Annotated in this window: 42 protein-coding genes and 2 tRNA genes (2 of these 44 cut by a window edge); 22 read left to right on the top strand and 22 right to left on the bottom strand. The window is 63.2% G+C overall.

Translation table 11 applies throughout. The features are described from left to right. A protein-coding gene (ribB, locus tag C4S68_RS04690; protein ID WP_103931799.1) for a 3,4-dihydroxy-2-butanone-4-phosphate synthase crosses the window boundary here: on the top strand, positions 1-114 show its end. 1,137 nt of this gene lie to the left of the window's left edge; 114 of the gene's 1,251 nt are visible here — the last part of the coding sequence; its start codon lies off the left edge, out of view; the stop codon is at positions 112-114. A 6-nt stretch (positions 115-120) separates the two neighbouring features. Here the strand turns inward: ribB and C4S68_RS04685 are convergent, their stop codons facing one another. Together C4S68_RS04685 and C4S68_RS04680 are read right to left on the bottom strand one after the other, a co-directional pair. Then, complete coding sequence (locus tag C4S68_RS04685; RefSeq protein WP_146072010.1) at positions 121-6,069, bottom strand: beta strand repeat-containing protein; 5,949 nt, start codon at positions 6,067-6,069, stop codon at positions 121-123. A gap of 148 nt (positions 6,070-6,217) precedes the next feature. Then, complete coding sequence (locus C4S68_RS04680; RefSeq protein ID WP_103931797.1) at positions 6,218-6,841, bottom strand: HAD family hydrolase; 624 nt, start codon at positions 6,839-6,841, stop codon at positions 6,218-6,220. Between the two features lie 22 nt (positions 6,842-6,863). Here C4S68_RS04680 and C4S68_RS04675 point away from each other — a divergent pair, with 22 nt between their 5' ends. Next, positions 6,864-8,063, top strand: coding sequence for a pyridoxal phosphate-dependent aminotransferase (locus C4S68_RS04675; protein ID WP_103931796.1), 1,200 nt, complete (start codon positions 6,864-6,866; stop codon positions 8,061-8,063). An 89-nt stretch (positions 8,064-8,152) separates the two neighbouring features. Here C4S68_RS04675 and C4S68_RS04670 read toward each other — a convergent pair whose 3' ends face one another. From C4S68_RS04670 to C4S68_RS04660, 3 genes are all read right to left on the bottom strand, one after another. Further along, positions 8,153-8,797, bottom strand: a complete 645-nt coding sequence (locus C4S68_RS04670; protein WP_327333377.1) for an MBL fold metallo-hydrolase — start codon at positions 8,795-8,797, stop codon at positions 8,153-8,155. A gap of 108 nt (positions 8,798-8,905) precedes the next feature. Beyond that, positions 8,906-9,193, bottom strand: a complete 288-nt coding sequence (gene secG / locus C4S68_RS04665; RefSeq protein WP_103931794.1) for a preprotein translocase subunit SecG — start codon at positions 9,191-9,193, stop codon at positions 8,906-8,908. Positions 9,194-9,366: 173 nt separating this feature from the next. Further along, positions 9,367-10,530 (bottom strand): L-rhamnose/proton symporter RhaT, encoded by a 1,164-nt coding sequence (locus tag C4S68_RS04660; RefSeq protein ID WP_103931793.1) that lies wholly within the window; start codon positions 10,528-10,530, stop codon positions 9,367-9,369. Between the two features lie 233 nt (positions 10,531-10,763). On the opposite strand from C4S68_RS04660, the gene C4S68_RS04655 reads away from it, so the two are divergent. From C4S68_RS04655 to C4S68_RS04635, 5 genes are all read left to right on the top strand, one after another. Further along, entirely contained in the window at positions 10,764-11,954 is a 1,191-nt protein-coding gene (locus tag C4S68_RS04655; protein ID WP_103931792.1) for a TIM barrel protein, read from the top strand. A gap of 176 nt (positions 11,955-12,130) precedes the next feature. After that, complete coding sequence (locus tag C4S68_RS04650) at positions 12,131-13,384, top strand: substrate-binding domain-containing protein (protein ID WP_103931791.1); 1,254 nt, start codon at positions 12,131-12,133, stop codon at positions 13,382-13,384. Between the two features lie 120 nt (positions 13,385-13,504). After that, positions 13,505-15,709: a bifunctional rhamnulose-1-phosphate aldolase/short-chain dehydrogenase gene (locus tag C4S68_RS04645; RefSeq protein ID WP_103931790.1), complete on the top strand. Its 2,205-nt coding sequence runs from the start codon at positions 13,505-13,507 to the stop codon at positions 15,707-15,709. Positions 15,710-15,854: 145 nt separating this feature from the next. Next, positions 15,855-17,303 carry a rhamnulokinase gene (locus tag C4S68_RS04640; RefSeq protein WP_103931789.1) on the top strand — a complete coding sequence of 483 codons (1,449 nt, stop codon included), beginning with the start codon at positions 15,855-15,857 and terminating at the stop codon, positions 17,301-17,303. Between the two features lie 102 nt (positions 17,304-17,405). After that, positions 17,406-18,557 (top strand): glycoside hydrolase family 88/105 protein, encoded by a 1,152-nt coding sequence (locus C4S68_RS04635; RefSeq protein ID WP_200821466.1) that lies wholly within the window; start codon positions 17,406-17,408, stop codon positions 18,555-18,557. Positions 18,558-18,628: 71 nt separating this feature from the next. Here C4S68_RS04635 and C4S68_RS04630 read toward each other — a convergent pair whose 3' ends face one another. The 4 genes from C4S68_RS04630 to C4S68_RS04615 form a co-directional block, all read right to left on the bottom strand. Next, entirely contained in the window at positions 18,629-20,872 is a 2,244-nt protein-coding gene (locus C4S68_RS04630) for a xanthine dehydrogenase family protein molybdopterin-binding subunit (RefSeq protein ID WP_103931788.1), read from the bottom strand. Beyond that, positions 20,869-21,339, bottom strand: a complete 471-nt coding sequence (locus C4S68_RS04625) for a (2Fe-2S)-binding protein (protein WP_103931787.1) — start codon at positions 21,337-21,339, stop codon at positions 20,869-20,871. Before C4S68_RS04625 ends, C4S68_RS04630 begins: the two co-directional genes overlap by 4 nt. Positions 21,340-21,471: 132 nt before the next feature. After that, positions 21,472-22,518 carry a cytochrome d ubiquinol oxidase subunit II gene (gene cydB / locus C4S68_RS04620; protein WP_103931786.1) on the bottom strand — a complete coding sequence of 349 codons (1,047 nt, stop codon included), beginning with the start codon at positions 22,516-22,518 and terminating at the stop codon, positions 21,472-21,474. A 10-nt stretch (positions 22,519-22,528) separates the two neighbouring features. After that, a complete protein-coding gene (locus tag C4S68_RS04615; RefSeq protein WP_103931785.1) occupies positions 22,529-23,884 on the bottom strand; it encodes a cytochrome ubiquinol oxidase subunit I in 1,356 nt (451 codons plus the stop codon). A 198-nt stretch (positions 23,885-24,082) separates the two neighbouring features. Between C4S68_RS04615 and C4S68_RS04610 the strand changes: the two genes are divergently transcribed. Beyond that, entirely contained in the window at positions 24,083-26,383 is a 2,301-nt protein-coding gene (locus tag C4S68_RS04610; RefSeq protein ID WP_103931784.1) for a Tex family protein, read from the top strand. Positions 26,384-26,614: 231 nt separating this feature from the next. After that, a complete protein-coding gene (locus C4S68_RS04605) occupies positions 26,615-28,087 on the top strand; it encodes a glycosyl hydrolase family 79 C-terminal domain-containing protein (RefSeq protein WP_103931783.1) in 1,473 nt (490 codons plus the stop codon). 67 nt (positions 28,088-28,154) lie between these two features. On the opposite strand, the gene C4S68_RS04600 is transcribed toward C4S68_RS04605, so the two are convergent. Continuing rightward, positions 28,155-28,239 (bottom strand) — tRNA-Leu (locus C4S68_RS04600). A gap of 340 nt (positions 28,240-28,579) precedes the next feature. On the opposite strand from C4S68_RS04600, the gene C4S68_RS04595 reads away from it, so the two are divergent. Next, positions 28,580-31,960, top strand: coding sequence for a TonB-dependent receptor (locus C4S68_RS04595; RefSeq protein ID WP_103931782.1), 3,381 nt, complete (start codon positions 28,580-28,582; stop codon positions 31,958-31,960). A gap of 106 nt (positions 31,961-32,066) precedes the next feature. Here C4S68_RS04595 and C4S68_RS04590 read toward each other — a convergent pair whose 3' ends face one another. Together C4S68_RS04590 and C4S68_RS04585 are read right to left on the bottom strand one after the other, a co-directional pair. Continuing rightward, a complete protein-coding gene (locus C4S68_RS04590) occupies positions 32,067-32,759 on the bottom strand; it encodes an HAD family hydrolase (RefSeq protein ID WP_235011352.1) in 693 nt (230 codons plus the stop codon). Positions 32,760-32,798: 39 nt separating this feature from the next. Further along, entirely contained in the window at positions 32,799-33,497 is a 699-nt protein-coding gene (locus C4S68_RS04585) for an arylesterase (protein ID WP_103931780.1), read from the bottom strand. A 125-nt stretch (positions 33,498-33,622) separates the two neighbouring features. Here C4S68_RS04585 and C4S68_RS04580 point away from each other — a divergent pair, with 125 nt between their 5' ends. The 4 genes from C4S68_RS04580 (at position 33,623) to C4S68_RS04565 (ending at position 38,331) form a co-directional block, all read left to right on the top strand. After that, positions 33,623-34,354, top strand: a complete 732-nt coding sequence (locus C4S68_RS04580; RefSeq protein ID WP_103932189.1) for an ABC transporter ATP-binding protein — start codon at positions 33,623-33,625, stop codon at positions 34,352-34,354. Next, the gene (locus C4S68_RS04575) at positions 34,355-36,973 is read left to right on the top strand and encodes an ABC transporter permease (RefSeq protein ID WP_235011351.1); all 2,619 of its coding nucleotides are present in this window, start codon (positions 34,355-34,357) and stop codon (positions 36,971-36,973) included. A 203-nt stretch (positions 36,974-37,176) separates the two neighbouring features. Beyond that, positions 37,177-37,250: transfer RNA gene (locus C4S68_RS04570), tRNA-Gln, on the top strand. Between the two features lie 115 nt (positions 37,251-37,365). After that, entirely contained in the window at positions 37,366-38,331 is a 966-nt protein-coding gene (locus C4S68_RS04565) for an insecticidal delta-endotoxin Cry8Ea1 family protein (RefSeq protein ID WP_103931779.1), read from the top strand. On the opposite strand, the gene C4S68_RS04560 is transcribed toward C4S68_RS04565, so the two are convergent. Genes C4S68_RS04560 through mutS form a run of 4 tightly spaced genes read right to left on the bottom strand, consistent with a single transcriptional unit; the run spans position 38,328 to position 44,482 of the window. Then, positions 38,328-39,857, bottom strand: a complete 1,530-nt coding sequence (locus C4S68_RS04560) for an ABC transporter substrate-binding protein (RefSeq protein WP_103931778.1) — start codon at positions 39,855-39,857, stop codon at positions 38,328-38,330. The genes C4S68_RS04565 and C4S68_RS04560 overlap by 4 nt on opposite strands. Before the next feature lie 52 nt (positions 39,858-39,909). Then, positions 39,910-40,491, bottom strand: coding sequence for a hypothetical protein (locus tag C4S68_RS04555; protein ID WP_103931777.1), 582 nt, complete (start codon positions 40,489-40,491; stop codon positions 39,910-39,912). Further along, the gene (locus C4S68_RS04550) at positions 40,485-41,720 is read right to left on the bottom strand and encodes an anhydro-N-acetylmuramic acid kinase (RefSeq protein WP_235011350.1); all 1,236 of its coding nucleotides are present in this window, start codon (positions 41,718-41,720) and stop codon (positions 40,485-40,487) included. The genes C4S68_RS04555 and C4S68_RS04550 overlap by 7 nt, the downstream gene beginning before the upstream one ends. Next, a complete protein-coding gene (mutS, locus tag C4S68_RS04545) occupies positions 41,717-44,482 on the bottom strand; it encodes a DNA mismatch repair protein MutS (protein ID WP_103931776.1) in 2,766 nt (921 codons plus the stop codon). Before mutS ends, C4S68_RS04550 begins: the two co-directional genes overlap by 4 nt. A gap of 96 nt (positions 44,483-44,578) precedes the next feature. Between mutS and C4S68_RS04540 the strand changes: the two genes are divergently transcribed. The 3 genes from C4S68_RS04540 to hemA all read left to right on the top strand — a co-directional run bounded on the left by C4S68_RS04540 (position 44,579) and on the right by hemA (position 47,154). After that, entirely contained in the window at positions 44,579-44,818 is a 240-nt protein-coding gene (locus C4S68_RS04540) for a hypothetical protein (RefSeq protein WP_103931775.1), read from the top strand. A gap of 95 nt (positions 44,819-44,913) precedes the next feature. Further along, positions 44,914-45,729 carry a cytochrome c biogenesis protein CcsA gene (gene ccsA, locus C4S68_RS04535; protein WP_103931774.1) on the top strand — a complete coding sequence of 272 codons (816 nt, stop codon included), beginning with the start codon at positions 44,914-44,916 and terminating at the stop codon, positions 45,727-45,729. 3 nt (positions 45,730-45,732) lie between these two features. Further along, complete coding sequence (gene hemA, locus C4S68_RS04530) at positions 45,733-47,154, top strand: glutamyl-tRNA reductase (RefSeq protein WP_235011349.1); 1,422 nt, start codon at positions 45,733-45,735, stop codon at positions 47,152-47,154. Positions 47,155-47,294: 140 nt separating this feature from the next. Here the strand turns inward: hemA and C4S68_RS04525 are convergent, their stop codons facing one another. Both C4S68_RS04525 and C4S68_RS04520 read right to left on the bottom strand, forming a co-directional pair. Continuing rightward, a complete protein-coding gene (locus C4S68_RS04525; protein ID WP_103931773.1) occupies positions 47,295-47,957 on the bottom strand; it encodes an NAD-dependent epimerase/dehydratase family protein in 663 nt (220 codons plus the stop codon). Between the two features lie 52 nt (positions 47,958-48,009). After that, entirely contained in the window at positions 48,010-48,867 is an 858-nt protein-coding gene (locus C4S68_RS04520) for an SCO family protein (protein ID WP_146072009.1), read from the bottom strand. A gap of 75 nt (positions 48,868-48,942) precedes the next feature. Here C4S68_RS04520 and hemC point away from each other — a divergent pair, with 75 nt between their 5' ends. The 4 genes from hemC to C4S68_RS04500 all read left to right on the top strand — a co-directional run bounded on the left by hemC (position 48,943) and on the right by C4S68_RS04500 (position 52,632). Continuing rightward, positions 48,943-49,923, top strand: coding sequence for a hydroxymethylbilane synthase (gene hemC / locus C4S68_RS04515; RefSeq protein ID WP_103931771.1), 981 nt, complete (start codon positions 48,943-48,945; stop codon positions 49,921-49,923). 141 nt (positions 49,924-50,064) lie between these two features. Continuing rightward, positions 50,065-50,955 (top strand): LysR family transcriptional regulator, encoded by an 891-nt coding sequence (locus tag C4S68_RS04510; RefSeq protein ID WP_103931770.1) that lies wholly within the window; start codon positions 50,065-50,067, stop codon positions 50,953-50,955. 170 nt (positions 50,956-51,125) lie between these two features. After that, entirely contained in the window at positions 51,126-51,326 is a 201-nt protein-coding gene (locus tag C4S68_RS04505) for a cold-shock protein (protein ID WP_103931769.1), read from the top strand. Between the two features lie 412 nt (positions 51,327-51,738). Then, positions 51,739-52,632 carry a hypothetical protein gene (locus C4S68_RS04500; RefSeq protein ID WP_146072008.1) on the top strand — a complete coding sequence of 298 codons (894 nt, stop codon included), beginning with the start codon at positions 51,739-51,741 and terminating at the stop codon, positions 52,630-52,632. A 74-nt stretch (positions 52,633-52,706) separates the two neighbouring features. Here the strand turns inward: C4S68_RS04500 and C4S68_RS23100 are convergent, their stop codons facing one another. Next, positions 52,707-53,222, bottom strand: coding sequence for a DinB family protein (locus C4S68_RS23100; RefSeq protein WP_160114988.1), 516 nt, complete (start codon positions 53,220-53,222; stop codon positions 52,707-52,709). Between the two features lie 172 nt (positions 53,223-53,394). Continuing rightward, entirely contained in the window at positions 53,395-53,868 is a 474-nt protein-coding gene (locus tag C4S68_RS23095; RefSeq protein WP_160114987.1) for a hypothetical protein, read from the bottom strand. A 153-nt stretch (positions 53,869-54,021) separates the two neighbouring features. Here C4S68_RS23095 and efp point away from each other — a divergent pair, with 153 nt between their 5' ends. After that, positions 54,022-54,597 (top strand): elongation factor P, encoded by a 576-nt coding sequence (efp, locus tag C4S68_RS04485; RefSeq protein ID WP_103931765.1) that lies wholly within the window; start codon positions 54,022-54,024, stop codon positions 54,595-54,597. Between the two features lie 205 nt (positions 54,598-54,802). On the opposite strand, the gene C4S68_RS04480 is transcribed toward efp, so the two are convergent. After that, complete coding sequence (locus C4S68_RS04480) at positions 54,803-57,247, bottom strand: aldehyde dehydrogenase family protein (protein ID WP_103931764.1); 2,445 nt, start codon at positions 57,245-57,247, stop codon at positions 54,803-54,805. Between the two features lie 7 nt (positions 57,248-57,254). Then, positions 57,255-57,671, bottom strand: partial view of a hypothetical protein gene (locus tag C4S68_RS22870; RefSeq protein WP_146072007.1) — the 3' portion only. The gene runs 69 nt beyond the window's last position; only the last 417 of its 486 coding nucleotides appear in the window; its start codon lies beyond the right edge, outside the window; its stop codon occupies positions 57,255-57,257.

Genomic DNA, 57,671 nt, shown 5'->3' with positions numbered 1-57,671 from the left:
CACGTTCCAGCGCTGCACGGCTATGGCATCGAGATCGTCGGGCAGCAGGCGATCCCTGTCCCTGAGCGCGCAACGAGTACGAAGGCTGCAGTCGAAGAGCCCGACGCCTGCTAAACACCGTTACTGCACTGTCAGGTTCAGGGTCACGCTGGATGTAATCGTGGTCCCACTGGTTGAGGTTGCGGTGACGACGTACTGGTAGCTTCCGGCAGGCGTGTTGAGCGTGCCGGAACTTCCACCGCTCCCGGTGCCCGTCAGCGGCGCAGACTTCCCGCCGCATCCTGCCAGCGCGAGCGTGGCGGAAAGCCCAAACCCGGCCAGCAGCACCACCGTGGCCACGTAAGATCTTCTGCGCCGCGCCCCACCCAGCAGCAGCATCCCAACCACCGGAAGTGTCGTCAGCCCGATACTCCATCCGGGGCGCAGACTCGTCACGAGCTTGGTGATCGTATTGATCGTCGCCGTGGAGGGCTGTGCTCCTGCGGTGATCGTGAGCGTCGATGGAGCGATCGAGCACGTGGCGTACTGCCCCCCGGCGATCGCGGTGCAGGTGAGTGCCACCGTCCCGGTAAAGCCATTGATCGGGGTGAGCGTCAGCGGAAAGACCGCAGGCGAACCGCTCGCGACCGTCGCCGATGCGGTTGTCTGTCCGCCGTTGACCGTGAGGGCAAAAGAGCCGGCCAGTGTCACTCCTGCGCCGGACAGCGGGATGATCGCCGGTCCACTGGGATCGGAGCTGGAGACCGTCAGGGTAGCCGCTCGCGAACCGCCAGCCGCAGGCGTAAAGCTGACGATGGCCGTGCAGAAAGCTCCCGGCTGCAAAGTGCCGGGGCAGGGCGTAATCACCGAGAAGTCCGCAGCGTTGCTCCCTGAAATCGACGCGGAGATGTTGGCCACCGGCGCGGTGCCCGTGTTGGTCAACGTCAGGTTCAGCGTTCCGGAAGATCCCAGAGCGATCGTGCTGAAAGCCAAAGCTCCCGGTACGACGGTCAAGGTGGCAATGACTGCGGTTCCCGTCAGCTGGACCGTGAGCGGCTGAGTCCCCGCACTCGTCGAGAGGCTGAGCGTGCCTGTCGCTGTTCCTTGGATCGTCGGGGAGAAGCCCACGCTGAGCGTGCAGGTTGCGCCCACAGCCAGGGAAGCTCCCGGCAGAGGGCACGTACCCGCGCTTGCGGTGAACGCTCCCGTGGCAGCGACTGCATTGAATACGACCGGCGTCGTGCCGGAGTTCATGACCGTCACGGACGCGGTGCCGGTAGCCCCAACGTTCACCGTTCCAAACGCGACCGTGGTGGGGTTCAGCTGCAACTCCGACGTGCCCGCGCTGCCGACGACGCTGATGAAGTCCAGCGCCGCCGACCCGTTCGTGACGATCCCGATGGCTTCGGCTCGCGTTGTTGCGGTGCTTGCGGTCGTCGGTGTGAAGGTGACACTGAGGGTGCACGTGGCAGAAGGCACCAGCGCACCGCACGTGGAGGTCGTGGTGAAGTCCGCCGGTGCATGGATGCCGCTCATTCCCAGCAACGTCGTTCCCGTGTTAGTGAGCGTCACGGTCTGCGGTGCCGAAGCATTGCCGATACCGGTGGGAGGAAATGTCAGCGATTGCTCCGACAATGAGTACGCAGCGACGACCGCGCTGCTCGCAGGGCTCGGTGATATGACGGCTCCGGCGGTGCCAATGAGCTCCAGCACGTCGGGGCTCGAGACAGCGTCGCTCTCGATGGTGAGCAGCCCCGCATCGTTCCGCGGTGTCGCGGAGGTCCCCGTTGCGACCTCGTAGATCGGCGCATAAGTGAGCACGATGTTGCAGGTAGCCGAAGGCGCGAGAACGGTTCCGCAGGTAGTCGTGGCGAGGAAAGGCGGCTGGCTCACGACCCGAAGCACGTTCAGGGGTGCGGTCCCGTTGTTCGTCACGACGATTGTCTGCGTCGTGGTTTGGCCGCTTGTCGCCTGGCCAAAGTTCAGTGGCGCCCCTGGAGCATTGCTGCCGGAGAGGCTGAGTGAAGCGCTGCCTGTTCCATAGCCCTGCAGATACGCAAGCGCCTGGACGGCACTGGCGCCGTCCACAGCGGTCCCATCCGCAGGCGCTCCATTCGCAAAGAGCGTTCCGGTGAGAGCGCCGGCGGTCAAAGGAAGATAGTCGACGGTGAACGTGCAGCTGGCATTGGCTGCGATCGTGGGGCAAGGCGCAGGGGCGTCGAGCGGGAAGTTGCGCGGCGCGGTAAACGAGACCACAAGCGCCTTCGCGGTCAGGTTGTTCAGGGTGAACAACCTCGTCGTCCCGGCTGTTGCTGTCGCTGCGGAGCCGAAGTTCACCTGCCCGGGCACGAGCTCAAGGCCTGCCTGCTGCGTGGTGTAAGAGCCCGTGAGCGGGACCGTGTAGGTCGTCGTACTGACCTGGCCGTTGATGGTGGATGTGACGGGGATCGAAAGCGTGGCGCTTACCGTTGCACTTTGCGGTGCGAAGGTGACGGTGACTGTGCATGTCGCCTGCACGGCAAGCGCTCCGCAGGTCGAGGTTGCGGTGAAGCTCGCATCGCTGCTGAGAGGTGTGCCGATGCTGAGGTTCACGCTGCCGGTATTCGTCAGCGTGATCTGCTGCTGCGTCGCCGTGCTGTTCGGTGCGTTGGTGAAGGTCAGTGCATTGGATGAGAGAGCAAACCCCGGATCGGAGAGACCGAAGCCGGTCAGGCTTGCCGTGACGGTTCCTTGATCGGTCGCGATGGTGAGAGTCCCGGTCCGGTCGCCGGTCGCCGTGGGAGCGAACTGGACCGCGACAAAGCAGGAGCCCGTTTCGACCAGCGCACCCGAGCAGGCCGCACCCCCACTCTGATTCGTGACGACATGGAAGTCGCCCGTCGCAGCCACCGTCTGGATGTTCGCAGTTGCAGGAGAAGCCAGCAGGTTCGCAAGCGTGAAGACGATGGGCGCAGAGGAGCTGTTGACCGCAAGCGGGCCAAAGTCCCGCACCGTGGGGGAGAGCAGCAGCCCCTGCACCGGCATCGCAGTCGCGCTGAGGCCGACCACGTACGAGTTGCCTCCGCTGATCGTGTTGAAGCTCAGCGACACCGACTGCGCGCCCGCAGTCTGCGAGAGAAAGCGCACGCCAAGGTAGCAGCCGTTGCAGGCGCCAGACACAGTCTGCGCAAAGGCCGCCGGAGAGATCGCAGTCGGCGCGCTGCCGGTGTTGGGCTCAAGCACAACGCTGAACTGAGGGCTGGCGCTGGCGACCGTAAGCGACGTCAGCGGCTGTTGCACCAGGTACCACGCGACCAGCGGTTCACCAGCGTACGTCTGACCAAGGCTCAGGTTGCCGTTGTTCGACGGAAGAATCGGAAGCGCGGTGCCGCTGAGGGAAACGACAGTAGGCGCGAACGTTGTGCCCGTCGAGATGCTGAGCACGCCGCTGCGCGCTCCGGGCTGCGAAGGCGCAAAGGTAAGCAGCGCCTGGCAACTTGCTCCGGCGGCCAGGGTGGCTCCGCAGCCGCTGGCCATCGTGAAGTCACCGTTGACAGCCAGCGACGGCGCGAGCGGAACTGCCCCGGTATTGCTCACGGTGATCGTCTGCGTGGTGGACGAGTATCCCGTCGTGACCACCGGGGTCGCGAACGAGATCGCGCTCGGGCTCACGGACAGGCTTGGGTTTGTCGCGCTGCCTGTCGTGCCTTGCTGGGGCCTTGTCTGGCCTGCAATCAGTACGCTCAACCCGTCGTCAAGGTTGAGCGTGGCTGTATCTTCGCTCGTCGTCGATGGAGCGTTGTAACCGATCGCGATCTGACAAACGGTGTGCGGATCGAGGACCGTTGGGCAGCCGTCGCTGACGCTGAATGGAGAGCTCGCCGGGAGCCCCGCCCGGGTGTGCGCGATCGCCGTGCTGCCGTCGTTGGAGAGGTAAAGGTAGCGCGGAAGCCGTATCGACGAAGCCCCAGCGAACTGCACGCCGAAGTCGACCTCCTGCGCCGAAAGGTTCAGGGCCGAGACCTGCGACCAGCCGGTAAGGATCACGTCACGTGTCCCCACCAGCCATGGCTGGCGCACTGCGGTGTCGATCGACGACGATGCCGTGAGCGAGAACACGACGTGGCAACTCGACGATGCGGCCACCACAAAGGTGCCCGCTCCAGTGCCAGCTGCGCAGTCCGTGGAGCTCGCCGAGAGCGCATAAGGCGTGCTCGATGCGCCCCCGTCAGGCTTCACCGGAAAGCTCTGCGGCGTTCCTGTCAGGTTGGTGATGGTGAGCGTCTCCGTAGCAGGGGAGCTCGTTGAGGTCACGATCCCGAAGTCAAGCTCGAAGGTGCTCAACGCAATGGCACTGGCGGTTGCTGTGGTCGCGGGGAGGCTGAACGTCTGCGTATCCGCGTTGGAGGAAGAGACCGTCAACGAGCCCGGGCCAGTGCCCGCTACCGTGAGCATGCATTGGCTCGACGGAGCCAGCGTCGTGCCGCAGGTTGTCGCAGACAGCGAGTAGCCGCTGATCGCGAAGCCGAGGCCTGTCGCCGTGGCTGACCCCAGGTTCCTCAGGATAAGGTTCGGCAGGCTGTCCACGGAGAGCGCAAGGCTGGGCTGCGAGCTGGCCGTCTCCACCAGCGCCAGCAGCCCCGCGGATGCCGTGCATTGCCCGCTGCCACATGCCGCGCCGGTGACCGCATCGTGCAGGGCGTTGGGCAGAGCGGTGCTTGGGGCTGCTGCCAAGGGAAGGTCAAAGGCCTCGCTGGTGGCGAGCGCGCCGCTGATCGTCACGCTCTCGACCATGGGGAGAGCGGCTGTGGTGCCCGCGTTGCTCACGGCGGGCGCCGCGGGCGCGCTGGTCACCGTGGCGTAACCCGCGTTGCTGGTGGGCAGGCCCCCGAAGCGCAGCGTCTGGTCGAAGCCGTAAGCCGAGTTGAGATGCAAGAGAGCGGAATCTCCCAGGCTGTAGCCGGGCGGCGTCGCTCCGGGAAAGAGCGGCGTCGAAATCGACGCCGAGACCCACGCTGTGCCGCCGCCGGCAGGCGTGACAAAGCTGGCGCTGGCCGGAACCGTGATCGCCGAGCCCGTAACGCTTTGCCCGTCCAGTGGAAGGCGCAGCACCGACTGGTAGCTCGCCGAGGTCAACGGGCCCGATACGGTTGCGATAGGGAACTGCCCGGGTGCCACGTTCCCCGCAAGCAGCAGGGAGTTGGTCGCATGATCCAGAGCCATGCCCGTGATGCCCGTCCCGGGAATGAAGCTGGAGAAGACAAGGGCGCTTCCCGTCGGATTCAGCCTGGTGAGGAACCCTGCCGTCGTTGTGGCATCGCCGATCATCTCGGGTACAAGCGCGGCGAAGGTGGGATAGCCGCTGGAGCTCGTGGCGCCGGCAATGTACGCGTCATCAGTGGTGTCCGCCGCGATCGCCGCGGGCACGGTGTTGCCGTTCACTCCCGTGAGATACGTGGCGTAGACCAGAGTCGTGCCGTCGGTGCTGAAGCGTTCCACGAAGCCGTTCTCGCTCGAGCCTTCGGCCGGTGCCTGCTGCAGCCCCGCCGAAGTGACCGGGAACGAAGGATTGAAGGTGATGCCCGTGACGAAGACCGCGTCAGCCGTTGCCGCAACGCTCGCTGCTGCCGTGGCGCGTGATCCCAGGAAGGTCAGGAAGGCGAGGTTCAGGTTCGCGTCATACTTCGCCAGAAAGCTGTTCGTCGAGTTGTCCGCGCGAGTTGGGAAGGCTGCCCCTCCGGTGCCGGCGAGGGTCGAACTGCTCGTCGTGCCGGTGACGTAAAGGTTTCCGGCTGGATCGAAGGCCATCGCGAGCCCGGCATCCCCGGTCGCCCCCTGCTGCGTTTGAGCAAGCACCTGTGTCGCGCTCGAGTTGAACTCCAGTACGCGGACGCCGTCGTGCTGGTCGAGCAAGACGTACAGGTTCCCGTTTGGACCAAATGCCGCCGCGCGAAACGCCCCATGGCCGCCTGAAGTGCGAAGCCCCTGCAACGTAACAGCCTGCGTAGCGTTCACCGCCTGCGCCGCAGCCGATTCGACCCCGCCCAGACACGCCATGATGGCTAGGAGGGCGAGCAGCAGGGAAGGGTGCACACGGGTTCGCAGGGTCATCGCAGAGCGGCCGCTGGTCACTCCGCGTGCGGCCTGTCTCCATACGAATGCAAATCAGTACAGTCGCGGTGTACGAAGATAAAACGAAGATGAGTCAGGGCTCAACCAGGTCCCGAATCGGAACCGGTCTGCGCTATAGAGCCGCCGTCTACGCCAGTCCCAGCGCTTCGATCTCGCGAATAAAGGCCGCGTGGTCCGTATATTGGATCGCCCGCATGCCGGCGGCGCGAGCGGCCGCAATGTTCTCCGCGCGGTCGTCGAGGAAGAGAATCTCTTCCGGCGCGACGCCCAGTCCCTGCGCTGCATGCTCGTAGATCGCGGCCTCCGGCTTGGCGATCTTCAACCGGTGCGAGAAGGTCAGGTGGTCGAAGTCCTTTAGCCAGGGGCAGCGTTCGAGCACACCGTGCTCCATCGCATCGCCGATGTTGGAGAGGATGCCGCGCTTCAGCCCACGTGCCGGAAGCGAGCCGGCCCACGCCACCATCGGCTCATTCAGCTGCGTCCAGAGGTCGGTATCGGCCTTGCGGAGCGTCTCTTCCTGCTCGGCGGTGATGGTCCGCCCCAGGTCGCTGGCGACCGCAGACCAGTAAGTGTCCGCGTTCAACGTACCGCGGTCGTAGTCATGGCGATGACGCCAATAGGCGGTGTGAAACGCCTCCTCGTCCGCGCCGAACACGGCCTTGAGTCGCTCCCAGGCGGCTGGAACCGGTGCGGTGCTGAGCACCTGGCCATAGTCAAAGAGGACGGCGCGGATCGGCTGAGAGGACGGCATCGTGACACCATTGTAGGGAACGATGAAATTCTCCGAACGAACCAGCTGGGAGCTTGAAGAAAACACCCTGACCGTGGCGACCCGCGACGCGCGGGCGCTGGCACGTGCACAGGGACGTGAGCTCTTCGACCTCACCGCATCCAATCCCACCTTTTGCGGATTTCACTACGATCCCGCGCTGTGGCTCGCTCCCCTGGCGAGTCCCAACGCCATGCGGTACGAGCCGGACTCGCTCGGCATGGCGCATGCGCGAGAGGCCGTCGCCCGGTACTATCGCGACCACGGCGTCGATCTCGCGATTGAGACTCTCTGCCTCACCACCAGCACCAGCGAAGCCTACAGCTTCCTCTTCCGGCTGCTTTGCAACCCAGGCGATGAGGTGCTGATTGCGCGTCCCAGCTATCCGCTGTTTGACTACATCGCGCAGCTCGATGCTGTGCGCCTCCGAGAGTATCCGCTATGGCTCGATCCCGGTGCGACCATCGACGGAGACCACGCCTGGCACATCGACTTCCAGGCGTTGGAGGAGCTCATCGGCGAGCGCACGCGGGCCATCATCGTCGTCCATCCCAACAATCCCACTGGAAGCCTGGTATCGCCGGAAGAGCGCGCGCAGCTCGATCGCCTGTGCGCGAAGCACTCTCTCGCCCTCATCGTCGACGAGGTCTTTCTTGACTACGCCATCGGTGGCGCAGATGCGAAGACCTTCGCCGATGGTGGTGAGGCGCTGACCTTCGTGCTCAGCGGACTGAGCAAGGTCTGCGCTCTGCCGCAGATGAAGCTTTCCTGGATAGCGGCTTCCGGACCGAAGGCCGTGGTGCGCGCGGCGATGGAGCGTATCGAGATCATCGCCGACACCTTCCTCTCCGTCAACGCACCCACCCAGTGGTCGTTGCAGCCATGGCTCCGGGCACGCGAAGCGATGCAGCGGCAGATTCGCGAGCGTGTCACAGCGAACCTCGCGCTACTCGACCAGCGCCTGAAGGACACCCAGGCGCAGCGTATGCCGCTGGAGGGTGGCTGGACGGCGATCCTGCGTGTACCTCGGGACCGTGCGATCACGAATGGCGAGTTGGCCGATTTCGCTCTCGGTGCCCTGCATCAAGGTGTGCTGGTGCAGCCGGGGGACTTCTACGGTCTGGGTGCAGGGCGTTGCGTGCTCAGTCTGCTGACGCCGCCGGAGATCTGGAGCGCAGGCCTCGAACTCCTGCCCATCGACTGAGCGTTACCCCAGGAATCGCGCCCTGCTTTGGCCTCGCCCCTCATACCTCTAAAGCTTCATCTGCGTAGCGATGTAAGGCGAGAACTCGCTCAGCGAGCAGCCTCACCCACATACGGGTTTGAGACGCGTTCCTCGAGGATCGTCGTGTCCGGTCCATGGCCGGGTACGACGACGGTCGCGCCAGGTAGCGGCAGCAGGCGTTCTTTGATCGATGCAAGCAGCTTGCCGGTGTTGCCTCCAGGAAAGTCGGTGCGTCCCACGCCCCCGGCGAAGAGCGTGTCACCGGCCAGGAGCAGTCCCTCCGCCGGGATCCACAGACTCAGGCTGCCTTCGGTGTGTCCGGGCGTGTGCAGCACGGTCGCATCGATACCACCGACAACCAGGTGCTCTTCATCGGCGGGAGAGTGGTCCGGCGGCCGCACGTCGGGCTCGCCCAGGGCGCCCTTCGGTATCCCCACCCAGGTCGGCTGGTCGGCCATGATCGCAACCAGCGGCAGGTCCGCCTTGTTGTAGACGATCGGGGCTCCGGTCAGCTGCTTCAGCTCCTGCGCGCTGGCGATGTGATCGAAGTGCGCGTGGGTGATCACGATCTTCCGGGCGGTGAGCTGGTGTTTCGCCAGCGCGGAGAGGATCTGCGGGATGTCCGCACCGGGGTCCACGACGATTGCCTCGCGCGTGGTCTCATCCCCCAAGATGGTGCAGTTGCAGCCCAGCAGGCCGACAGGAAGTGTCACACGGATCAAGGCTTGTTCCTCCGAGGGCGAGCGGTGGGTCTGCAAACGAAAACGCAGGCCGGGAAGGCCTGCGTCGATCGTACGCGCCGGGAAATCCGCGCGGGGAAGCTACTTCTTGCCCTGGCTCTGCGTCATGTGCGAGAGCACGGAGCCGTTGCTGCTGGTCGTGCGGGTCAGGATGATCGTCAGCGAGATCGAGGTCAACATGAAGATCACCGCCGACCAGGTCGTGAGCCGCGTCAACAGGTTGGCCGCGCCGCGCGGACCGAACGCGGTCTGCGAACCCTGACCGCCGAAGGCGTTGGCGATATCAGCCGACTTGCCCTGCTGCAGCAGAACAACGCCAATGAGGAACAGGCAGACAACAACGTGAAGGGTAATCAGCAGTGCGACCATCGGTTGGAAGGCAATCTTTCGCGCCACTCAAAAGCGGCAGAGGTTTCGCATCGCGCGCCGCAGAGGTGCTACGGAAATCGCTGGAATGCTCGGTTCAGTTTACCACCGTTCCCCTGCGGAACTCTGACGGAAGGGAATCCGATTGAGTTCCGCAGAGAACGGGAGAAAAGCTCCTACTTTGGCTGCGCGGCCAGGTAGCTGCCGTAGCCTACGACGATCGTCGAGCCGATCAGCAGCAGCAGACCGCTAAAGACGAGCGCCCGGGTGCGGAAGCTCGTACCCTTCCACTCCTTCAGCGCCAGTCCCCACAGGTTCGCAAAGATGATGATGCTGGCCATGTGCAGCGTCCAGCTGGCGAAGTCGTACTTGCCCATCTTCGTCTGGCCCATCGAGTAGAAGAAGAACTGGAAGTACCAGATCACCCCGGCCGAGGCTGCGAACAGGTAGTTCAGGATCAGCACGCGCCCGTTGATGTGTCCGATGTAGTCGCGCGGGTCGAAGTCCACCAGCGTTTCGCCCGTGACCGCTGCGGTTCCCATCGGGTTGTCACCCGGCGTGCCCGTAAACTGCGCAAAGCTGTGGTTCTTCGCGAGCAGGATCAGCGACCACACAAAGTTGGTGATGAAGCCGCCCCACAGCACCACGATCAGGATCGGCAGGTTCGAGTACAGCGTCGCCCGGCCGGAGGTCTTGAGCACGGCCAGCGTCATGTCGCCGATGGGTTTGCCGGCATCGAGGCCAATCGCGAAGAACGAACTCATGATGCCAGCGAAGATGGCGATGACCAGGCCCTTGGCGAACGAGTAGTCGCGCTCGCCGGTCTCAGCCTTCTCTTCAGGGGTGATCTCGCGTTCCTTGCTGGCTCCCGCAGCGCCGCTCACGGCGATCGCCACGAGCGACAGTCCGACGCCCGCCAGGGTGATCCTGCCCGAGGTCGAATGCACAATCGGACCCATCATGCCGTGCCACAGCGGCGGAATGACGGTCCCGAAGGCGGTGCAGAAGCCCAGCGCGATGGCATATCCCAGCCCCAGGCCGAGATAGCGGATGGCCAGTCCGAACGTCAGACCGCCCACGCCCCACAGCAGGCCCCAGAACATCGGCCACCAGATGTTTCCCGGCGAAAGCTCGTGTGCTGCTTTAAGGATGGCGAAGGGGTGGGGAACGAAGATCAGCGCCAGCACGGTTGGGGCGATCAGCCAGGCCGCGATGCCCTGGATGATCCAGTACACCTCCCACGACCAGCGCTTGATTCCACGAAACGGAATGAAGTTGGTGGCGGAGGCAAAGCCTCCAATCCAGTGGAAGATGACACCAAGAAACGGATTCGGGTTCACTCGTGGTCCTCGATCTGAAAGGGTTCCTGCCGTCGCGGAACTTCGCTGATCCGCTGCGTCGCCATGCTATCCGAACCGCCCTTGTCGTGAGACGCTGGGAGGATCAGAACAGACGACCGTCATGGACGGTTGCGGACGTTCTTTTCGTGGGTTTGTTTCAATACGTATTATAGTTCCGATTGGAAAACTGCCTGCCCCGATAGAGGGCTGTCAAGTCTCGAGGGAATCGCACCATGTCTTCGGCTACCGACGAAAAAGTATTTGCAGCACTGAATGAGTTCTTTATCGAGATCCCCTCGTGGGGCTTCGCCAACACTGGAACACGCTTCGGCAAGTTCCAGCAGGCCGCTGCCGCCTCCACCATCGAGGAGAAGTTCGCCGATGCCGCAGAGGTTCACCGCCTGACCGGTGTGACCCCGACCCTCGCGCTGCACGTCCTGTGGGACCTCCCCAACGGCGTCTCTGACGTCGCGAACATCCAGAAGCTCGAGTCCGCGACCGGTATCCGCCCGGGTTCGATCAATCCGAACCTCTTCCAGGATGCCGAGTACAAGTTCGGCTCCATCTGCAACCCGGATCCCAAGGTCCGCGAGCAGGCGCTCGCCCACCTGATCGACTCAGTCGAGATCGGCAAGGCACTCCGCTCCGCCGAGGTCTCCCTTTGGATCGCCGACGGCTCCAACTATCCCGGCAGCCAGAGCATCCGCCGTCGCATCGACTGGATGAAGGAGGTCCTGCGCGCGACCCACAAGGCGCTCGGCCCCGACCAGATCATGCTCGTCGAGTACAAGCCCTTCGAGCCCGCCTTCTACCACACCGATATCGCTGACTGGGGCATGGCCATGGAGCTCTCCCGTGACGCCGGCCCGCAGGCCCGCGTGCTGGTCGACACCGGCCACCACTACCAGTCCACCAACATCGAGCAGATCGTGGCCTGGCTGCTCTCCTGCAACCAGCTCGGCGGCTTCCACTTCAACGACCGCAAGTACGCCGACGACGATCTCACCATCGGCTCCATCGACCCCTACCAGGTCTTCCGCATCTTCAGCGAGCTGCTGGTGGAGAAGACCCTCCGCGGCGGCAAGAGCTTCCCGGCCTTCATGATCGACCAGAGCCACAACCTCAAAGGCAAGATGGAAGCGATGGTGCAGACCGTGTGCACCGCGCAGGAGCTCTTCGCCAAGGCCGCGCTCATCGACCAGGAAAAGCTCGCCGGGCTGCAGGACTCCTGCTCGCTGGTCGAAGCCGAAGAGCTCTTCCGTGGCGCCTTCTGGACGGATGTCCGTCCGCTCGTCCGCGAGTGGCGCGTAGCCCGTGGCCTCTCTGCCGATCCGCTCGCAGCACTTCGCGAGAGTGGCTACATGGAGAAGATCACCGCCGAGCGCAAGGAGAAGAACGCGAAGGGGCAGAGCTCCTACGCGTAATCCGCAAATTGGAACGGCAGCCTCATTGGACCCCACACCCCCACGGTGTGGGGTCTTTTTATACCAATAGGGAAATGTTTGCGCTCCCATTCGCGAACTTGCACTGTCGCAAGGTGGATAATGGGTGCGACCTTTCGTGCGTCTTTCGCCATGTGCCGAAACGTCTCTGAGGTGAAATGGCCCCTAAGTCCAAGTCCAAACGGCTGTACCTGATACCCGTCCTGACCAAAGCTCTCGACATCCTCGAGCTGCTCCAGAACGAGAACCAGCCGATGGTGCTCGAGGCAATTCATAAGCGGACGAAGATCTCGAAGACGACCGTCTATCGCATCCTCAAGACGCTGGTGCATCGCGGCTACGTGAGCCAGACCGGCGATCGCCAGTACCGGCACGTCGCTCGCCCCCGCAAGCTGCGCTTCGGCTTCGGTGGCCAGAGCGCGGAGATGCCGTTTTCGCAGGCTGTCACCGCGAGCCTCCGCGAGGCCGCAGCGGCGGTGGGCATCGACCTGATCGTCCTGGACAACAAGTACGATGCAGACACCGCCATCGCCAACGCCGAGCGCTTCATCAGCGAGCGCGTGGACCTGGTCATCGACTTCCAGGTGGAGCAGCGCGCCGCGCCGATCATCGCCGACAAGATCGCCGAAGCCAAGATTCCGCTCATAGCGGTAGACATTCCGCATCCCCACGCGACCTACTTCGGTGTCGACAACTATCGTGCCGGCCTTGAGACCGGGCGCGTGCTGGCGGAGTTCGCGATTAACCATTGGACGAGCACCGTTGACTGGATGTTGGGGCTGGATCTCAACGAGGCTGGGCCGCTCGTCCAGAGCCGCATCACCGGAGCGATGGAGGGCGTGAAGGCGCTACTGCCTGAGGTGCCCATCGAGAGCTTCGTGCGCGTTGATGGTCGAGGCCTTCGCGAGACCAGCTACAAGATCGTGCTCGAGTTCCTGAAGCGGCATCCGAAGGACAAACACATCCTCATCGCCGCGGCCAACGATACCTCCGCGCTGGGCGCCATCGCCGCCGCCCGGGAGCTTGGCCGCGAGAAGAGTGTGGCGATCGTCGGCTCGGACTGCGTGGACGAGATGCTGCGCGAGATCGAACAGCCGGGAAGCCCCGCGCTGGCCTCCATCTCGCATGAAGTGCACCTCTACGGCCCGCGACTCATCGAACTTGGGCTCGCTATTCTTCGCGGTGAAACCGTGCCGCCGTACAACTACGTGCAGCATCGCGCCATTACCGCAGATGTTCTGCGCCGCTCGCCCGAGGTCTCCGGCCTGTTTACCGGCTTCCCGGCGGATGCGGAAGAGCCGGCGGCCGCCAGGCCCTCCCGCAAGCGTTCCGCAGCGCGAAATGAAGCGTCGACCACAAGCAAGTCGGCCTCCGGGCCAGGGCCACTCGCGGACGATAGAATGTCCCTATAGAAATGATTGCCCTATTGGTGTGAGGAGGACTATGCTGGTTCGCGGTGCCATCACGCACGCGGAGCAGCGAGCTTCGTGCGCCGACTTTGAACCGACTACCGGAGACAGAACCAGATCATCATGGCTGATACACCGAAACTGCGATTCCTCGAAGACCGCTGGGACGATGCGGTCGCATCCAAGCTCGACGCGCCGGAGCTGCTGCGCTACCGCTCCAACCTCCTCGGCTCGGACCTGCGCCTGACCAACTTTGGCGGCGGCAACACCAGCTCCAAGCTCGACCAGGTGGACCCGCTCGACGGCCAGTCGAAGAAGGTTCTCTGGGTCAAGGGCTCGGGGGGCGACCTCGGCTCCATCAAGCGTGCCGGCTTTGCCACGCTGTACCTGGACAAGGTGCTCGCCCTCGAAAACACCTACCGCGGCGTCGAGTTCGAAGATGAGATCGTGGGCATGTACCCGCTCTGCACCTTCGGCCTCAACCCCGTAGCTGCCTCCATCGACACACCGCTGCACGCGTTCCTTCCCGCGGCCCACGTCGACCATCTCCACCCCGACTGGGGTATCGCGCTCGCGGCCTCGGCCAACGGCAAGCTGAAGATGGAAGAGTTCAACAAGGAGTTCGGCCACAAGATCGTCTGGCTGCCCTGGCAGCGCCCGGGCTTTGAGCTCGCCATGATGCTGAAGAAGGCCGTGGAATCGAACCCCGGCTGCGATGGCATCGTGCTCGGTGGCCATGGCCTGTTCACCTGGGGCGACACGCAGCGTGAGTCCTACCTGAACACCATCACCATCATCGACCAGATCGGCCAGTTCCTCGCGCGCCACGCCGAGAAGAAGGGCCCCAGCTTCGGCGGTGCGAAGTACGCGACCCACGCCGAGCGCGCAGCGATCGCGACCAAGCTGATGCCCATCATCCGCGGCGGCGTGTCGAAGAAGCTGCGCTCCATCGGCACCTTCACCGACTCGGCCGATGTGCTCGCATTTGTGAACTCGCACTCTGCGAAGCAGCTCGCGCATCTCGGCACGAGCTGCCCCGATCACTTCATCCGCACCAAGATCCGCCCGCTCTTCGTCGAGTGGGATCCCTCGTCCGAGGTCAAGGATCTCGAAGCCAAGTTCGCCGAGGCCCTCGAGACCTATCGCGCCGAGTACGCCGAGTACTACAAGGCCCATGCCCTGCCCGAGTCTCCGGCAATGCGCGATGCCAGCCCCACCGTGGTCCTCGTACCCGGCGTCGGCATGTTCAGCTTCGGCAAGAACAAGGCCGAGTCCCGCATCACCGGTGAGTTCTACACCAACGCCATCCACGTGATGGAAGGCGCCGGCTCGCTCGACGGCAATGACTGCCCGGCAATCCTGCCTCAGGCTGGTCCCGCAGCTCCGACCTCGGCGTTCGCAGTTCACCAGAACTACGTTGCGCTGCCTCCCTCCGAGGCCTTCCGCATCGAGTACTGGGCGCTCGAGGAAGCCAAGATCCGCCGCCAGCCGCCCGAGAAGGAGCTCTCGCGCCGCGTGGTGCTCGTCGTCGGCGGAGCCAGCGGCATCGGCAGGGAAGTCGTCCTGCTCGCTGCCGAGCGCGGAGCGCACATCGTCGTCGCCGACCTCTCGCAGGAAGCTGCGCAGAAGGTCGCCGACGAGGCCAAGGTCATCGGCGGCAAGGAATGCGCCGTCGCTACGGCCATCGACATCCGCAAGCGCGACATGATTAAGTCCGCTCTGGATGCTGCTGTCGCAGCCTTCGGTGGTGTCGATCTCCTCATCAACACCGCCGCCATCTTCCCGTCCTCGCCCGATGGCATCATCACCGATGCCCAGTGGGCGCTGACGCTGGAGATCAACGTCACGGCCAACTACCTGCTCACGGATGAAGCCATCAAGGTATTCAAGCCGCAGGCGCTGCCTTCGAGCGTGGTGCTGACCAGCTCGGCCAACGCAGTCGTCGCCAAGAAGGGCTCCGAGGCCTACGACGTCTCGAAGGCCGCGCTGAGCCACCTGGTGCGCGAACTCGCGGTCACCTACTCGCCCCTGTTGCGCGTCAACGGCATCATGCCGGCGACTGTCGTCAAGGGCTCGACGATGTTCCCGCGCGACCGCGTGAAGGCTTCGCTCTCGAAGTACGAGATTCCCTTCGAGGAAGCGGAGAGCGATGACGAGCTTCGCAACAAGCTCGCCACGTTCTACGCCCGCCGCACGCTCACGCATGTGCCCATCGACCCGAAGGACTGCGCCGAAGCGATCCTCTTCATCGGCGGCCCCAAGGCTCCGGTGACGACCGGCCACCTGATCCCGGTGGACGGCGGCCTGGTCGAAGCGTTCCTGCGCTAGACCGCGTTCAGCACGTCGATACACAAGATGAGGTACGGGCTTCGGCCCGTACCTCGTTCGTTGAAGTGGCCCGTAGCGTCTTGCTTGCCGCTTTTCTTGTTGTCATTCCCGCAGGGAATCTGCTTCTCTCTTTCCCGGAGCTTTCATGCTGAACCCCACCACCGATCTCCGCGCCCTCGTCGCCATCGACCTCGGCGCGGAGAGCTGCCGTGTCTCGCTCATGCGATGGACCGGCCTAGGCCCGCGGATCGAGCTCGTGCATCGCTTCCCGAACGGCGCCTCCGAAACCGCCGATGGTCTCCACTGGAATCTCGAACGGATCATGGTCGGTCTTGATCTCGGCCTGCGCAAGGCCGCGCAGATCGCCACCGAAGGCATTCGCTCCATCGCGATCGATGGCTGGGGCGTCGACTACGTTCGCCTCGGTGCGGATGGCAAGCCAGTCGCCGAGCCCTTCTGCTATCGCGATGAGCGCACCGTCGTGGCCGAGCACACCCTCAACGCCCGCCTCAGCCCGGAGCGCATGCGCGAGATCACCGGCATCGGCATCCTGCGCATCAATACGGCCTACCAGCTGTTCGCTGACTCCGCCGAGCTGCGCGCGCTGCCATGGCTCAACCTTCCCGAGTACATCCTCTACGCGCTGGGCGGCCGACCCGTCTCCGAACGCACCCTCGCCAGCCACACCCAGATGCTCTCCATGCCGACACCAACGTCTCACGGAGAATGGTCCGAAGAGATCGTGCGCGAGCTCGACGTGCCTGCAAGCGCGATGCCCGAGCTCGTCGACCCGGGAACGGACGTTGGCCAGCTCACCGGGCCCCTTGCCGAACTGCCCGCCTTCGCCAACACCCGCCTCATCGCGCCCTGCACGCACGACACGGCCTCCGCCATCGCAGCCATCCCCGACGCTGCGGACGACTGGGCCTACATCAGCTCGGGAACGTGGTCGCTGGTAGGCGCGCTCCTGCTCGAGCCGAACAACGCCGCACGCGCCCGCGAAGAGAACTTCACCAACCTCATCGGCGCCGACAACACCATCTGCTTCCACAAGAACGTCAATGGCATGTGGCTCCTGCGCCAGTGCATGGAGACCTGGGCTGCCGAGGGGGCAACCATCGAGATCGGGGCACTCGTTGAAGCTGCTGCCCAGGCTTCCGTGCCGGCTTATGTGCTCGATGTCGATGACCCCGATCTGCTGTTGAGTGGCCGTATGCCGCAGCGCATCAACGCGCAGCTGCATCGCCGCAATCTGCCGGAACTCAGCACGCATCCCGACGATGCGCCTGCGATGGCCGCCTTCCTCTTCCAATCGCTCGCGGCTCGCTACGGCGTGGTGCTTCGCTCGGTGCAGGAGATTACAGGCAAGACCTTCCGGAAGCTCTACATCATGGGTGGAGGCAGCCAGAACCAGTTGCTGAATCGCCTGACGGCCGAAGCCACCGGCCTCGAGGTGATTCGCGCCGGCACCGAGTGCTCCACGCTGGGGAACTTCGCCGTGCAGCTCTCGACGCTTGAGCCAAAGGCCGCAACTGAGACGCGGCCCTCGGCGCGATGGGCCGCAACGCTACGCGATATGGGAGCCATCAGCTAGCCAGCAAGCCATCAGTTGGTTCCATCGTTTAGGATGCTCACGCGCTTTCCGCGCTTATTGTTTGCACTACGAACGAGATCGAATCGACAGGAGAACGTCACCATGTCCCAGCTCACGCGCCGCCGCTTCGGCCAGAGCCTGATGTCCCTTCCCGCCGCACTTGCGGCTGCTCCCATGTTTTCCTCGCTCGATGCGCCTGCTGCCGCGCAGGAGGCGAAGCCTACCGGTCACATCGGAGGTACCAGCTTCGACGACTGGCCTCAGGGCTATGACCCGAAGGTCCTGGGTCCTGCCGTGGCCCGGCATTTCCTCGCAACTCCCCACATGAAGTTCCAGAACAAGCCCACCATCATCTATCCGGAGGTCTGCACCTGGTGGGGAGCGCTGGAGGTAGCAAAGCTCACCCAGGATGAGGACCTGTTGAAGACGCTGGTCGAACGCTTCGAGCCGCTCTTCTCGACAGAAGCGAGCTGGTTGCCGGAGGCTGGTAAGCACGTTGATCTCTCCATGTTCGGTTCGCTGCCGCTTGAGCTCTACATGCAAACGAAGGACAAGCGCTATCTCGAGCTTGGCCTGAAGTACGCCGACGCACAGTGGGCCAAGCCCGACGCGAAGGGTCTCACCGACGAGACGCGCTTCTGGATCGACGACATGTGGATGATCACCATCGTCCAGCTGCAGGCGTATCGCGCGACCGGAGAGAAGAAGTATCTCGACCGCGCCGCAGTGGAGATGTCGGCCTATCTCGACAAGCTCCAGCAGCCGAACGGCCTCTTCTTCCACTCGCCCGACGTGCACTTCTTCTGGGGACGCGGCAACGGCTGGTTCGCTGCGGGCATGGCGGAGATGATGCGCGAGCTTCCGAAGTCTCATTCTGAATACTCGCGGATTGAGAAGGGCTATCGCACCATGCTCGCCTCGCTGCTGCGCTACCAGGGCAAGGATGGCATGTGGCGTCAGCTCATCGATCACGAAGAGTCATGGCCCGAGAGCTCCTGCACAGGCATGTTCTCGTATGCGATGGTGACGGGCGTTCGCACCGGCCTGCTGGATCACGCGCAATACGCCGCGGCCGCCCGTCGCGCCTGGATCGGCATGGTCGGTTACGTTGACCAGAACCTCGACGTAACCAACACCTGCGAAGGCACCAACAAGTTCAACGACCTCGACTACTACCTGCTGCGCAAGCGCAAGACCGGCGACTTCCACGGCCAGGCTCCGCTGCTGTGGACCGCAGCGGCCGTGATTCGGTAGGGGTCTCACTCAAGCAAAGACAGAGGCCAGCTCATCGAGCTGGCCTTTGTCGTTACGATTCTCTGCGCGATTCACGCCAGAGAGAACCCGCTCTTCTGCAGCGGCAGCGTGCGAATGCGCTTGCCCGTTGCAGCAAAGATGGCGTTCGTCACCGCCGGCAACGCCGGAGGCAACGTGGGCTCGCCAAGGCCTGTGGGCGAATAGTCCGTCTTGCAGAAGTAGAGCTCGATCTTCGGTGCCTGCCGCAGGCGCAGCAGAGGATGCTGCGGATAATTCGTCTGCTGCACCTTGCCATCAACCAGCGTGACCTCCTGCTGCAGCATCGAGAGGCCCTCCATGATGCCGCCGTAACACTGATTCTCCGCAGCGCGGGGATTGATGATCTGGCTTCCGACATCGCCAGACGCCCAGATGGTGTGCACGGTCACGCGATTGCGCGCGTCCACGCTCACGTCCGCGACCTCTGCGAAGTAGCCGAGATGGCAGAAGTAGGCCGCAATGCCCATGCCGCGGCCTGGCTGCTTCGTTCGCTTGCGCCAGTCGGACTTCTCCGCAACCATCTCGAGCACGGCCTTCAGGCGCTCGGGAATTAGGATCGCTGCAGGGTTCCGGCTCGGGGGCACCTTGGGATTGTCGATGAGCGTGTTGCTCAACACCTCAAGCTGCACGTCGAGCGGATCGCGCCCTGCCGCCGTAGCCAGCTCATCGAGAAAGCTTTGCCCGACCCAGCAAAACGCGTTGGCTCCCGGCGCACGCAGCCATCCCGTGCGCAGACGCAGCGGGATCGGCGAGCGATACAGCCCATAGCTTGCGACACGGCCGGCAGGGAACTCATCCGCGCCCACCGCGGAGCCAGCTGCGAACCTCGCTCCATCGCCGAAGGTCACATGATGCTGCCGCCAGGCCACGACCTTGCCGTCGGCATCCAGCCCGGCCTTGAGGTTCATGTATCCCGCCGCACGATACGAGTCGTGCGTGAAGTCGTCCTCACGCGACCACGTCAGCTTGATCGGCCCGCCCAGCTTCTTCGCGAGGTACCCGGCCTCCAGCATGTAGTCGTTCATCAGTCGGCGGCCAAAACCTCCGCCGGCCCGGATCATATGCACGGTCAGATCGCCGTCCGCGATTCCCAGCGTCTTGCGCACCGCCGCAGCTCCAGGAGCGGGATTCTGGCTTTGCGTCCAGATCTCCATCTTTCCGTCCTTGAACTGCGCGGTCGTACCCATGGGCTCGAGCGTGCCGTGCGCCAGGAATGGGAAGGTATAGTCTGCCTCAACGACCTTGTGCGCAGACGTGAGCGCCGCGTCCACATCGCCGTCGACGCGCAACGTGTTGACCGGCGGCTTGGCCAGCGTCGCAGCAGCCTGCTTCGCGAAACCATCGCTGCTCTGGGTTGAGCCGGAGCCGAAGTCCCAGTCGATCTTGAGAGCCTTACGTGCCTGTTGCGCCTGCCACCACGTCGTCGCGATGATCGCGACACCGGGCTCCAGGCCCGACTCGTTCGGCAGCACTGCGTCTTGCGAAAGTGTCGGCTCGATGGAAAGCACGTGCTTCACGCCCGGCAGCTTCGCAATCTCAGCTTCGTTGAAGCTCCTCACCGTGCCGCCGAACACCGGGCACCGCTCGATGACCGCATGCAGCATCCCCGGCAGCTCTGTGTCGATGCCGAAGATCGGCTTTCCCGTGGCGATCGTGCGCGCGTCCACGTTGATGCGTGAGGTCCCGATGATGCGATAGTCCTTCGGGTCCTTCAGCGTCACCTTGTCCAACGCCGGTGGTGTCAGCTTGGCTGCGCGGTCGGCCAGTTCTCCGTAGCCTGAGGACCGGCCCGAAGCCTTGTGCAGGACCCGGCTGGGCTCCGTGCTGCACTCCGACGCAGGCACTCCCCACATCTCCGCAGCGGCAGTGACGAGTAACTCACGACCCGCCGCTCCGATCCGGCGCAGCGGCTGCCACGCATTCGGCGTAGACGTGCTTCCGCCCGAAGATTGTCCGCCGTAGAGGGCCTCGTTGTAGTCCGCCTGCTCGATCCTCACGTGCGCCCAGTCCGCGTCTAACTCCTCGGCGATCATCATCGGCAGCGACGTGCGCACGCCCTGACCAATCTCGGCGTTGCGGGCCTTCAGCGTGATCGTTCCGTCCGGCGAGATACGAATGAAGGAGTTCGGCACAAGGCTCAGCGCCCCGGGCCGTTGAGCGAACATCGCCCCCGGCTCGTAAAGGCCCAGCAGGAAGCCTCCGCCGGCTGCCGCTGACAGCTGGAGAAAGCTGCGGCGGGAGAGAGTGGCAGGCACGTTGAACTCGGCGGCGCTCACTTCGCACCTCCGATGCTGCCGGCAGCATGATGAATCGCCTCACGGATTCGTGTGTAGGTCCCGCAGCGGCACAGGTTCGTGCTCATCGCCGCATCGATCTGTGCGTCGGTGGGTTGCGGTGTCTTCGCCAGCAGCGCCGTAGCGGCGATGATCTGCCCTGCCTGGCAGTAGCCGCACTGCGCCACGTCGAGATCGACCCATGCCTGCTGTACCGGGCTCAGCAGATCGCTTGTGGCCAGGCCCTCGATGGTAGTGATGGCGCTATCGCCCACGTCGGCAAGTGTTGTCTGGCACGAGCGTACAGGGCGGCCATCCAGAAGCACCGTGCACGCTCCGCAGTAACCCACGCCGCAGCCGTACTTGGTGCCCTTAAGCAGCAGGACATCGCGAAGAGCCCAGAGCAGAGGCGTGTCGCCTGCTGCATCAACCGTCTTCTGTTGCTTGTTGATCTGAAGCTTGAAAGCCATACCCACCTACCTCGGATCGAAGGCTCAATCTGAAATGTCAGACCGGTTTTGCGCCGAGTATAGCAGCCGGATACAGCACCCGTCTGTGCGCCACGCACGACGCGCCAGACGAGGCTTTCAGGGGCGAAGTCTCTAGTGCCCGTAGGTGTCGGAGTAGCTGGAGACCTTCCCTCGGAAAAGCCAGTACACCGTGGTGAAGTAGATCCCCGCGAGCACGATGCCGATGCTCCACCACACCAGCCCTACCTTCAGTGAGTGCGGTCCGGCGAGTGCGTTGGCCATCGTGATGTCGGACTGGCTTCCCAGAGTCGACGGTAGCAGCACGGGGTAGAGCCCCGCCGCCGCGCCGCACAGCATCGCAATCAGCAGCGCGCAGGAAGTGAGAAACGCTCGCAGCTCGTCGCCCTTATGGATGAGGATCGGCAGGAGGACGAGGCAAATCGCCACCGTCACCGGAGCGAGGAACTCCGCGGGATGCTTCTCATAGTTGGCGAGAGAGTTGGGCCGCGCAATAACTGTCGCGGGGATCGAGACCAGGCAACCGATGACCACTGCCGGCCCCAGCCGCTTCGCCAGAGCATAGCAGCGATCGTGCAGGTCGCCTTCCGTCTTGAGGGCAAGATACAACGAGCCGTGCAGCGATAATGCCAGCAGCGCCAGCACACCGCCTAGGACCGTGTACCAGTCGAGGATGCCTGGGTTCGCCCCCGTGCGCCAGTTCGTCCACAGTGAGAGATAGAAGTAGCTGTCCGGCCCGATGGGCACACCGCGGATGACATTCGCCAGCGCTGCGCCAAAGAAGATGATCAACAGCCCACTGGAGAAGGTGAAGACCACGTCCCAGAACGAGTGCCACATCTCGTCGTGAACATGCCCGCGAAGCTCCACCGAAAGGCCACGCAGGATCAGCAGCCAGAGCACGATCATCAAGGGCATGTAGAACCCGCTGAAGGCCGAGGCATAGAGCAGAGGGAACGCAAAGAACAGCGTGCCGCCGGCAGCAAGCAGCCACACCTCATTGCCGTCCCACACGGGACCGATCGACTGGTAAGCCTGCTTTCGCTCTTCATCGGTGTGTGCGACCAGCAGCATCACCGCGCCCACGCCCAGGTCAAACCCATCCAGCACCACATACGCGGCCAGCATGACCGCAACGATCCAGAACCAGAGCATTCCCATCGTCTTCTCCTCAGGCTCCGGCGAGCGTGCCGGTGTGTTCGTGGTTCGGTGTCTCTTCCGGACCCTTCTGGATGGCGTTGTAGACCAGCACGATCCAGAGGATAGACAGGACGCTGTACATCCCGAGGAAGCCCAGCAGCGTGAACAGGCTTGTACCTGCCCCGACGTGCTTGGAGTAGCCCTCCGACGTACGCATCAGTCCGTACACCAGCCACGGCTGGCGACCGATCTCCGCAGTCATCCAACCGGCGATGTTGGCGATGTAAGGGAACGGGAAGCTCAGCAGCAGGCACCACAGCACCCATCGCGTGGTCTCGAGCTTGCCTCGCCACAGCAGGAACGCGGCCAGCGCCATGATCGCGACAAAGTACGTTCCCAGTCCCGCCATGATGTGGTACGCGTAAAACAACAGCGGCAGCGTCGTCGGCCATTGATCTCGCGGGAACTGGTCCAGGCCCTGCACCTCCGCAGAGGTCGTGCCGTAGATGAGGAAGCTCAGCACGTCGTTGACTGCCAATGGATTGTCAATCTTTTGGTTCTCGACGTCCGGCTGCCCCATCAACACCATGGGCGCGCCCTTCTCACTATGGAAGAGACCTTCCATCGCTGCAATCGCAACCGGCTGATGCTTGGCGACGTATTTGCCATGCAGATCGCCGGTGGGGAAGATCTGCAGCATGCACGAGACGATGCCTGCGATGACGCCCACCTTGAGAAAGATGCGCCCGTAGTCGCTGGATCTCTTCTGCAGCACGTAAAACGCGCCCACAGCCGACATCACAAACGATGCTGTTACCACCGCAGCGCATTGGTTGTGGATGTACTGCAGCCACGCCCAGGGATTCATCATCAGGCCCCAGAAGCTCGAAACCTCATAGGTGCCATTGGGGAGCAGATGGTAAGCCACCGGATGTTGCATCCACGCGTCCGTGACGATGATGAAGAAGCCCGAGATCCAGGAACCGAGGCAAACAAGGAACGCTGCGCCCCAATGCGCGAGCCGCGACAACCTCTTCTCGCCGAACAGGAACAACCCCAGGAACGAGCTCTCCAGGAAGAACGAGAACACACCTTCCATCGCCAGCGGCTGACCGATCACCCCGCCCGTGCGCCGCGAGAACTCCGACCAGTTCGTGCCGAACTGAAACTCCATCGGTATACCCGTCACGACGCCCAGCAGGAAGTTCACCGCGAAGATGCCGGCCCAGAAGCGCGCCGCCACGTCGTAGCGTTCGTCGTTGGTCCGCAACGCCATCGTCTTCAACACCACGATCAGCAACGCCAGGCCCATCGTGAGCTGTGGGAAGAGGTAGTGGTAGGTGATGGTGAAGGCGAAGTGGATACGGTGCAGCGTGAGAGCGTCCATTCGGTCCTCGTTCTGCCTGTGATCCTACTCGCAGAACAGCCCTTTGACCTCCTCCTAAAGGGTGAGCCGCGGTCCCGTTGTTCGGCTATCGTCATTCAAACGCCCTCGCCTCCGGCTCCGGTGCCTCGCCTCTTGAGCCGCAAACCCTCGCCCCTCCTGTCCTCTTTTCCTCTCCAAGGCTCGCTACGATGAAGAGGCATGGCTGAAGTAACTCCGTTGGATCCGCATCTCCTCGTCCACATCGCCCAGTCTCTCAACCTTCCGCTCCCAGGCATTCGTGCCGTGATGGGGTTGCTCGATGAGGGCTCGACTGTGCCGTTCATCGCACGCTACCGTAAGGAAGCCACCGGCAACCTCGACGAAGTCCAGATCCGCGACGCCGCGGACAAGATCGCCTACATCCGCGACCTGGTAGCGCGCCGCGAGACTGTCCTCAGTTCGATCGCCGAGCAAGGCAAGCTCACCGACGAACTCAAGGCAAAGATCCTCGCGACCTTCGACCGCAGCGAACTCGAAGACCTCTATCTTCCGTACAAGCCCAAGCGCCGCACCAAGGCCACCATCGCACGCGAGCGCGGTCTTGAGCCCCTGGCCGACTACCTCTGGAACCAGCAGCCGGCGGCACTCGATCTCATCGCCCTCGCGCAGTCGCTGGTCGACCCCGCGAAGGAAGTCCCCACCATCGAGGATGCGCTCGAAGGCGCACGCCACATCGTCGCCGAGCGCATCAGCGAAGACGCTGAAGTCCGCAAGGCCACGCGAGCCCTGCTCTTCGACGAAGGCGTCATCGTGAGCCGCAAAGCCATGGATGCCAAGGATGAGCAGGAAAAGTTCAAGATGTACTACGAGTACCGCGAGCCGGTGAAGGCCATCCCGTCGCATCGCATGCTCGCTATCCGTCGCGGCGAAGCGGAGAACGTCCTCTACTGGCTCATTGAGATGGAAGAGCCGCGCGTCATTGGCCTCATCCGTTCGCGCATCGCCACCGCCGATGGCGACTGGACCCCACATCTCTCGCTGGCGATGGAAGACTGCTGGAAGCGTCTGCTCAACTCTTCCATCCAGGGTGAGATTCGTCTCGAGCTCAAGCGCCGCTCCGATACAGCCGCCATCGACGTCTTCCGCGAGAATCTGCAGCACCTCCTCCTCGCCGCGCCCGCCGGCCCTATCAGCGTACTTGGCGTCGACCCCGGCCTCCGCACCGGTTGCAAGCTTGCAGTTGTTGACGAGACAGGCAAGTTCCTCGCCGACGATGTCATCTATCCGCACACCGGCCGTACGGATGAAGCCAACGCCAAGCTCGCTGCGCTGCTCGCGAAGCACAACGTCCGTGCCATCGCCATCGGCAACGGCACCGCGTCGCGTGAGACAGACACCTTCGTCCGCGAGTTCCTTCAGTCCAAGGGACTCGGCGAAATCTTCCGCGTCACCGTCTCGGAGGCCGGCGCCAGCGTCTACTCCGCCTCCGACGTCGCACGCCAGGAGTTCCCCAACCTCGACCTCACCGTGCGCGGCGCCATCTCCATCGCCCGTCGCCTGCAGGACCCGCTCTCGGAACTGGTCAAGGTCGATCCCAAGTCCATCGGCGTCGGCCAATACCAGCACGATGTCGATCAGCGCCAGCTGCAGGAGTCGCTCGAAGCCACCATCGAGAGCTGCGTGAACCGCGTCGGCGTCGACCTCAACACCGCCTCCTGGACCCTGCTGCGTTACGTCGCCGGTATCAGCGAACGCGCCGCCCAGAACATCGTCACCTTCCGCGATACCAATGGCCGCTTCCGTTCACGCCAGCAGCTGCTGGAGGTCTCCGGCATCGGCCCGAAGACCTTCGAGCAGTCCGCCGGCTTTCTTCGCGTGCGCGATGGTGAGCAGCCGCTTGACAACACCGCGGTGCATCCGGAGTCCTACGCTCTCGTCGAGCAGATCGCAAGCTCGCTCTCCACGCCGGTGCCCGATCTCATCAAGGATCCCAAACTGCTCGAGCGTGTCGATAAGAACGCCATCAGCGCGGGAAGCTTCACACTCGCCGACATCCTCGAAGAGCTGAAGAAGCCAGGCCGCGATCCACGCGACAAGTTCGTCGCACCCAGCTTCAGCGAGACGGTTCGCGAGCTCAGCGATGTCCAACCCGGCATGGTGCTGGAAGGCGTCGTGACCAACGTCACCAAGTTCGGCGCCTTCATCGACGTCGGCGTTCACCAGGATGGACTCGTGCACATCTCCGAGATCTCGAACAAGTTCATCAAGGAGCCGTCCGAGGTTCTCAAGGCCGGGCAGATCGTGAAGGTCAAGGTGCTGTCCGCCGACGCGAAGACCAAGCGCATCGCGCTTTCGATCAAGCAGCTGCAGGCACCCTCTGGCAAGCCGTCGCAGCCTTCTCCAGGTGGAAGGCCTTCTGGTGGAAGCTCCTCCCATCGTCCTTCGAAGCCTGCGCCTGCAGCTCCGCAGTCCATGGAAGAGAAGCTGGCAGCTCTCAACTCCCGTTGGAAGGTGCGATAGGAAATAGCGCACAAGTCAGCACAAAGAACCACCCTGAAAAGGGTGGTTCTTTTGTTGTTGGATAGGACAAAAGCAATGTTCCGGATAAGAACCGAAAGTAACGGGCGCTGGATAAAGCTCATAGACAAACGCTTATCTCTATCCATAGGATTCCGCGCAATCCGGTAGATCATGTTTGCGCAGACCTGACTGCCGGAGGGACCTACCCACGCATTCCTTACGGAGAGTCACATGAAGTCACGCGTCATCAGAACCGCGCTATGCGGTGGCACGCCCATGGCTGCCGCTATCCTTTTCACGCTTCCGCTCCTTGCGCAATCACAGGCGAGCGTCAGCATTACTCTCGACTCAACACAGCTTCGCCGTACCATCCCGAACGACTTCCTGGGCCTGTCCTTCGAGATGAGCTCGATCATGGCCGCCAACAACAATGGAGCCTACTGGATGAGCGGCGCATCAACACCACTCAGCACCATGCTCTCCAAAATTGGCGTCAAGAACATCCGCATCGGCGGGAACTCGTCAGAACGCACACCCTATGCAACGACCACGGATGCGGCCAACGTCGATGCCTTCGCCAACCTCATCCAGGCGAACCTCATCTGGAACGTTCCCGTGAAGAACAATTACAACGCGAGTTCATCTGTGTCGTTTGTGCAATCGATGTACAACGACCAGCATGTTTCGCACAGCTATGGTTTTCCCACGAACATTGAGATCGGCAACGAGCCGGACAACGACGATGGCACCACCGGCAGTGCGATCAGCTATTCCACGTGGCAGTCTCGCTATGACACGCTCAGCAGCGACTTCCGCAACCAGATCAACGGCTCCATCCTGAGCACTGGCCCTTCGAGTGCCGGTTGCTGCACCTACCCCAATGGCCTCGAAACCGACTCCACGTACTCCGGTTCGCTCAAGAGCACCATCGGCTCGGTAACCGTGCACAACTACCCGCTGGGCTCGTCCGCGAACTTCGGCTCGGTCTCCAACGGAGACTCGCTGATCCTCGCCTCCACACTCGATGCCAAGTACCAGACCTTCTATAACAACTTCAACGACAACGCCAGCAACAATGGCTACAACGTTCGCATCGAGGAGACCAACAGCGCCTACGGCGGCTCCAACAACGGCGTGACCAACACCTACGCCGCGGCGCTCTGGGCACTCGACTACTTCTGCTACATGGCGTACAGCACGAACATGAGCGGTATGAACCTGCACAACGGGCCCATTGGTTCGGACTCCGGCTCCTACAACGCCGTCTCGCCGATCGGCGTCAGCAGCACACCGCTCTCGCTGCAGCCTCCCGGATATGGCCTTTGGGTCTTCCATTACGGTAGCCAGGGACAGCCTTTGAAGACGACGTTGACCAACTCCAGCGGAGCCAACATCACAGCCTACGGCCTCCTCGAGACCAATGGGGGCGAGACGGTGCATGTGATCAATCGGACCTACGGCTCCGGTGCGGTCGACGCGACGGTGACCGTAACGCCCGGCGGAAGCTACACGCACGCCCAGGTCATCTACCTGCAGCAGGCCAACAGTGACGTCACGGCGACCACAGGCATCACGTTCGGCGGCGCTGCCATGGATAGCAACGGCAACTGGACTGGTGGTTACGGTGCCGCTCAGACATTGAGTGGAAGCACGTTCACCTTTACATTGCCGCATACCCAGGCTGCGATCGTGCACTTCTACTAAGAGACAGCCGATTCCAAGAGCAAGAAGGCCGGGACATTGTCCCGGCCTTCTTGCATTTCAGGTCATATGGTGCGGAGGAGGGGACTTGAACCCCTATGGTTTTACCCGCTAGCACCTCAAGCTAGTGCGTCTGCCAATTTCGCCACCTCCGCAGCTCGGGCCTGCGGAACACCGCGAGGGGTGTGGCAGGAGCTACCGTGCGAACCGAAATCCAGTATAGCGCAATTTGTGACCTGAACAAAACCCACAGGCACGTGGTCTTCACGGCAAGGTGAAGCGCAAGCAAAGTGGACGCAAAACCCTAGTGAAAGCGCACCCTCCAGCTCATCATGCGCCGCATGGCGGAGGGCGCCACGGGGATCCCCGGCAGGTAGATTCTTGTTGAGAAAAGGGGGCCTGAGGAAATACCCACATCGAGGGGCTTGTTTCAATCGGCTATCGTTTCTATACAAATAGAGGTAACGACTTTTAGCCGAACATCAGGAGGCCCGCGTGACCTCACGCGCTATTGCACTGCTTACGTTTCTTGCCGCCACTCCCGCCATCTCTGCTCAGATTGCCAGCGAGCTCAAAGGCCGGGTAGCCGATGCCACCGGGGCAGGTATCCCGTCGGCGAGCCTGACGCTCGTCGAGGAGTCCACCCACCAGCGCTATCTCACGACCGCAGACGCCCGGGGTTACTTCGATTTCGTCGAGCTCGTCCCCGGCCGCTACACGATCGATGTCGCTGCGAGCGGCTTCAAGGGCCAGCATCAGCAGGGAATCGCTGTAGGCATCGGTGGCACCGTCGACGTGCCGTTGACGCTGGCCGCAGGCGGCTCGAGCGAGACGGTGAACGTCACAACGCAGCTCCCGGTGCTGCAGGCCGAGACCTCCGATATCCAGATGGCGATCGCGGCGAAGCACATCGCGGCCATTCCTCTGAACTCCCGTAACTTCATCAACCTCACGCAGCTCGCTCCTGGCGTCGAACTTCCTCCCGGCACCCTGCTTCCGCGTATCAACGGTGGCCGCCCGCGCACGAACGAGTACCTGTACGACGGCATCTCGGCCTTGCAGCCGGAGCCCGGCCAGGTCGCCTTCTTTCCCTTGCTCGATGACATCGCAGAGTTCGCGGTCGAAGCGAACAACGTCTCGGCCGAGTTCGGCCGCTTCAACGGTGGTGTGGTCAACGTCAGCACGCGCTATGGCACCGACACCTATCACGGCAGCCTCTTCGAGTACCTCCGCAACGAAGATCTCAACGCCCGCAACTTCTTCGCGCCCACGGGCCGCAAGCCCGACTATCGCCGCAACCTCTACGGGGGAACGCTTGGCGGTCCAGTGCTGCGCGGCAAGCTGTTCTTCTTTGGCGATTACCAGGGCATCAAGCAGGCCATCGGCGTAACGCGTATCTCCACTGTGCCAACCCTCGCGCAGCGCGCAGGCAACTTCGGTACGACTGCGATCTATAACCCTGCGACGACGACCTACAATGGCAGCGTCTATACGCGGCAGCAATTTCCCGGTAACACCATCAACGTGCCCTTCGATGCGGCTGCACAGGCGCTGCTGGCACGAATCCCGCTCCCAACCTCCACCGCCGCGACCAACAACTACAGCCGCACGGCCGATGACATCGACCACCAGAACCAGTTCGACTTCCGCGTGGACTTCGCCCACGGCACACGCGATCACGCCTTCGCGCGCTACAGCTATTACAACGAGGTCGAGGCCCCGGTCACGCCGTTCCCGGATGGCAGTGGCGCCATCTCCGGTTCGATCCTCGGCACGGGCAACGTCACCGGGCTCTCGAATGTGCTTGGGCAACAGGCAGTCGTCAACGAGACGCACACCTTCACAGCGCACCTTCTCAACGATGCTCGTGTGGGCTACACGCGCCGGGCGAATTACCTCTCGGGGAACACGGTGAGCGGCACAGCCTCGACGGCCCTCGGTATCCCCGGCATCCCGTCCAACGCGGCCTTCAACAACGCGCTGCCGACATTCACCTTTTCGAACGGGTTTGGCCAGCTTGGTTCTCCCGCAGGAGCCTTCTCCAACTACCAGACCGGCGTGTGGCAACTCGTCGACACCGTGATCTTCACGCGCGGCGCGCACAGCATCAAGGTGGGTGCCGACATCCGCTGGTATCAGCTCAACGCTGTGTCTCCGCCGAGTCCCACAGGCTCCTTTGCCTTCACCAACACCGGCACCGACACACAGGCGTCGGGTGCGGCCACTGGAGGAAATGCCTTCGCCAGCTTCCTGCTTGGACAGGTGGACACCTTCGCCATCGATCTTCAGACCTCAACGATCCGCCCGCGGGATCACATCGAGGCATTCTTCGCGCAGGACGATTGGCGCGTGACCCCGAAGCTCACAGCAAACCTCGGCGTGCGCTGGGACATCCACAATCCATCCGTCGAGAAGAACAACCAGGGTGCGGTCTTCAATCTGGCGACGCAGCAGCTCGATTACCTCGGCGTCAATGGCAATCCCCGCTCCGCTCGCGAGACCCACTACCTCGACTTCTCGCCTCGTGTTGGTTTTGCCTATGAGCTCACGCCCCGCACCGCCCTCCGTGGTGGCTTCGGCATCGTCTTCATCGACCAGTCGGGCATCACCACACCCTTCACTACCCCTCAGTTTCCATTCATCCAGAACGTGCAGGAGAAGACACAGGACTCGATCAACGCGCCCTTCACGCTCGCGAACGGCCCCAGTGTGCAGCCCATCGCGCTCAATGCGAACGCTGGACTCGGCCAGAGCGTGTACACCGCGAACCGCACGGCAGGCCCGGGCTACGTGGAGCAGTGGAACCTGGCCGCACAGCGTGCCGTTACATCGTCCCTGTCGTTTGAGGTTGCGTATGTCGGTTCGCACATCGTCCACGTAGGCATTCCTGACATGAACCTGAATCAGCTCACAGCTGCACAGCTGGCAGCTGGCCTCACCAACCCGGCTTCGCTTACGGGCCAGGTCACCAATCCGTACTACGGCGTCATTCCTACTTGGAGCTCCATCGGCACGCCAAAGATCGCCGCGGCCCAGCTGCTCAAGCCCTACCCACGCTTCCAGAACGTCGCGATCTACCGCAACAACTCTGGCACAACGAACTACAACGCGATCGAAGCGAAGGTGGAACAGCGAGTGACGCGCGGGCTCACCTTCACAGTGGCCTATACCCACTCGAAGCTCATCGACGATGCTTCCAGCGTCTTCTCGTCGACCGTGCTGTCTTCGCCGAACTCCTCGAGCCTCACGGGGGCGGACACCTTCCGCCCGTATCTCGAGCGTGACAGCTCCAGCGGCGACATGCCCAACGTCGAGGCAGTCAGCGTGGTGTATGACCTGCCAGCGGGGCGCAATCATCTCTTCGCCTCGGGCCCCGTCATGGATCACATCTTCGGTGGCTGGTCGGTGAACAGCATCTACACCGCACAGTCGGGTATGCCGGTCACGGTCACACAGACGACGAACTTCAACAGCTTCGCCGGCTTCGTTACCGCGCGGCCCAACTATGTCTCCAACCCGACGCTGCCCATGAACCAGCGCACCACGCAGCATTGGTTCAACAATGCAAACACAGCCGTGGCGACAAGCTATCAGGGAGCTGCGGCGTTTGCCGTCGCACCACAGTTCACCATCGGCAACGCCTCACGAAACCCCGTGCGTGGACCTGGCTTCCGCGACATGGATCTCTCGCTGATCAAGCACACGCACGTTACCGAGAAGACGGAGGTCGAGTTCCGCGCTGAGCTCTTCAACGTGCTCAATACTCCGGCGTTCGCGCAGCCCAATGGTGTCGTCGGCAACACGGCCTTCGGCACCATCACTGCAACCAGCGCCGAAGAACGTGTCGCGCAGTTCGCGATTCGCGTGAGCCGCTAGATCGCCCTCGGGTGCCCCGGGTCCGGACTGTCGGACCCGGGCTCACGCGCAACAACCCTCTGCATGCTCCATTAGCGATTCATCGACGAGCTTCAAGCTCGGTGGGTCAAAAAAACTTCACCAGCTCCGCGAACTTCTCGAGCTCCATCAGCGTCTGCCCCTGCGGCGCGGCATCGACCACTTCATGCTCCAGCACCCAGGTAAAGTCGTGCGGGATGAAGATGGCATTCAACCCCGCACCCAGCGCGGGGTTTACGTCGGAGCGTGGTGAGTTGCCGATCATCCACGTCGCCCCAGGCTCGCAGGCATGGTGTGCGATGAGCCGCTGGTACGCCGGAACGTTCTTCTCCGCGAGCACTTCAACACCCGAAAAGAACGCCGCCAGGCCGGAGCGCTCCAGCTTCCCACGCTGCTCCTCATCATTACCCTTGGTGACGAGGATGCAGCGGTGGCGCGTCGACAGTTCGCGCAGCGTGGCCTCCACATCCGGCAGCAGCTCAATCTCCTGCGCCGCGATGGACTCCGTGAAGCTCACAATGCGTGTGTGCTTCTCCGGCGTGAGCGGTTCATCGGCTAGCTGCTCGAAGCATGCGATCAACGACCGCCGAAAGCTCACCAGGCCATAGCCATGCTCCGCGATCGTGACGTGCTCGCAGTGGTTCAGGTACTCGCGCACCTCTTCAGGCGTGTGCACACGGTGATCGAGGTAGGAGATGAACGCAGCAATCGCGCGCTCAAAATAGATGTTGTTCTCCCACAACGTGTCGTCGGCGTCGAACAGCAGCGTCTGTCGCGTCATGCGCGAGGGCTCCGGCATATAGGTGATCACGTTTCGAGTCTACTTGGTCAGCAGTGGTTGAATCAGCCCCTGCACATTCGCCGCTACCTGCTTGTTGCCCTGCGCCGTCGCATGCGTGGCGTCGCCCTGCATGTCTCCGGGCACGCCCCACACCTTGTCCAGCAGGAAGGGAAGCAGCCGCGTGTGGTACTTCTTCGCCAGCGTGGGGTACATCGCGTTGAAGCGATGAATGTAGTCCGGGCCGTAGTCCGGCGGCAGCGTAATGCCCGCCAGTACCACGGTCGCTCCACCCTTCTGTAGCCCTTCGATCATCGTCGCCATGTTCTGTTGCGTCGCCTCCAGCGGAAGGCCGCGCAGACCATCATTGCCGCCGAACTCCAGCACCACGATCTTCGCGTGCCGGGCGACGATGTGCGGCAGCCGCTCCACGCCATCCTTAGTCGTGTTGCCGCTCACTCCCTCGTTGACCACGTGGTAGTGGTACCCCGCAGCGTCGAGCCGCTGCTGCAGGTAATCCGGGAAGCTCTGGCCGGGATCCGTACCATAGCCCGCAGTCAGGCTGTCCCCAAAACAGAGGATCAGCGGCCGCGGATCACCTCTGTCGTCCGAAGCGGGTGCCCCAGCGGGGGCCGGACCGTCTGTTGATATTGCGTGGAACTCCGGCGAAGGTGCGGGCGTAGTCTGTGGTGCGGGCTCTGCCTTGCGGCATCCAATCGCCAACACCGCAGCGAACAACATCGCCGGCGCCACTTTTACGACTAAGATGTTGCTACATCCCACCTGTCTCACACTGCCATTCTTTCAGAGGATTCCTCGCCTTGACCATTGCCGCCTCCGTTCCGTCCACCTCATCCGGCAAACCCATGATCGTGGTGGACGCGCTGCGCAAGTCGCTTCGCACCGGCTCGACGACCGTCGACATCCTCAAAGGCATCTCCTTCAGCATCGGGCAGGGTGAGTTTGTCGCCATCATCGGAGCCTCGGGCTCGGGCAAATCAACCCTCCTGGGCCTGCTCGCCGGGCTGGACAATCCGACCTCGGGCAGCGTCGCGCTCAACGGCACCGTCATCAGCAGCCTAGCGGAAAACGACCTCGCCCAGCTTCGCGGCAAGACCATCGGCTTCGTCTTCCAGAGCTACCAGCTCATCCCGACCCTTACGGCGCTGGAAAACGTCCTGCTGCCGTATGAGCTCAACGGCGATCCGCACGATGCTACGGGCGGGACCCAGAAGGCTGGGCGAGAGCGCGCTCGTCAGCTGCTCTCCAGCGTCGGCCTCGACGCCCGCATGGACCACTATCCCGTGCAGCTCTCCGGCGGCGAGCAGCAGCGCGTGGCCATCGCCCGCGCCTTCATGCTGCGTCCTCCCATCGTTCTTGCGGATGAGCCCACCGGCAACCTCGACACGGCCAACGGCGGCCACGTCCTCAACCTCCTGCTCGACCTCAACCGCACCGAGCACACCACGCTGGTGCTGGTCACGCACGATCCCGCACTCGCTGCCAAGGCGCGCCGCAGAATCACCCTCCGCGACGGCCTCGTCGTCAGCGACGACGTGTCTTTCGAAGCCGAAGCCGCATCGCAGGCGGGCGTCTAGATGGCCGGTCTCTCCTACGCCACAGCCACACGCATCGCCATGCGCGAGCTCAAGGCCTCGCGCGGCAAGTTTGCCTTCGTGCTGCTCTCGGTAGCCATTGGGGTTGCGGCGCTCACCGGCGTGCGAGGCTTCTCGTCGTCCTTCCGCTCCACGCTGCTGCTGCGAGCCCGCGCCATCATGGCGGCCGACATCGCGGCTAAGACCTTCCAGCCGCCCACTCCCGAAGAGCGCGCGAAGCTGACCGCGCTCGAAGCCAACGGTGTGCAGGAGACCGAGGTTACCGAGCTCGTCTCCATGGCCTCCGCAGCAGGTTCGCTGGACCCTCTGCTGGTGGCCCTGAAGGCCGTCGATCCCACCCGCTACCCGTTCTACGGCGACGTCACGCTCGATCCTGCAATGCCGCTCACCCAGGCGCTGACGGATTCCACCGTAGCGGTCGGAGATGACCTCCTGCTACGCCTCCACCTCAAGGTGGGCGACTCCATCAAGCTTGGTACCCGCACGTACCGCATCGCAGCCACCGTGCTCGAGGAGCCCGACCGCCTTTCAGGTGCCTTCGCTGCCGGGCCGCGCGTGCTGCTCTCGCAACATGCGCTGGCAGACTCAGGCCTCATCGCCCCGGGCTCGCATGCCAACCGGCGCTACCTCTATAAGCTTCCGCCGCCGCCTCCGGGCCGTGCCCTCTCAGACGAGGCGGTAGCTGCGCTGAAGACGCAGCTCGAAGCCACATTGCCCGAAGCCCAGCTCACCGACTATCGCGAGGCGAATCCCTCCATCACCCGCGCCCTCGATGGTGCCACCGGTCTGCTCTCGCTCATGTCACTGGTGGCGCTGGTGCTTGGAGCGGTCGGTGTGGCCATGGCCATGCGCGCGCACCTGCAGCAGCGGCTCGACTCCATCGCGATCATGAAGTCGCTGGGAGCGGACTCGTCGCAGGTCATCAAGATCTACACGATCCAGACGCTGCTGCTCGGCCTCGGTGGAGGCTTGCTGGGAGTGGTCTTCGGTCTCGGCGTGCAGATGGCCTTCCCGCTATTCCTCGCCAAGCTGCTGCACCTTACACCCGCGTTTCGGTTGGATGCCGGCGCCTCCGCACTTGGCCTGGGCTCGGGCCTGCTCACGACGCTCCTCTTCACGCTTCCGCCGTTGCTCGACATCCGTGATGTGCGGCCGATCCTCATCCTGCGCAGGGCCGTCGAAGTTTCGGAAGATCCTTTCGTCACCCGCCTCTGGCGCAAGCTGCTCAACTCTGGTGCCGAGATTCTCGCCGTCGTGCTCATCCTCGGCGGCCTCGTTCTTCTGGCATGGCGCGTCTCGGACTCGGCCCGTGTCGGAGCCGCCTTCGCCGGCGCCATCGCCGTCATCCTTCTCGTCCTGCTCGGCGCTTGCTCGCTGCTGCTGTGGCTGCTGAAGAAGTTCCTGGCCCGCACCCGCCTCGCGCTGCCCTCGGTGCTGCGCCACGGCCTCGCCAATCTCTATCGACCGGGGAACCCTTCGGCAGCACTCCTCGCCGCGCTGGGCCTCGGCGTCATGCAGATCGCTGCCGTCTACATGGTGCAACGCTCCATCGTGAATGACATGCAGGCCGCCATCGCGGAGAACCTGCCCAACATCTTCCTCGTCGACATGACGAGCGATGAAGCCGCCGGCATTCGCACGCTGCTTGCGACGCAGCCGCAGGTCAAAGGCAACCCGGAGCTCGTTCCCGTCTTCGGCTCACGCATCCTCGCGGTGGATGGCGTTGCTGCCGCGGAGCTTCAGAAGCAGCGTGAACAGGAGCGCGCGAAGCAGGGCAATGGCCAGCAACGCGGGCCCGGCGGCGGCGGAGCCTTCCGTTCCATCAACCTCACCTGGGCGCCCACAGATAACGCCCCGCCTCCCGGTGAGACCGTGGTGGCAGGGAAGTGGTGGACGACTGCGCAGGCTGCCGATGCAGCCAAGCACCCCATTGTTGCCATGGAGCGCCAGCGCGCCGACCGTCTGCACATCAAGGTAGGCTCTCAACTCACCATCACCGAGCAGGACACGCAGGTCAACGCCCAGGTCGTCGCTCTCTTCGATACCGATAGCCGGCACGCCTTCTCCCGTGCAGAGTTTGTCGTGCCGTCGAAGATGCTCGCAGGCATGCCGGTCGTCTGGTACGGCGGCATTCACTGCGACCCTGCAGCGACGAGTCAACTGCGCCGCGTGCTCTACGAGCACTACCCGACCGTCACAGTCATCGATGTCGCCGCGACCCTCGAGGTCGTGCGCCAGGTCATCCTCCAGATCACCTACGTCATCCAGTTCCTCGCCGCGTTCTCCATCTTCGCGGGCATCGTCATCCTGGCGAGCGCCATCGCGGGCACACGCTATCGCCGCATCCGCGAGGTCGTAGTCCTCAAGACGCTTGGCGCCACACGTCCGCGTATCGCCACCATCTTCTCGATCGAGTTCGCTGTGCTGGGGCTTGTCGCGGGGTTTGTCGGCGTGGTCTTCGCCAACCTGCTGGCGCGCACGCTGCTGCTGCATGCGCTGCACTTCGGCTACCAGTTCCAGCCATGGCTATCGCTCGGCGAGTGGCTGCTCGTTGGAGCGCGAGCTTCCGCGTGCTCGGACAGAAGCCTCTGGAGATCCTGAGAGAGGACTAGGTACGAGATGCGAGATACGGCTTTGCCGACTATCCAAGATGGCAGATGAGCGAACCTTCGCCTCTCGCGTCTCGCCTCTCGAATCTGTCTATGTTCTCCACAGGTTGACCCAAAGCCCCTGTTCTTCGTACACTGAACAGGTTGGTCGATAGTGGCTCTCCAAGCCTGCGACCAGCGGCTTCACATCAGCGCTGCCCTCTCGTTCAATGGTAGGACTAGCGACTCTGACTCGCTCAATCGGGGTTCGAATCCCTGGGGGGCAACCAACGCATCGCGTGTGAAGTCTGTTCTCGCAGCATGTGCCATCCGGCGCATGTCCGTGCTCCGATGCACTGCCTGGGCCTATACTGCGTCTACACATTTTCTTGAGATAGGCCGCCTATGCGCAACCTTGTGCTTCTGGCTTTGCTCTTTTCCTCCGTGTCTGCTTCGGCTGGCGCCCAGTGTGGCGACCACACAGAATCGGTCAACTTCCAGCAGGGTGCCGACTATCGCGGTCTCGTCTCGGGTGTCGTGGGTACCGTACCTGCGGTTGGCTCCGCCCTCAGCGGAGTCACAAAGGTGCTCTGGCAGGACAACTCACAGCAGCAGTTGATGGATGCCCTGGTCGACTATGTGAATCGAGTCGTGCCCGGCATGATCGCGCAGGAACACGCCCGGATTCTGCAGGAACATGTCGCTGGATTGCGCTCGCTGCTCAATGACTACAACCAGACGACGGATCCCGTGCAGAAAGGGCAGTACCTGACGGCGTTGCTGGCGCTGCTCGACGAACTGGAGCCGGAGTTCTTCGATCCTCGTGTCCCAGAGCGGACCATGGCGCACTTTGTCGCCTTCGGAAGCATTCGTCTCGTTGCCCTACGGGAGCAGTATCTCTTCGCCCGGGTGTACTACGGCAGCGATGCGGATCGCGTCCTCCATGAAGCCAAGCTGCGCACTGCAGTGGCCACCTACCGACAGGCGGCGGTTGCCATGCGTGGTCGCGTCATGGACTGGCGCATGGGGATGATCCACCTCAACCAGGGCTCCGCCTCGAAGCTCAGCGGCAGGTTCATGAACATGTATCACTGGTGGAATACGCATGACGACTTCTGCGACACCACGGTTCTGAGTGCTTCGTCTTCGAATAATAGCGGCGCAATCCGGGACGCAGGGGCCACGTTCAGGCAGCACACCGGCGAATATCGCCAAAAAGTATCGAGCTCCTTTGGCGCTGAACTCGACACCATTCTCAAGCCGACACAGGACTGGCAGAAGCTGCTGGACACGGCGGTCGCACCTACGCAGCCGCCACATGCCCTCGCTCAGCCGTCGCAAGGCTCCAATGTGGCCGTCGGAACGCTTTAGTGCAGCTCTGCCGTGCGCAGAAAGTCGAAGCTCCCACCCGGGTTCAGCACGACGCCTGTGACTCGCGTTGAGTGCACCACCTCATTGTTCGGATAGAACAACGGAACGCTCGGCAGGTCACGCGAAAGGATCTGTTCCACCTCTGCGTACTCCTTGCGGCGGACCTCCTGGTCCGTCTCCGTCGCGGCTGCCATCAGGAGGGAATCGACGCGCGCATTCGAATACCTGCCCCGGTTCGCTCCCTTCGGAGGAAAGCTCGTCGAGGCATACGCATAGCGGAAGATGTCCGGATCTTCGTTCACGCCGATCCACTTCAGGATGTACATCTGGAACGCGCCATGCGTGATGTCCGCGTAGAAGGTTCCAAACTCCGCCGAACGAATCTTCATCTCGATGCCCGCAGCCCGCAGCTGTTGCTGGATCGCCTGCGCTTCAAGCCGCACCGTCTCGTCCGTCGAGGTCTTGATCGTGAAGCGCAGGCGGATGCCGCTCGCATCCGGCTTCATTCCTGCTTCGTCGAGCAACTTCACCGCGCGCGCCACATCATGCGGATAGTGCGCGAGCCCCGCCGGATCAGCTGCAGCCCAGGAGCCGATTGGCAGCAGCGTGTCAGCAGCCACGGCATGTCCTCGCCATAACGTGCGGATCAACGCATCGCGATCCAGAGCGCAGGCGATGGCCTGGCGTACTCGCGGATCATGCAGCACCGGGTCAGCCGTGTTGAAGTTCGCGTAGATCACCGCAGCTCCCGTGCCGCCTTCGACACGAAGATTGGGCAGCCCGGTGAGCGCATGCACCATATCTTCGGAAAGCACATTGGACTCGAGATCAGCTGAGCCCTTCTTCATCTCCAGCGCTGCGGTGATCGTGTCGGGCACCACCTCAAAGCGCACGCGCTCAATGTGGGGCGCTCCGCCCCAATAGCCAGCGTTGCGTTCGAGCACCACATCCTTGTCCTGCACCTGGTCGACGAACTGGAACGGGCCTGTGCCCACCGGATGCAGGCCTTCATCTCGTCCCGCACCCTTTTCAACGATGCCGAAGAGGCCGTCGCTCATGTTGAACAGCAGGCCGTTGTCGGAGGTCTTCGTATGCACAGTGAGCGTCAGCGGCGCGGGAACGCTTACCTTGTCGATGCCGCGAAACGCTCCACCCTTCGCCGTCACGATCGAGCCGTTGGTCATGCTCTCGATCGACCAGGCAACATCATCGGCGGTCAGCGGCTTTCCATCGTGGAACTTCACACCGGGACGGATATGGAAGATCCACGTGAGTGGATCAGGCCGCTCCCAGGACGTCGCCAGCCATGGCACGAGGTTGAAGTGATCGTCCTTGCGGGCCAGCGCCTCAAAGATCAGGGCGCCAACACGTTCTGATTGCGCATCCGTACCTTGACGCACATCCAGATTGTTGGGGGAGCTCTCGATGAGCATGTTCAACGTTCCCGGGTCAGGCCGCGACGGCCCACAGCCCGCAAGTCCCAGCGTCACCGCAAGAACGGCACAGACGCTGGTTCGAGAACGCATTCCGACTTTGCCCCAGTGCTCTCTCATCTTCAGATTCAGATGCACCGTGATTCTAGTTCTCCAGCACCGTGAACTGCTCGATCAGCGAATCCAGAGGGCGGATGTCGCGCTCGCTGCCGGTGAAGGTCACCTTGTAGCGCCCATCGTGGGCCAGGCAGATGATCTTCAGCGAACGCTCCGCTCCGCCATAAGCGATGCGCACGCAGGACGCACCCACAGCGTTGACCGAGGCGTCATAGTACGGAATCATGCTTTCCACCGTCGGGTCCGGCTCATGTGGAGTCTTCAGCCAGCCATCCACAAACTGCGACGGCGTCTCCGGATGATCGCGTTCGTCTTCGAGCGAGATGCGCTTCGGGTTGGCCCCCGGAGCGAGTCCCTCCGGCGTCAGAACCAGCGTGTGTACCGTCGTTTCGGCGAGGTCAGGCTTCCACAGCGGCGGCAGTTGCAACGTCCGTCCTGCAAAGCTGACGGACTGAGCCGAACCGCGATCCACGCGGCTCTGCGATGACCGGTACAAACGCACCCCGACCCCGATCCCACATACCACCACAAATGCCAGCAGCAACCAGATCAACAGCCGCTCTCGTCTCTTGGCGGCCTCCTGCTGGAGGCCGATCTCGTCTATCAGCACAACGTCAACCTTCCCAGGATTACAGACCTACCGGCGCCGGTGGCTGCCGGAACGTTTCCGGGCAAACCATGCCAAGAAAGCCAGCCTAACAGAGCGAAGGCCGCCGCCTCCTTGGCTTCGCTGGCGATTCCAAACTCGTCGATCGTTCGCACGGACACTCCAAGCGTATCGAGCTGCGACGTAAGCCACTTCATCAGCGTGCGGTTCCGAGACCCGCCACCCGCCACGATCAGCTCCGTGGCCTTCGCCAGCGGCGCCATCTGACCAAGATGGGGCCAGCAGTAACGCGCGTAGGCGTCCACGATGGTGCGTACCGTGAGAGCCGTCGCCGTCGCGATGATGTCATCCGGCCCGGCACCCTTATCTTTGAACAGCGCGATCATCTCTTGCGTAAACGCAGCGCCGAACTCTTCACGGCCACAACTCTTCGGCGGTGCTGCTGCAAAATAAGCCTTCGCTGCGAGCTGATCAACGACCTCGCCCAGCACCTGCCCACGAGCCGCGGCAGCTCCGTTGCGATCATACGGTTTGCCGTACAGCGATTGCATAAATTGATCGATCAGCATGCTGGCCGGGCCAGTATCGAAGGCCAGCACCTTCGCCAGAGAAGCACCCGCCGGTACAGCGGTAAGGTTTGCAATGCCGCCCAGGTTCAGCAGCACACGATTGCGCGTCGCGTGGCGCAGCACGCAATAGTCGAACATGGGGACGAGCGGCGCGCCTTGACCGCCCGCAGCCATGTCCGCGGGCCGCAGATCGCTGACGACCGGCACACGCAGGCGCTCCGCCACCAGCGACGGCTCGCCGATCTGCCACGTGCAGCGCACGGGCTCGCCGAGGTACTTCTCCGCCATGGCCTGGTGATAGATCGTCTGCCCATGCATCGACACCAGGTCCAGCTTCAACCCCGCATCCGTCGCCGTCTTCTCCACACACTCGGCATAGAACGAGCCCAGCCGCCATCCCAGCCGCGCCAGCTCCGGCACACTGCTGGAGTTGGCCTGCTGCGCTCCCGCAGCCGCCAGCACCGCCTCGCGCAGCTTCTTCGGATACCGGAATCCCCGATGCTCCAACACCTTCACCACAGGCGTCGCACCCGCACCGCGCCCCGGCCGTATCCGGCAGACAGCAACATCGACACCGTCAGCGGAGGTTCCGCTCATCACCCCCGCGACGTTCATGGCTCGTGGAGTGCCGGGAACAGGCCCAAAGTTCGTCAAGCGCTTCATGCGCCACCTTTCAACTCGCGCTGCAACTCGGCGAGCAAACTCAGCGCATCCCGCGGCGTGAGCCCATCCACATCCACCTCTTCCAGCCGGTCCACAATCCGCTGCGACAACGGCGTGAACATCGTCATCTGCATCGAAGCCGTACGCTCCGCAGGAACCACTGCCTCGCGCACCTGCTGTGACTCCGCACGCTCGTGCAGCTTCAGCACCTCGCGCGCACGCGCGATCACCGAAGAGGGAAGTCCCGCCAGCCGGGCTACCTCGATGCCATAACTCTTGCTCGCCGCTCCGCGCTCCACCGTGTGCAGGAAGACGATGCCGCCCGCGTTCTCCTTCACCACAACGCGCAGGTTCTCCAGCCGCGCCAGCCTCTCAGCCAGCAGCGTTAGTTCGTGATAATGCGTGGCAAACAACGTGCGTGCGCCGATGATGTTGTGCAGCTGCTCCACCGTCGCCCACGCCAGCGAGAGGCCATCGTAGGTCGCCGTACCACGGCCCATCTCGTCCAGCAGCACCAGCGACCGCTCCGTCGCCGTGTTCAGGATCGCCGCCGTCTCCGTCATCTCCACCATGAAGGTCGACCGGCCACGCGCCACGTTATCGCTCGCTCCAATGCGCGTGTAGACCCGGTCCACCAGCCCCAGGCGCATGCGCTCCGCCGGAACGAAGCTCCCACACTGCGCCAGGATCACCAGCAGCGCAGCCTGCCGCAGATACGTGCTCTTACCGCCCATGTTGGGCCCGGTAATCAAAGCCAACGACGGATGCGACGACGATTCGGGTGCCCCATCCGTGACAGCTCTACCGTCACGGGTGGGCGTCAACTCATGCGCACACAGATACAACGAGTTCGGCACAAACCGCCCCGCGCCCGACTCCTCCAGGTGCCGCTCCACCACCGGATGCCGCCCATGGATCACCTCCAGCACAGGCGAATCTTCCAGCACCGGCCGAACCCAGCCCCGCAGCGCAGCCATGTGCGCAAAGCAGCCCAGCAGGTCGATCTCCGCCAACCGCCGCGCACTCTCGCGAATCCGCCCCGCGCTGGCCAGCACGCTCGCCCGCAGCTCCGCGAAGAGCCTCCGCTCGATCTCCACCGACCGCTCCTGCGCGGTCAGAATCTTTTGCTCCAGCTCCTTCAGCTCCGGCGTCGTGAACCGCTCCGCGTTCACCAGCGTCTGCTTGCGCTCGTAGTCCGAAGGCACAGCCTTCGAGTTCGCCTTCGTGATCTCGATGTAGTACCCGAAGACCGAGTTGAACCGCACCTTCAGCGAGTTGATGCCCGTCCGCGTCCGCTCGCGCTCCTCGATGGCAGCCAGCCGCTGGCGTCCGCTGGTCGAAAGCTCGCGCAGCTCATCCAGCTCGCCATCGACGCCGCCGCGTATCGCGCCACCATCGTTCAGCGTGACCGGAGGCTCCTCGACCAGTGTCATGCCGATGCGCCCGCTCAGGTCGTCGAGCGGGTCAAGCCCCTGCGCCAGCTCCGTCCACCGCGCACTCACCAGCAGGCTCGTCGCCGAGCGGACCCCCGGCAGCTTGGCCAGCGTGTTGCCTAGCGCCACCACCTCGCGCGGCCCGGCCGAATCCAGCGCCACGCGCCCCAGCAGCCTCTCCAGGTCGAGCACACCCTCCATCGACCGCCGCAGCGCCTCGCGCCGCCGTATGTCCGCCGCAGCCTCGCCCACCGCCTCCAGCCGCCCATCGATTGCCGTCCGGTCCTGCATCGGACGCACCAGCTGCGCACGCAGCAGCCGCTTGCCCATCGGCGTGCAGCAGGCGTCCATCGTCCAGAACAGCGTCGTCTGCGGCCCATCGCTCGCCAGCAGGGGATCGACCAGCTCCAGGTGCCGCACCGTCACCGCGTCGAGCTCCAGCGCATCGTTGCGCGCATAAAACCGCAGCGTGTCCAGGTGTTCCAGCGCGCCCTGCTTGGTCGCCCGCAGATAATGCACGATCGCCCCGGCCGCCGTGCCCGCCGCCGCATGTCCCGTCAGCCCCATGCCGTCCAGCGAGTACACCTTCAGTTGCTGCCGCAGCAACGGCAGCGCGTACTCGTCGGTGAACACCCAATCCTCAAGCGGCGTATCGGTCGCTCCAATCTCCGAGACCTCCGCCGGCTTCGGTGTCCGCGCAGCTGCATCGCTGCCCAGCTCACCCTGCCGTACCGGCTTCGCTCCGCTCCCAAAGCTCGCACCCTGCGCGTGCAGCACCTCGGCTGGCCGCATGCGGCCCAGCTCATCGAGCGCCAGCGCCCAGGCATCTCCACCTGCAAACTCGGTCGCGCGAAACTCACCGGTGGAAAGATCGATGGACGCCACGCCCACGCAGGCGTTCGCTCCCGATCCCACCGCCGCCAAGGCCGCCAGCCATTGGCTCTGGCTGGCCTCCAGCGTGCTGTCGAGCGCTGTGCCCGGCGTCAGCACTCGCGTCACCTCGCGCTTCACCACGCCTTTGGCGAGCTTCGGGTCCTCCATCTGGTCGCACATCGCCACACGAAAGCCCTTGCGCAGCAGCCGCTGCACGTAGCCCGCAGCCGCATGGTACGGAACACCGCACATCGGCACCGACCGGGCCTTGTCGCGGGCCGTCAGGGTCAGTTGCAGCTCGCGCGCGGCCACCACCGCGTCCTCGTAAAACAGCTCGTAGAAGTCGCCCATCCGGAAGAAGATCAGCGCATCGGGATACGCGTCCTTGGCCGCACGATGCTGGCGCATCGCGGGCGTCAATCCGGCGTCGGGGCTGATGTCGGTGGTCGTGGTCATCGGGTTCCGGAGCCTTAAGAATATCGTGCCCGCCACCGTGCATAACTGGTCCCCGTGCGCACCCGGGGCCCCTCGCCGAAGCGTTACACTCACCCCATGATCGAGATTCCGATGACCGATGCCCAGTTCGCCGCCACCCAGAAGGCCCTCGCAGAAGCCGGCATGGACGCCAGCGGCCCTACGGGAACGCTCTCCCGCCAGGGAGTGACCGCAAACTACGCGTGGGACGGCACCAAATTCACCATCGAGGTCACCGATCACCCCAGGTTCCTTCCACTCTCCATGATCGAGAGCAAGCTGAAGGACCTCGTCCACGAAAAGATGCGCTCCGCCTGATCGCTCCTTGCGCACAGCTGTAACCCTCGTCACAGCAGCCCCTTCGCGGGCCGATATACTTGAAGTCACGCGCGGAGGTTGCGCGCTCAACCGGCATGTCCCTACTTTGGCTACGAGTCGCGGTTCTGCTTTACGGTGTTGCCGCGCTCGCGGTGCTGCCCGCAGCCCTGTACAACCGCCCCCGCTGGCGGCATGTGGCTGTCCCCTGCGCCGTGGCCGCCGTCTTCTTCCACTTCGTCGCTATCGTGGAGACCCTTTACGCCGCGCATCGTGCGCTGCCGGTCGACGCACATGAGTCCGCCAGCTGGTTTGGCCTCCTGCTGGCCATCGCCTTCCTCGGCCTCGCCCAGCGCTACCACACCGTCTCCTTCGGCATCGTGCTGCTGCCGCTCTCGGTCCTGCTGACCATCGTCCCCGCCTTCAAGCCGGGCACGGAGACCCTCAGCTATCCGCTGATCCAGCAGGGCTGGCTCTTCCTGCACGTGGCCCTCTTGCTGGCCGCCTACGCCGCGCTGCTTCTCTCGCTCATCGCCAACGTGCTGTACCTGATTCAGGAGCGCCGCCTCAAGCAGAAGCGCCCTGGCAAAGGCCGTTCGTGGCTTCCGCCGCTCGAAACCACGGACCAGATCGCCCTGCAGTCCCTGCTCTTCGGCCTGCCCTGCATGACCGCCGGCCTGCTCATCGGCTCCGTCGTTGCCCTCCAGACCATCGGCCCCAGCTTCTTCGAGGATCCCAAGGTCCTGCTCTCCGTCGCCATGTGGCTCGCCTACATGCTGATGATCTTCATTCGCCGCCACTCCGGCCTGCGTGGCCGCCGCGCCATCTACCTCTCCAGCTTCGTCTTCGTCGTGGTTCTGGCCGTATGGGCCGCGAACCAGCTCTCCACCGTGCACCGCTTCAAGACGCCCTAACTCATGCTCATGGCCATTCAGGACACAACTCGAGAGCAGCCACAGGCAGCACCGCAGACGCGCAATTCGTCGCACGGCGGTTCGCCATCGGCTGCGCCCGCACGTTCGCGCCTGCTACTGGTCGGTGTCAATCATGAGACTGCGCCCATCGGCGTACGCGAGCGCATCGCCATCCCCACCTCCCGGCTTGCCGAGGCCACGCGCAAGCTGGTCGAGCAGCCGGGCGTGCGCGAGGCCATGATCGTCTCCACCTGCAACCGCGTCGAGCTTCTCACCGTGCACGATCCCGCCTCGGCAAGCGAAGAACTCGCCGCCACCGAGCGCGTCATGCGCTTCTTCGATGAGTTCTTCCAGGTCTCGCAGGCCGAGCTCAAGGCCCACATCTACGAGCGCCAGGAGCAGGAAGCCGTAAACCACCTCTTCCGCGTCGCAAGCTCGCTGGACTCCATGGTCGTCGGCGACGCCCAGATCCTCGGCCAGGTAAAGCACGCCTGGAACGTAGCCCGTGAGGTCGGCGCGATCCACTCCGCCGAAGCCAGCGATCCCCCCGCGCAGGCAGGTGCCGCACACGCCAGCTCCGTCCTCGACCCCTTGCTCCAGCGCGCCTTCTTCGTCGCCAAACGCGTACGAACCGAGACCCAGGTCGGCAGCTCCAACGTCTCCGTCGCTTCGGTGGCCGCAGAGTTGGCCCGCAACATCTTCGGCTCCCTCGCAGGCAAGACCATCCTCATGGTGGGTGCGGGCAAGATGAGCGAGCTCACCGCACGCCACCTCATCCAGCAGGGCGCGAACACGCTGCTCGTCTCCAACCGCACCGAAGCCCGCGCCGAAAAGATCGCCGACGGCCTGCGCACCCCGGCCATCACCACCGGCATCATCCCGTTCAACCAGCTGCACGAGCAGGCGCATCGCGCAGACATCATCCTCACCTCGACGGGCGCTGCGGCGCTGGGCGGCGGAGCCATCTTCACGCCGGCGAACGCGCGCGCCATGCAGCAGCGCCGCAAGAACCGCCCGGTCTTCTTCATCGACATCGCGGTCCCTCGCGATGTCTCTCCTGATGTGAACAAGGTCGATGGCTGCTTCGTCTACGACATCGACGATCTCCAGGAAGTCGCCGTCGCCAATCAGGAGAACCGCTCCCGCGAGGCCGCGGCCGCCGAGAGCATCGTCAAAGCCGAGGTCGAAGCCTACCGCGAGCGCCTGTCACTTGCTCCTGCAGCCGAGGCCATCAAGCAGCTCCTCGCCGACGCCGATGCGACCCGCCAGCAGGAGCTCGCCAAGCTCACCCATCGCCTCGCCGGCCAGCCACTCTCTCCCGAGCAGCTCGCGACCATCGAATCTGCGATGAAGGCCTTCGCCGCAAAGCTCCTTCACCCGCAGATCGCAGCGCTCAAAGCCGCCCAGAAGCAACGCGGCGAGTAATCGGCGCGCTTTCCCTTGCACTGAAAACAAGCGTCATCCTGAGCGAAACGGGCGCGGCGTAGCTGCGACACGCGCAGTCGAAGGACCCGCCGCTCCGTTTGTCCCAGCACATCTCTCGACGCTTTCAGCCACGCAACGCGCTACACCTTCGCCGCGTCCCGTATGTCCACGCTCTCGAGAATCCCTCGAGAAAACCCACGCTCGCTCACCCCGATCATCGCAGTGCCAATCTCATCCGTTGTAATGACGTACTTCGGCGCCAACGCCCGCAACACCGGATACATCCAGCCCGCGACTTTGTAGATGGCGTTGTACCAGCCAGTCTTCGACTGCACACCATGCATCGGCTGAATGTAGCCCGGACGGAAGCAGTAAATCTGCCGGAAGGGAAGCAGCAGCAACGCACTCTCCGTCTGGCCCTTGACGCGAGCCCACATCTGCCGGCCCTGCGCGTTGGTGCCTGCACCGGAGACATAGATGAAGGTCCGCAGCGAGCCCACACGCTCCAGCATTAACGCTACGGCCATTGTGATGTCGTAAGTGACCGCGCGATACCGCGCTTCGTCCATACCCACAGACGACACTCCCAGGCAGAAAAAGCACGTGTCGAACCCGGCAAAGCGGTCCTCCACATCGCTCCAGTCGAGGAAGTCCTGTCGCACCAGCTGCTCGACCTTCGGCGAGGTACTGTCCAGTACCTTCCGCGTCACCACCAGGATTCGCTCGACCCGTGAATCCTCAAGACAGGTGTGAAGTACACCCTGCCCCACCATACCGCTGGCCCCAAATAAGAGAACGTTCATCTTGTTGCATGTTGAGATGCGTCTGACGAATCGAGCGATGCGTTCAAGTTTGCTACACAGTCATACTGCGTGGCTTGCGCATCAGAAGGAAGACCATGCCTATCACCGCAGCCAGGCTGCAGGCCGCGGCAAGCCCGAGCACATGCAGAACGCTTACCGTGTACGCTCCCTGCGCGGGGTTGTAGCTGCAGCAGTACAGGATGAACAGGTCGACCGGGTTGCTGATCTTCTTTTCTCCCGCGTCCAACAGCGCAAGCCGCACATCGCGGGGTTGGTACTCGATGCCCGAGAGGTACTTCGAAAGCTTCCCCTCGGCCGTCGCAAACAGAATCACGCTCGAGTGCGCGAACTGATCCATCTTGCCGTCCGGGCCGGGGACACGCACAAAATGGAAGCCGCTCGCTGCCGAGGTCGCTTCGATGGAGCTTGGCGGCCCGGTAAGAAAGTGCACGGAAGCCGCTGCGCGCGAGTCGTTTGTCCATCCTGCCTGCGCCAGGAAGTCCCTCTTCTGCGTCGCTGCATCTGCGGGCGTATCCATGGGATCGATGCTCAACACCAGTACGTCATAGTCCTTGCCCGGAGTCAGCGTCGTCTGCTTCACCGCCGTGGCAAGCCCATGCAGCACCTGGGGACAGAGCATCGCGCACTTGTAGTACACCTCCGCCATGACCACCGGCTTGTGCGCAAACCACGACCCCAAGGCCCCGGTGCGTCCCGTCTCATCGGTATAGGTCGCAGCCATCGGCAGCGACTCCCCAAGCCGTTGCTCCAGCCCGGCATGCGCGAGGTACGCCGGCTTCTCCTGGGCCATGGCCCCCATGGGCTTCTCGGACTCGTAGCCCTGGGCCCCGGCCCCCATGGTGAGAGCAGCACACATCGACCCGAGAGCGAGTAACCTGAGAAACTTCATTCCTCCATCGTAGCCCTCGCGCGTCATGTGAGCCTGCACACATCCGGATCACGCCACAGGCGTATCCTTATCGGGATGACGACACCCACCATTCGCATCGGTTCGCGCGGCTCTGAGCTCGCGCTCTGGCAGGCCAACCACATCGCTGCGCTGCTGCGCGACAAGGGCCACACGGTCGAAATCGAGGTCATCCGCACCATCGGCGACCGCATGCAGGACCCCAACTTCGTCGCGCCCAGGACCTATGCCGACGGCACCCCCATCGACGGCAAGGGCATCTTCATCAAGGAGATTGAAGAAGCGCTCGCGGCCGGTCGCATCGATCTCGCTGTCCACTCGCTCAAGGATCTTCCGACCGAGCTAGAGTCCCGCTTCACGCTGGCCGCGATTCCGACCCGCGTCGATGCCCGCGACGCTTTCATCTGTGAAGAGCATTGGGGCCTGCACATGCTCCCCATGGGCGCGAAGATCGGCACCACCAGCCCGCGCCGTCAGGCCATGCTTCTCGCCCTGCGCCCCGACCTGGAGTTCGTCGCGATGCGCGGCAACATCGACACCCGCCTGCGCAAGTGGAGCGAAGGTCAGTGCGACGCTCTCGTGCTCGCCTCCGCCGGGCTCGATCGCCTCGGACGAACCGAGCATGTCCACCAGCGCTTCAGCGTTGACGAGATCACACCGGCTCCCGGCCAGGGAGCGCTGGGTCTCGAGACTCGCAAACCATATCCCGCCGCCGCAGGCCCCGACGCCGAGCGCGATGCCTTCGTCTACGATGCTGTCCGCTCGCTGAATGACCCCGCGACGGAGTTTGCCGTCTCAGCCGAACGCACAGTCCTCGCCGCCCTCGGCGGAGGTTGCCAGCTCCCCCTCGGAGCCTTCTGCCATCGCGTCGATGACCACTACCACCTGCACGCGATGGTGGTCGCTCCTGACGGCGAGCAAGTCGCCCACGTGCTGCGCAAGGCGCCGGTAGGCATCGCCGCGATCGACCTCGGCCACGCTGTAGCCGAAGAGCTCAAGGCTCTCGGCGCAATCGAACTCCTCTCCCAGACGGCCTGAAGCAGACAGAACCGGTTGCCTGGGGTCCGGATTCTCGGACCCGGGCTCGCCGTACTGGCATCTGGGAGACTGGCATCTGGCGAACTGAACCCAGCCGCCCGCATCTTAGTCGAGGCCCGCGGCGTACCATAGTCATTGCCTATGGAACTCCATCAACTCCGCTACTTCTGCGCGATCGTCAAGGCGGGCAGCTTTACCCGCGCCGCAGAGCAGCAGGGCGTCTCGCAACCCACCCTCTCGCAGCAGATCCGCAAGCTCGAAAAGTCCATCGGAGCGCAGCTCTTCGGACGCCAGGGCCGAGCCTTGCGCCTGACCCAGGCGGGTACCGTCTTCTATCCAGCTGCGCAGGAGATCCTCTCCAGCACCAAGCGCGCCGCCGCCCAGGTTCGCCAGCTCGAGACCGACATCCGCGGCCCGCTACGCGTCGGGGTCATCCCAACGATCCTGCCGTACCTCATCGCGCCACATCTTCCGGCCTTTCAGCGCGAGTTCCCGGAGGTTGAGATCACGCTGACCGAGGACCTCACAGAGCGCCTCGTCGACGACCTGCTTACCGGGGAGCTAGACCTCATCATCGTGAGCCTCCCGCTCCACTCCGACGGCATCGTCTGCAGCGCACTCCTGCGGGATCCGCTCGTCCTCGTCACGCCCCCCGGGCACCGATTGGCAGCGCCCAGCGAGGTCCGCGGATTCGACCTCTCGGCCGAGCGTCTCCTCCTCCTCAAGGAGGGGCACTGCTTCCGCGACGACATGCTCACCGCCTGCAAACGCTCCCGCACGGAGACCTCGCCCGTCTTCGAGTCGAATCACTTTGGGACGATCTTCCCCCTGGTGGCGTCAGGCGCTGGCATTACCATCGCGCCCGCGATGGCGGCAGCATTTGCTGTCGGCTGCTCCGTGCAACCCCTGCCACGCCCTCAGTTCCGCCAGATCGGCTACGGCCGCCTTCGTTCCAGCGGCAGCTTCAAACCGCTCGCCGCGTTCACCCGCTGGCTCCGGACGATGGCGCGGGAGATCCCGAAGCCCGTCTGAAATTTCCTGCTTTCCGTCTGGCGGCTGCTGCTCCCGGGTGTACAATCGGAGACGGACGTGCGAATTCCGTCTGGTCTTCTTTGCTTGTTCTGGCTGTACGCTCTACACGCAATCAACGCCAAATTGCGTTTCGCGGAACATCCAATTTTGCAGTACAAGGACAAGCACAAATGGAACAGGGAACAGTGAAGTGGTTTAACGATGCGAAGGGCTTTGGCTTCATCAGCCGTCAGTCCGGCCCCGATGTTTTCGTACATCACTCGGCGATTCAGAGCAACGGCTTCCGCAGCCTTCAGGAAGGCCAGGCCGTTCAGTTCGAAGTCGTCAAGGGACCCAAGGGCCTCCAGGCCGAGCGCGTACAGCCTCTGTAAGCTTTTCGCCCACTGAATCACCAAAGGCCGGTCGCTTGCGACCGGCCTTTGGCATGCCCCAAATACCTCAACCGCACCACCGTTCCCACGGTGCTTCCTGAAAGAGAACTGCCCTACCGAAGATTCTTCTTCGACGATGGCCGCGGCCCCGTATCGGGCGTAATCTCCCGGCTATCAGGCACTGCAAATGTTCCTCGCGATGCCTGTGTCGTCGACTGGCTTTGGGCGTCACCCCGCCACATCGCCCGATCGTGACTGGTCCTCGCACCTGCCCCCAGCAGGCGCCAGCGAGAGTCTCAGCCGCGCCCTGCGGCTCCCACTCCCATTCCTCCATCACGTGGCACTTGGCCGAATCTCACCGAGTTTCCTCCAGATGCCTCTCACGCTACGGGAAAACAGGAAAGGAATGCACATGCCAAACACTGCTACCGCCGCGACACTTGCACTCGAAGGCAAGGTCACCCTCGGAGACACCAGCCCCCTTGGACCCGCTCTCGCCTCCTTCAACGGCATTATCTATATCGCCTGGAAGGGCGATGGCAATGACAACCTCAACGTGATGTGTTCCACCGACGACGGCCATACCTTCATCAACAAGATGACCTCGCCCGAGACCAGTCCCGCCGCGCCGTCGCTGTGTGTGCACAACAACACGCTGTTCGTTGCGTGGCGTGGCGACGGTGGCAACGCTGACCTCAACGTCGCTCGCGTCTCCGTTGCGGGAGATCACATCACCGGCCTCAGCAACAAGGTCACACTCAGCGACACGAGCCCCTTCACCCCGGCCATTGCATCCTCCAACGGCCGGCTCTTCATCGCATGGAGAGGTGAGGGCAACACCAACCTCAACGTCATGTACTCCTCCGACAACGGCGCCAGCTTCGGCCACAAATGCACCTCCAGCGAGACCAGCGCCCAGGCTCCATCACTGAGTGTCATGAACAACACGCTCTATATCTCGTGGAAGGGGGAAGGCAACGATGATCTCAACGTTGCCAGGGTCGCGATGACCGGCAACGACATCGTTGGGCTCATCGACAAGGCGATCCTCTCCGACACCAGCCCGGTATCTCCCTCGTTGACCACCAACAACGGGCGGCTCTATCTCGGCTGGAAGGGCGACGGCAACCCCGACCTCAACTTCGAGAGCTCCGTGAACGGCACAACCTTCGGAGGGAAGTACACAGCCACCAACGAAGGCACCACACAGGCCATCGGGATGTGTTCGCACGACCGCAAGGTCTACGCCGCGTGGAAGGGCAACGGGAACGACAATCTCAACGTCGCCTACCTCTCGGGTTCATAGCACCCGTCTACCGAAGTCCCCTCTGCGATCTCGCGTCGTGGAGGGGACCCTCGGCTGTAGCTCGGGCATCAACGTTACGCGCCGGACAGCAGGCGATGCATCTCCGCCAGGTGATGATCGTCATGCTCCGCCACGAAGTACAGGTGATCGACCAGCCGCATCGGCGTCTTCAGCCGCGGGTGCGGGATCGCCCTGCCGTACAGTGCAGGCTCCAGCGACTCTACCCGCGCGACGAGCTGTCCCCGCGCCATACGAAAGCCGCTCAGGATCCCATCGAGCGTCTGCGCATTGAAGTCAGCCTCGTCGGTGGCCCGGTTCTGCAGGTCGGCGACCGTCAGCCCCTCGCTGCCCCGCACATAGTCCTCCACCCGCGCGAGCCACAGCGGCTCCATCACGAGCAGGTGTCCGGCTTGCTCCTGCACCGACCACTTGCCCGAAGGCCGTTGTGTCAGAGACTCCGCAGACGTGCCTCGAACTGCCTCTTCAAGCCGCGCCGGTGTTCCGCGAAGCCTTGCCAGCAGGTTCGGCATCAGCTCCAGGGGAAAGTTGAACTCGAAGCGGCGCTCAAACCATGCGGGTACGGTACTCATTCCATCTCTCCTCAGAAGTTCACAGGGATGCCCACCTGGATGGATGCCCGCCTCCCTCCAGGTGGCGCATTTTTTCCTACGCCCGGCCCCGGTCCCCTGCATGAAGAGTCGAGCAAAAAAACGCCACGGGAACACACTGGGTGCTCCCGTGGCTCTTGTGGAAATTGCCTGACTACTCCCAGTGAGCTGTGCGCTGCGCCGCATCGACGATCTGGTGCGCACGGTCGACGTGTATGATCGCTCGGTTCCGCAGTCCGCGCGAGGAAGGAACGTCTTCCGCCTTGGCCAGGTCGTTATGCGCCGACCACAGCAACTCATTCGCCTTGCGGAAGCGGTCATGCGGGCTCAGGCGGGTGTCGATCGGGAACGGGTCGCTCAGACCCTTGCCATCATCGATGGAGGCGAGCTTGATCTCGTTGATCGCGGCATCGATCTCCCGGATCGCAGCGTTATCGTCGCGCCTCACCGGTTCCCACGCCCATCCGTCGTTCAGAAAATGACGCGCCGCGCGGAGATCGCTCAGCGCATGGATGTAGGCAGGGTGTGGCCCCGGTACCTGCTGGGCGTTGGCCATCACTGGGCTGGCAACGGCGATACCGGCGGCAAACATAAGGGATTGGACCGCGGTCCTGAACATGATCTTCATGGGGTGCTCTCCTCTAGAGCCACGTCGGAAGTTACATAACGTGCTCGCAACCACTCTTACCCAATCGATTGCATGAAGTTGCGGAATCGGCTTACACGTGTCGAAAGATAGCTCGCCCGCCGTGAGCCACCCGCGATTGCGTACACTGTTTGCATGGCTGCACTGATCGATGCAATTAACCTGAAGCGGAAGGGCTTCTTCGAGTTCGAAAACGCACCCTGGCGGTGCCTCGACAAGGACATCTCCACCCCCACCGCACGTGGCGGACAGACCCTCGTGCGCGTGAAGATGCGCAACATGGTCACCGGCGCCGTGCTGGACAAGACCTTCAAGGCCGAAGAGAAGTTCAATGAGCCGGACCTCGAGTCCGTCGACGCCTCCTACCTCTACAGCGATAGCGATGGCTCGTACTTCCTCGACCAGTCCACCTTCGAGACGCTGAACCTCAGCGAAGCGATGATGGGCGACGCACTCGAGATGCTCCTCGAAGGCACCATGGTCCAGATCAACAAGTACAACGGCAATCCCATCGGCCTCGACCTGCCCCAGTTCGTCGAACTGGTGATCGAGTACACCGAGCCCGCCGTCCGTGGCGATACCTCCTCCGGCTCCGTGACCAAGGAAGCGAAGCTCGAGACCGGCGCCATCGTCCGGGTCCCGCTCTTCGTCAAGGAAGGCGAGAAGATCAAAATCACTACCGAGTCCCGCGAGTTCGCCGGCCGCGTCTAGCCTTAGAAATCCGTCCCACATCCGGCTCCAGGCGCTGAGGCGAAACGATCCGCCGCCAGACCCTTGACACGCCCGATACAATCAAATCAGCAAACACGAAGCGCCCGGCTCCATGCCGGGCGCTTCTTCGTTTCGGAGAGCGAAAACAGGACTCCGCTCCTAAAGTCTCTCGTTGGAAGATTTTGCGCACAGGGGGAGGGGGGGGCTACTCCCCATACGGCACCCAGATGTTCTTCACCTGCGTCGCGTGACGCAGGAACCAACGTCCTTCACCACGCGCAGGATCGAACCAGTCGATCACGCGCCCTTCATTCGTCCAGGTCTGTTTCAGGTTGCCGATCGAGCCCAGCTTCACCATCGAACTTGCCGTCTCATCGCGGAAGCACCAAACCGCATCGACGTCGTCGTGCTCCGCCAGCGTCTTGCCCAGCTCGCTGGCCTTGCCCGCAACCAGGTTCACTACGCCCGCAGGCACATCGCTCGTGTCGAGCGCCTGATACAGATCGCTCATCAGCGTCGCGCAGCGTTCGCTCGGCACCGCGATGACAGCATTGCCCATCGCAATCGCAGGCAGGATCAGCGACATCAGGCCCAGCAACGGAGCATCGTCCGGCGCGAGGATGCCCACCGTCCCGATAGCTTCCTTCATAGCCACCGACACCATCCGGAACGGCGGATTATGCACCGTGCCTTCGTACTTGTCCGTCCACGCGGCATAGCTGAAGATACGCTCGATGGTCGCATCAAACTCCACCGCAGCCTGCTCCGGCCCGACGAAGTCGGCCAGATGCGCGACGATCTCTCCGCGCCGTGGAAGCAGGTTCTCCGCCAGGTAGTAAAGGATCTGCGCCCGCCCATGCGCTGTGGTCTTGCCCCACTTCGCGCTGGCCGCACGAGCAGCTTCGACCGCGTTGCGAATGTCCTTGCGACTCCCCACAGGAGCTTCGCCTACCACCTTGCCGTTGCGGTCATGCACCGCGTAGCTGTAGCCCGAATCCGGCCGCGCCTGCTTGCCGTTGATGTAGTTCTTCACCGTGCGATCGATGCCGAGCGCGCCCTCAATATGGTCGTCCACCCCAGAATTGTCATCCTGAGCGGAGCGGAGGACCTGCTTCTCGTCGATGGAAGCAAACATCTTCGGTTCACTCTTCACCCAGGCTGGCTCAAGGTACTCATACAGCCCCTCAACGCCGCCCTCGCGGCCATACCCCGACTCACGATAACCACCGAAGCCAACCGCTGCGTCGAAGACGTTGGTCGCATTCACCCACACGACGCCGGCCTTCATCTGCGCCGCCACATCGAGCGCCACATTGACGTTCTCGCTCCACACGCAGGCTGCGAGCCCATAAGCCGTGTTGTTCGCCAGCTCGACAGCTTCAGCGGGAGTGCGGAAGGTCATCGCCGCCAGCACCGGCCCGAAGATCTCTTCCTGAGCCACGGTCGAACTCGGATGAACGTTGGTCAGCAGCGTCGGCTTGAAGAACAGCCCCTTCGTTGGCACCGCAATCTCCGGCTGCCAGCACGTCGCTCCCTCGGCAACACCCATCGCGACGAGCTTGGTAATCCGGTCATGCTGCACCTGGTCGACGATGGCGCCGATGTCGATGGCCTTATCCAGAGGCGACCCAATGCGCAGCGTCTCCATGCGCGCGCGGATCTTGTCGTAGAGCCTCTCGGCGACGCTCTCCTGCACCAGCAAGCGCGAGCCCGCGCAGCACACCTGGCCCTGGTTGAACCAGATGCCATCGACGAGGCCTTCGACGGCGGAGTCGAGATCCGCGTCGTCGAAGACGATGAACGGGCTCTTGCCACCAAGTTCGAGGCTCAGCTTCTTCGTGGTGTTCGCCGTCGCCTTGCGGATGATGCGGCCCACCTCAGTCGAGCCGGTGAAGGCGATCTTGTCCACATCAGGATGTCCCACGATCGCGGCGCCGGTCGCTCCGTCGCCGTTGACGACGTTGAGCACGCCCTTGGGCAGGCCGATCTCGTCGGCGATCTCGGCGAAGAGCATCGCGGTCAGCGGCGTGAACTCCGCGGGCTTGATGACGACGGTGTTGCCGGTTGCGAGCGCGGGCGCGACCTTCCAGGCGAACATCAGCAGCGGGAAGTTCCACGGAATGATCTGGCCGACGACACCGACAGGAGCGTAGCCCTTGAGGTCGGTGTCTCCGGTGTAACCGTTGTCGGTAACGTCGCCAAGCAGCTGCGCCCAACCCGCGTGATAATAGAAGTGCCGCGCGACCAGCGGAATGTCGATATCACGCGTCTCACGGATGGACTTGCCGTTGTCCAGCGTCTCCAGCACCGCCAGCTTGCGGGCATGCTTCTGCACCTGCCGCGCGAAGGCGTAGAGATACCGCGCGCGCTGATGGCCGGTGAGCGCCTGCCACGCGGGCAGGGCAGCGCGGGCAGCCTTCACCGCACGGTCCACGTCGGCGGCCTCACCCTGGGCGATGCTCGCGAGAAGCTCTCCAGTAGCCGGGTTCTTCGACTCGAACTTCGCCGCGGACGACTTCGTGAACGCGCCGTCGATGTAATGCCCGAACCAACGCCCATGTGCGTCAAGCCACTGCATCACGCCGCTTGCGTCTTCGGGGGCAGGACCGTACTCCATCGATTGAAACTTTTCCATAATGCTGCTTGCCATAGGTGTCTCATCCGCGAGCTGGTTCTAACTTATCGGCTCGATCTATGCTCATTGCGTCTAGCGATTCGTCGTAGTTGAAAGACAGCAGATCAGATCCCTGCCGATCTAGGCCTTTATGCTTTTCTAGCCACAGACGAATAGCGGGTAACGCTTCCTTCGTGACAAGGGTATTGACTCTATTTCGCAGTGTGCGCGGAACGGGTTGAACGACGATCTCCCCTCGGTACTGCTCGTATCGGTTGTAGAGGCCATGACGTGTCCATTCGGTGCTTTCCGAACGATTGCGGTATTCGATGCGAATGAATTCATATTTCCCGCTCCGAAGGCGAAAATCATTCCAGTAATAGAAGCGAAGGATTAATTGATCGAATTGGTTGATGCCCAGTAATGCGTCTGACAAAGCCTTAGCCCCTACTGGATAGGA

Origin of the sequence: Bryocella elongata (genome assembly GCF_900108185.1) — a bacterium.
Taxonomy (GTDB): Bacteria; Acidobacteriota; Terriglobia; order Terriglobales; family Acidobacteriaceae; genus Granulicella; species Granulicella elongata.
The sequence above is the reverse complement of the archived record's forward strand: the minus strand, read 5'-3'. Positions and strand labels throughout refer to the sequence as shown.

Bases quoted from the DNA above. Each gene is read 5' to 3' on its own strand.
- C4S68_RS04685 (WP_146072010.1), bottom strand. From the start codon at position 6,069: ATGACCCTGCGAACCCGTGTGCACCCTTCCCTGCTGCTCGCCCTCCTA.
- C4S68_RS04680 (WP_103931797.1), bottom strand. From the start codon at position 6,841: ATGCCGTCCTCTCAGCCGATCCGCGCCGTCCTCTTTGACTATGGCCAG.
- C4S68_RS04675 (WP_103931796.1), top strand. From the start codon at position 6,864: ATGAAATTCTCCGAACGAACCAGCTGGGAGCTTGAAGAAAACACCCTG.
- secG (WP_103931794.1), bottom strand. From the start codon at position 9,193: ATGGTCGCACTGCTGATTACCCTTCACGTTGTTGTCTGCCTGTTCCTC.
- C4S68_RS04655 (WP_103931792.1), top strand. From the start codon at position 10,764: ATGTCTTCGGCTACCGACGAAAAAGTATTTGCAGCACTGAATGAGTTC.
- C4S68_RS04650 (WP_103931791.1), top strand. From the start codon at position 12,131: ATGGCCCCTAAGTCCAAGTCCAAACGGCTGTACCTGATACCCGTCCTG.
- C4S68_RS04645 (WP_103931790.1), top strand. From the start codon at position 13,505: ATGGCTGATACACCGAAACTGCGATTCCTCGAAGACCGCTGGGACGAT.
- C4S68_RS04640 (WP_103931789.1), top strand. From the start codon at position 15,855: ATGCTGAACCCCACCACCGATCTCCGCGCCCTCGTCGCCATCGACCTC.
- C4S68_RS04635 (WP_200821466.1), top strand. From the start codon at position 17,406: ATGTCCCAGCTCACGCGCCGCCGCTTCGGCCAGAGCCTGATGTCCCTT.
- C4S68_RS04625 (WP_103931787.1), bottom strand. From the start codon at position 21,339: ATGGCTTTCAAGCTTCAGATCAACAAGCAACAGAAGACGGTTGATGCA.
- cydB (WP_103931786.1), bottom strand. From the start codon at position 22,518: ATGGGAATGCTCTGGTTCTGGATCGTTGCGGTCATGCTGGCCGCGTAT.
- C4S68_RS04615 (WP_103931785.1), bottom strand. From the start codon at position 23,884: ATGGACGCTCTCACGCTGCACCGTATCCACTTCGCCTTCACCATCACC.
- C4S68_RS04610 (WP_103931784.1), top strand. From the start codon at position 24,083: ATGGCTGAAGTAACTCCGTTGGATCCGCATCTCCTCGTCCACATCGCC.
- C4S68_RS04605 (WP_103931783.1), top strand. From the start codon at position 26,615: ATGAAGTCACGCGTCATCAGAACCGCGCTATGCGGTGGCACGCCCATG.
- C4S68_RS04590 (WP_235011352.1), bottom strand. From the start codon at position 32,759: ATGACGCGACAGACGCTGCTGTTCGACGCCGACGACACGTTGTGGGAG.
- C4S68_RS04585 (WP_103931780.1), bottom strand. From the start codon at position 33,497: ATGTTGTTCGCTGCGGTGTTGGCGATTGGATGCCGCAAGGCAGAGCCC.
- C4S68_RS04580 (WP_103932189.1), top strand. From the start codon at position 33,623: ATGATCGTGGTGGACGCGCTGCGCAAGTCGCTTCGCACCGGCTCGACG.
- C4S68_RS04575 (WP_235011351.1), top strand. From the start codon at position 34,355: ATGGCCGGTCTCTCCTACGCCACAGCCACACGCATCGCCATGCGCGAG.
- C4S68_RS04565 (WP_103931779.1), top strand. From the start codon at position 37,366: ATGCGCAACCTTGTGCTTCTGGCTTTGCTCTTTTCCTCCGTGTCTGCT.
- C4S68_RS04560 (WP_103931778.1), bottom strand. From the start codon at position 39,857: ATGCGTTCTCGAACCAGCGTCTGTGCCGTTCTTGCGGTGACGCTGGGA.
- C4S68_RS04550 (WP_235011350.1), bottom strand. From the start codon at position 41,720: ATGAAGCGCTTGACGAACTTTGGGCCTGTTCCCGGCACTCCACGAGCC.
- mutS (WP_103931776.1), bottom strand. From the start codon at position 44,482: ATGACCACGACCACCGACATCAGCCCCGACGCCGGATTGACGCCCGCG.
- C4S68_RS04540 (WP_103931775.1), top strand. From the start codon at position 44,579: ATGATCGAGATTCCGATGACCGATGCCCAGTTCGCCGCCACCCAGAAG.
- ccsA (WP_103931774.1), top strand. From the start codon at position 44,914: ATGTCCCTACTTTGGCTACGAGTCGCGGTTCTGCTTTACGGTGTTGCC.
- hemA (WP_235011349.1), top strand. From the start codon at position 45,733: ATGCTCATGGCCATTCAGGACACAACTCGAGAGCAGCCACAGGCAGCA.
- C4S68_RS04525 (WP_103931773.1), bottom strand. From the start codon at position 47,957: ATGAACGTTCTCTTATTTGGGGCCAGCGGTATGGTGGGGCAGGGTGTA.
- C4S68_RS04520 (WP_146072009.1), bottom strand. From the start codon at position 48,867: ATGAAGTTTCTCAGGTTACTCGCTCTCGGGTCGATGTGTGCTGCTCTC.
- hemC (WP_103931771.1), top strand. From the start codon at position 48,943: ATGACGACACCCACCATTCGCATCGGTTCGCGCGGCTCTGAGCTCGCG.
- C4S68_RS04510 (WP_103931770.1), top strand. From the start codon at position 50,065: ATGGAACTCCATCAACTCCGCTACTTCTGCGCGATCGTCAAGGCGGGC.
- C4S68_RS04505 (WP_103931769.1), top strand. From the start codon at position 51,126: ATGGAACAGGGAACAGTGAAGTGGTTTAACGATGCGAAGGGCTTTGGC.
- C4S68_RS04500 (WP_146072008.1), top strand. From the start codon at position 51,739: ATGCCAAACACTGCTACCGCCGCGACACTTGCACTCGAAGGCAAGGTC.
- C4S68_RS23100 (WP_160114988.1), bottom strand. From the start codon at position 53,222: ATGAGTACCGTACCCGCATGGTTTGAGCGCCGCTTCGAGTTCAACTTT.
- C4S68_RS23095 (WP_160114987.1), bottom strand. From the start codon at position 53,868: ATGAAGATCATGTTCAGGACCGCGGTCCAATCCCTTATGTTTGCCGCC.
- efp (WP_103931765.1), top strand. From the start codon at position 54,022: ATGGCTGCACTGATCGATGCAATTAACCTGAAGCGGAAGGGCTTCTTC.
- C4S68_RS04480 (WP_103931764.1), bottom strand. From the start codon at position 57,247: ATGGCAAGCAGCATTATGGAAAAGTTTCAATCGATGGAGTACGGTCCT.